Origin of the sequence: Vibrio genomosp. F6 (assembly GCF_005146325.1) — a bacterium.
Classification (GTDB): Bacteria; Pseudomonadota; Gammaproteobacteria; order Enterobacterales; family Vibrionaceae; genus Vibrio; species Vibrio cortegadensis.
Genome location: NZ_SYUT01000020.1, coordinates 1 through 57,671 on the forward strand (window position 1 = coordinate 1; position 57,671 = coordinate 57,671).

At 41.7% G+C, this 57,671-nt stretch carries 55 protein-coding genes and 2 pseudogenes (1 of these 57 running past the window's edge); 36 read left to right on the forward strand and 21 right to left on the reverse strand.

Going from position 1 to position 57,671, the window contains the following annotated elements:
• The first annotated feature begins 323 nt into the window (after window positions 1-323).
• Entirely contained in the window at window positions 324-572 is a 249-nt protein-coding gene (locus tag FCV43_RS06900) for a DUF3297 family protein (protein ID WP_029203587.1), read from the forward strand.
• Between the two features lie 372 nt (window positions 573-944).
• Here the strand turns inward: FCV43_RS06900 and FCV43_RS06905 are convergent, their stop codons facing one another.
• The 3 genes from FCV43_RS06905 to FCV43_RS06915 form a co-directional block, all read right to left on the reverse strand.
• Complete coding sequence (locus FCV43_RS06905; RefSeq protein ID WP_136994489.1) at window positions 945-2,900, reverse strand: BCCT family transporter; 1,956 nt, start codon at window positions 2,898-2,900, stop codon at window positions 945-947.
• A gap of 473 nt (window positions 2,901-3,373) precedes the next feature.
• Window positions 3,374-3,787, reverse strand: a complete 414-nt coding sequence (locus FCV43_RS06910) for a VF530 family DNA-binding protein (RefSeq protein WP_017054803.1) — start codon at window positions 3,785-3,787, stop codon at window positions 3,374-3,376.
• 67 nt (window positions 3,788-3,854) lie between these two features.
• The gene (locus FCV43_RS06915; RefSeq protein WP_084654970.1) at window positions 3,855-5,462 is read right to left on the reverse strand and encodes an ABC-F family ATPase; all 1,608 of its coding nucleotides are present in this window, start codon (window positions 5,460-5,462) and stop codon (window positions 3,855-3,857) included.
• 342 nt (window positions 5,463-5,804) lie between these two features.
• Here FCV43_RS06915 and FCV43_RS06920 point away from each other — a divergent pair, with 342 nt between their 5' ends.
• The 8 genes from FCV43_RS06920 to FCV43_RS06955 all read left to right on the forward strand — a co-directional run bounded on the left by FCV43_RS06920 (window position 5,805) and on the right by FCV43_RS06955 (window position 15,887).
• Window positions 5,805-6,659, forward strand: a complete 855-nt coding sequence (locus FCV43_RS06920; protein WP_136994491.1) for a sulfurtransferase — start codon at window positions 5,805-5,807, stop codon at window positions 6,657-6,659.
• A 158-nt stretch (window positions 6,660-6,817) separates the two neighbouring features.
• Complete coding sequence (locus FCV43_RS06925) at window positions 6,818-7,936, forward strand: GGDEF domain-containing protein (RefSeq protein WP_136994493.1); 1,119 nt, start codon at window positions 6,818-6,820, stop codon at window positions 7,934-7,936.
• Between the two features lie 453 nt (window positions 7,937-8,389).
• Window positions 8,390-9,373, forward strand: a complete 984-nt coding sequence (gene pheS / locus FCV43_RS06930; RefSeq protein ID WP_113795726.1) for a phenylalanine--tRNA ligase subunit alpha — start codon at window positions 8,390-8,392, stop codon at window positions 9,371-9,373.
• Window positions 9,374-9,391: 18 nt separating this feature from the next.
• Window positions 9,392-11,815, forward strand: a complete 2,424-nt coding sequence (gene pheT, locus FCV43_RS06935) for a phenylalanine--tRNA ligase subunit beta (protein WP_136994495.1) — start codon at window positions 9,392-9,394, stop codon at window positions 11,813-11,815.
• A 233-nt stretch (window positions 11,816-12,048) separates the two neighbouring features.
• Window positions 12,049-14,013 carry an AAA family ATPase gene (locus tag FCV43_RS06940; RefSeq protein ID WP_136994497.1) on the forward strand — a complete coding sequence of 655 codons (1,965 nt, stop codon included), beginning with the start codon at window positions 12,049-12,051 and terminating at the stop codon, window positions 14,011-14,013.
• Window positions 14,000-15,100, forward strand: coding sequence for a hypothetical protein (locus FCV43_RS06945; protein ID WP_136994499.1), 1,101 nt, complete (start codon window positions 14,000-14,002; stop codon window positions 15,098-15,100). Before FCV43_RS06940 ends, FCV43_RS06945 begins: the two co-directional genes overlap by 14 nt.
• A gap of 192 nt (window positions 15,101-15,292) precedes the next feature.
• On the forward strand, window positions 15,293-15,535 hold the full coding sequence (locus FCV43_RS06950; protein WP_240697133.1) for a hypothetical protein: 243 nt from the start codon (window positions 15,293-15,295) through the stop codon (window positions 15,533-15,535).
• A gap of 13 nt (window positions 15,536-15,548) precedes the next feature.
• On the forward strand, window positions 15,549-15,887 hold the full coding sequence (locus FCV43_RS06955) for a cytosolic protein (RefSeq protein ID WP_136994501.1): 339 nt from the start codon (window positions 15,549-15,551) through the stop codon (window positions 15,885-15,887).
• A gap of 190 nt (window positions 15,888-16,077) precedes the next feature.
• Here the strand turns inward: FCV43_RS06955 and FCV43_RS06960 are convergent, their stop codons facing one another.
• On the reverse strand, window positions 16,078-16,269 hold the full coding sequence (locus tag FCV43_RS06960) for a hypothetical protein (protein WP_136994503.1): 192 nt from the start codon (window positions 16,267-16,269) through the stop codon (window positions 16,078-16,080).
• A gap of 481 nt (window positions 16,270-16,750) precedes the next feature.
• Between FCV43_RS06960 and FCV43_RS20605 the strand changes: the two genes are divergently transcribed.
• From FCV43_RS20605 to ihfA, 3 genes are all read left to right on the forward strand, one after another.
• Window positions 16,751-16,912, forward strand: coding sequence for a hypothetical protein (locus tag FCV43_RS20605; RefSeq protein ID WP_240697134.1), 162 nt, complete (start codon window positions 16,751-16,753; stop codon window positions 16,910-16,912).
• A 98-nt stretch (window positions 16,913-17,010) separates the two neighbouring features.
• A complete protein-coding gene (locus FCV43_RS06965) occupies window positions 17,011-17,880 on the forward strand; it encodes an HD-GYP domain-containing protein (protein ID WP_240697135.1) in 870 nt (289 codons plus the stop codon).
• 515 nt (window positions 17,881-18,395) lie between these two features.
• The gene (gene ihfA / locus FCV43_RS06970) at window positions 18,396-18,692 is read left to right on the forward strand and encodes an integration host factor subunit alpha (RefSeq protein ID WP_017052310.1); all 297 of its coding nucleotides are present in this window, start codon (window positions 18,396-18,398) and stop codon (window positions 18,690-18,692) included.
• A gap of 136 nt (window positions 18,693-18,828) precedes the next feature.
• Here ihfA and FCV43_RS06975 read toward each other — a convergent pair whose 3' ends face one another.
• The gene (locus tag FCV43_RS06975; protein WP_136994505.1) at window positions 18,829-19,599 is read right to left on the reverse strand and encodes a RelA/SpoT domain-containing protein; all 771 of its coding nucleotides are present in this window, start codon (window positions 19,597-19,599) and stop codon (window positions 18,829-18,831) included.
• A gap of 300 nt (window positions 19,600-19,899) precedes the next feature.
• On the opposite strand from FCV43_RS06975, the gene FCV43_RS06980 reads away from it, so the two are divergent.
• Window positions 19,900-20,547: a thiopurine S-methyltransferase gene (locus FCV43_RS06980; RefSeq protein WP_029203337.1), complete on the forward strand. Its 648-nt coding sequence runs from the start codon at window positions 19,900-19,902 to the stop codon at window positions 20,545-20,547.
• Window positions 20,548-20,676: 129 nt separating this feature from the next.
• Window positions 20,677-20,748: pseudogene (locus FCV43_RS20835) on the forward strand (hypothetical protein); the annotation flags it as partial.
• Between the two features lie 52 nt (window positions 20,749-20,800).
• Here FCV43_RS20835 and purT read toward each other — a convergent pair.
• The 5 genes from purT to sbcB form a co-directional block, all read right to left on the reverse strand.
• Window positions 20,801-21,976, reverse strand: coding sequence for a formate-dependent phosphoribosylglycinamide formyltransferase (gene purT, locus FCV43_RS06985; RefSeq protein WP_136994507.1), 1,176 nt, complete (start codon window positions 21,974-21,976; stop codon window positions 20,801-20,803).
• Between the two features lie 207 nt (window positions 21,977-22,183).
• Window positions 22,184-23,071, reverse strand: coding sequence for a cytidine deaminase (cdd, locus tag FCV43_RS06990; RefSeq protein ID WP_136994509.1), 888 nt, complete (start codon window positions 23,069-23,071; stop codon window positions 22,184-22,186).
• 356 nt (window positions 23,072-23,427) lie between these two features.
• Complete coding sequence (locus FCV43_RS06995) at window positions 23,428-24,105, reverse strand: LrgB family protein (RefSeq protein ID WP_017052305.1); 678 nt, start codon at window positions 24,103-24,105, stop codon at window positions 23,428-23,430.
• Window positions 24,105-24,470, reverse strand: a complete 366-nt coding sequence (locus FCV43_RS07000) for a CidA/LrgA family protein (protein ID WP_017052304.1) — start codon at window positions 24,468-24,470, stop codon at window positions 24,105-24,107. Before FCV43_RS07000 ends, FCV43_RS06995 begins: the two co-directional genes overlap by 1 nt.
• Window positions 24,471-24,509: 39 nt before the next feature.
• Window positions 24,510-25,934, reverse strand: a complete 1,425-nt coding sequence (gene sbcB, locus FCV43_RS07005; protein ID WP_136994511.1) for an exodeoxyribonuclease I — start codon at window positions 25,932-25,934, stop codon at window positions 24,510-24,512.
• Between the two features lie 197 nt (window positions 25,935-26,131).
• On the opposite strand from sbcB, the gene FCV43_RS07010 reads away from it, so the two are divergent.
• Window positions 26,132-26,650, forward strand: a complete 519-nt coding sequence (locus FCV43_RS07010) for a DUF2058 domain-containing protein (RefSeq protein ID WP_113795708.1) — start codon at window positions 26,132-26,134, stop codon at window positions 26,648-26,650.
• A 159-nt stretch (window positions 26,651-26,809) separates the two neighbouring features.
• On the opposite strand, the gene FCV43_RS07015 is transcribed toward FCV43_RS07010, so the two are convergent.
• Window positions 26,810-27,517, reverse strand: coding sequence for an NAD(P)H-binding protein (locus tag FCV43_RS07015; RefSeq protein ID WP_136994513.1), 708 nt, complete (start codon window positions 27,515-27,517; stop codon window positions 26,810-26,812).
• 570 nt (window positions 27,518-28,087) lie between these two features.
• Here FCV43_RS07015 and cobT point away from each other — a divergent pair.
• From cobT to btuD, 8 genes and pseudogenes are all read left to right on the forward strand, one after another.
• A complete protein-coding gene (gene cobT / locus FCV43_RS07020) occupies window positions 28,088-29,209 on the forward strand; it encodes a nicotinate-nucleotide--dimethylbenzimidazole phosphoribosyltransferase (RefSeq protein ID WP_136994515.1) in 1,122 nt (373 codons plus the stop codon).
• A complete protein-coding gene (locus FCV43_RS07025; protein ID WP_136994517.1) occupies window positions 29,209-30,111 on the forward strand; it encodes an adenosylcobinamide-GDP ribazoletransferase in 903 nt (300 codons plus the stop codon). Before cobT ends, FCV43_RS07025 begins: the two co-directional genes overlap by 1 nt.
• 139 nt (window positions 30,112-30,250) lie before the next feature.
• On the forward strand, window positions 30,251-30,790 hold the full coding sequence (cobU, locus tag FCV43_RS07030; RefSeq protein WP_136994519.1) for a bifunctional adenosylcobinamide kinase/adenosylcobinamide-phosphate guanylyltransferase: 540 nt from the start codon (window positions 30,251-30,253) through the stop codon (window positions 30,788-30,790).
• Window positions 30,791-30,814: 24 nt separating this feature from the next.
• A pseudogene (locus FCV43_RS07035) lies at window positions 30,815-31,378 on the forward strand (histidine phosphatase family protein); the annotation flags it as partial.
• Window positions 31,379-31,558: 180 nt separating this feature from the next.
• A complete protein-coding gene (locus tag FCV43_RS07040) occupies window positions 31,559-33,367 on the forward strand; it encodes a M3 family oligoendopeptidase (RefSeq protein ID WP_136994521.1) in 1,809 nt (602 codons plus the stop codon).
• 222 nt (window positions 33,368-33,589) lie between these two features.
• The gene (locus FCV43_RS07045; protein ID WP_136994523.1) at window positions 33,590-34,618 is read left to right on the forward strand and encodes a succinylglutamate desuccinylase; all 1,029 of its coding nucleotides are present in this window, start codon (window positions 33,590-33,592) and stop codon (window positions 34,616-34,618) included.
• A gap of 79 nt (window positions 34,619-34,697) precedes the next feature.
• Entirely contained in the window at window positions 34,698-35,687 is a 990-nt protein-coding gene (btuC, locus tag FCV43_RS07050) for a vitamin B12 ABC transporter permease BtuC (RefSeq protein WP_136994525.1), read from the forward strand.
• A complete protein-coding gene (gene btuD, locus FCV43_RS07055) occupies window positions 35,680-36,447 on the forward strand; it encodes a vitamin B12 ABC transporter ATP-binding protein BtuD (protein WP_136994527.1) in 768 nt (255 codons plus the stop codon). The genes btuC and btuD overlap by 8 nt, the downstream gene beginning before the upstream one ends.
• Window positions 36,448-36,530: 83 nt before the next feature.
• Here btuD and FCV43_RS07060 read toward each other — a convergent pair whose 3' ends face one another.
• The 3 genes from FCV43_RS07060 to FCV43_RS07070 form a co-directional block, all read right to left on the reverse strand.
• Complete coding sequence (locus FCV43_RS07060; protein ID WP_136994529.1) at window positions 36,531-37,106, reverse strand: nucleoside triphosphate pyrophosphohydrolase family protein; 576 nt, start codon at window positions 37,104-37,106, stop codon at window positions 36,531-36,533.
• A gap of 141 nt (window positions 37,107-37,247) precedes the next feature.
• On the reverse strand, window positions 37,248-37,817 hold the full coding sequence (locus FCV43_RS07065; RefSeq protein ID WP_017052290.1) for a DUF1415 domain-containing protein: 570 nt from the start codon (window positions 37,815-37,817) through the stop codon (window positions 37,248-37,250).
• A gap of 67 nt (window positions 37,818-37,884) precedes the next feature.
• Entirely contained in the window at window positions 37,885-39,090 is a 1,206-nt protein-coding gene (locus FCV43_RS07070; protein WP_136994531.1) for an MFS transporter, read from the reverse strand.
• Between the two features lie 194 nt (window positions 39,091-39,284).
• Here FCV43_RS07070 and FCV43_RS07075 point away from each other — a divergent pair, with 194 nt between their 5' ends.
• Window positions 39,285-40,154, forward strand: coding sequence for a LysR family transcriptional regulator (locus FCV43_RS07075; RefSeq protein WP_136994533.1), 870 nt, complete (start codon window positions 39,285-39,287; stop codon window positions 40,152-40,154).
• A gap of 30 nt (window positions 40,155-40,184) precedes the next feature.
• Here the strand turns inward: FCV43_RS07075 and FCV43_RS07080 are convergent, their stop codons facing one another.
• Window positions 40,185-40,412, reverse strand: coding sequence for a glutaredoxin family protein (locus tag FCV43_RS07080; protein WP_017052287.1), 228 nt, complete (start codon window positions 40,410-40,412; stop codon window positions 40,185-40,187).
• Window positions 40,413-40,546: 134 nt separating this feature from the next.
• On the opposite strand from FCV43_RS07080, the gene FCV43_RS07085 reads away from it, so the two are divergent.
• The 3 genes from FCV43_RS07085 to FCV43_RS07095 all read left to right on the forward strand — a co-directional run bounded on the left by FCV43_RS07085 (window position 40,547) and on the right by FCV43_RS07095 (window position 42,744).
• Window positions 40,547-41,059 carry a YgjP-like metallopeptidase domain-containing protein gene (locus FCV43_RS07085; RefSeq protein ID WP_017052286.1) on the forward strand — a complete coding sequence of 171 codons (513 nt, stop codon included), beginning with the start codon at window positions 40,547-40,549 and terminating at the stop codon, window positions 41,057-41,059.
• Between the two features lie 6 nt (window positions 41,060-41,065).
• The gene (gene rlmF / locus FCV43_RS07090) at window positions 41,066-42,436 is read left to right on the forward strand and encodes a 23S rRNA (adenine(1618)-N(6))-methyltransferase RlmF (RefSeq protein ID WP_136994535.1); all 1,371 of its coding nucleotides are present in this window, start codon (window positions 41,066-41,068) and stop codon (window positions 42,434-42,436) included.
• A 104-nt stretch (window positions 42,437-42,540) separates the two neighbouring features.
• Complete coding sequence (locus FCV43_RS07095) at window positions 42,541-42,744, forward strand: hypothetical protein (RefSeq protein WP_084654949.1); 204 nt, start codon at window positions 42,541-42,543, stop codon at window positions 42,742-42,744.
• Between the two features lie 120 nt (window positions 42,745-42,864).
• Here FCV43_RS07095 and pilW read toward each other — a convergent pair whose 3' ends face one another.
• Entirely contained in the window at window positions 42,865-43,593 is a 729-nt protein-coding gene (gene pilW / locus FCV43_RS07100; protein ID WP_136994537.1) for a type IV pilus biogenesis/stability protein PilW, read from the reverse strand.
• 215 nt (window positions 43,594-43,808) lie between these two features.
• Window positions 43,809-44,750 carry a homoserine O-acetyltransferase MetA gene (metA, locus tag FCV43_RS07105; RefSeq protein WP_017052282.1) on the reverse strand — a complete coding sequence of 314 codons (942 nt, stop codon included), beginning with the start codon at window positions 44,748-44,750 and terminating at the stop codon, window positions 43,809-43,811.
• 188 nt (window positions 44,751-44,938) lie between these two features.
• Between metA and FCV43_RS07110 the strand changes: the two genes are divergently transcribed.
• Window positions 44,939-45,364, forward strand: coding sequence for an ATP-binding protein (locus tag FCV43_RS07110; protein ID WP_240697136.1), 426 nt, complete (start codon window positions 44,939-44,941; stop codon window positions 45,362-45,364).
• A 48-nt stretch (window positions 45,365-45,412) separates the two neighbouring features.
• On the forward strand, window positions 45,413-45,835 hold the full coding sequence (locus FCV43_RS07115) for a DUF3859 domain-containing protein (RefSeq protein WP_017052280.1): 423 nt from the start codon (window positions 45,413-45,415) through the stop codon (window positions 45,833-45,835).
• A gap of 75 nt (window positions 45,836-45,910) precedes the next feature.
• Here FCV43_RS07115 and FCV43_RS07120 read toward each other — a convergent pair whose 3' ends face one another.
• Both FCV43_RS07120 and FCV43_RS07125 read right to left on the reverse strand, forming a co-directional pair.
• The gene (locus FCV43_RS07120; protein ID WP_170961615.1) at window positions 45,911-47,698 is read right to left on the reverse strand and encodes an EAL domain-containing protein; all 1,788 of its coding nucleotides are present in this window, start codon (window positions 47,696-47,698) and stop codon (window positions 45,911-45,913) included.
• Window positions 47,699-48,256: 558 nt separating this feature from the next.
• Entirely contained in the window at window positions 48,257-49,366 is a 1,110-nt protein-coding gene (locus FCV43_RS07125; protein ID WP_136994542.1) for a M20/M25/M40 family metallo-hydrolase, read from the reverse strand.
• 586 nt (window positions 49,367-49,952) lie between these two features.
• Between FCV43_RS07125 and hppD the strand changes: the two genes are divergently transcribed.
• The 5 genes from hppD (at window position 49,953) to FCV43_RS07150 (ending at window position 54,864) form a co-directional block, all read left to right on the forward strand.
• Window positions 49,953-51,026: a 4-hydroxyphenylpyruvate dioxygenase gene (gene hppD, locus FCV43_RS07130; protein WP_136994544.1), complete on the forward strand. Its 1,074-nt coding sequence runs from the start codon at window positions 49,953-49,955 to the stop codon at window positions 51,024-51,026.
• Window positions 51,019-52,143: a homogentisate 1,2-dioxygenase gene (locus FCV43_RS07135; protein WP_136994546.1), complete on the forward strand. Its 1,125-nt coding sequence runs from the start codon at window positions 51,019-51,021 to the stop codon at window positions 52,141-52,143. Before hppD ends, FCV43_RS07135 begins: the two co-directional genes overlap by 8 nt.
• 12 nt (window positions 52,144-52,155) lie before the next feature.
• Window positions 52,156-53,178: a fumarylacetoacetate hydrolase family protein gene (locus tag FCV43_RS07140; protein WP_136994548.1), complete on the forward strand. Its 1,023-nt coding sequence runs from the start codon at window positions 52,156-52,158 to the stop codon at window positions 53,176-53,178.
• A gap of 45 nt (window positions 53,179-53,223) precedes the next feature.
• Window positions 53,224-53,886 carry a maleylacetoacetate isomerase gene (gene maiA / locus FCV43_RS07145; RefSeq protein WP_136994550.1) on the forward strand — a complete coding sequence of 221 codons (663 nt, stop codon included), beginning with the start codon at window positions 53,224-53,226 and terminating at the stop codon, window positions 53,884-53,886.
• A gap of 153 nt (window positions 53,887-54,039) precedes the next feature.
• Window positions 54,040-54,864, forward strand: a complete 825-nt coding sequence (locus tag FCV43_RS07150) for a substrate-binding periplasmic protein (protein ID WP_136994552.1) — start codon at window positions 54,040-54,042, stop codon at window positions 54,862-54,864.
• Here the strand turns inward: FCV43_RS07150 and FCV43_RS07155 are convergent, their stop codons facing one another.
• Both FCV43_RS07155 and FCV43_RS07160 read right to left on the reverse strand, forming a co-directional pair.
• The gene (locus FCV43_RS07155; protein WP_017052271.1) at window positions 54,865-55,155 is read right to left on the reverse strand and encodes a hypothetical protein; all 291 of its coding nucleotides are present in this window, start codon (window positions 55,153-55,155) and stop codon (window positions 54,865-54,867) included.
• A 171-nt stretch (window positions 55,156-55,326) separates the two neighbouring features.
• The gene (locus tag FCV43_RS07160) at window positions 55,327-55,518 is read right to left on the reverse strand and encodes a hypothetical protein (protein ID WP_017052270.1); all 192 of its coding nucleotides are present in this window, start codon (window positions 55,516-55,518) and stop codon (window positions 55,327-55,329) included.
• Between the two features lie 368 nt (window positions 55,519-55,886).
• On the opposite strand from FCV43_RS07160, the gene FCV43_RS07165 reads away from it, so the two are divergent.
• Both FCV43_RS07165 and FCV43_RS07170 read left to right on the forward strand, forming a co-directional pair.
• The gene (locus FCV43_RS07165; RefSeq protein ID WP_136994554.1) at window positions 55,887-56,552 is read left to right on the forward strand and encodes a DUF2726 domain-containing protein; all 666 of its coding nucleotides are present in this window, start codon (window positions 55,887-55,889) and stop codon (window positions 56,550-56,552) included.
• 394 nt (window positions 56,553-56,946) lie between these two features.
• A protein-coding gene (locus tag FCV43_RS07170) for a hypothetical protein (protein ID WP_136994556.1) crosses the window boundary here: on the forward strand, window positions 56,947-57,671 show its 5' portion. The gene runs 82 nt beyond the window's last position; the window shows 725 of its 807 coding nt (coding positions 1-725); its start codon is at window positions 56,947-56,949; its stop codon lies off the right edge, out of view.

A 57,671-nucleotide genomic window follows, 5' to 3' on the forward strand; every position in this document is an offset into this window, starting at 1 on the left:
CAATTTAAGAGTGACTCCTAACGCCTGCCGATTTTACTCCGGTTTGAATTTAGTGTTTACGGTGCAATGGTTTACTCAGCACGGTCATAGCTAGCAAAGCTTTGTCGGATGGAGAAAATGGAACATATACCCTAGACTAAGCCTTGGTAGAGCAGAGCTGTAATTTTCGTGTAAGTCATGGTCTTTCCACTTTAAGTTGATGTAATTGTAATCAGTGCATTATTTTATGTGCCATAGCCTTATTATGAGCTGACTTTTAGGCTTGAGCGAAAGGCTTGTATTGTCTACAATGGCGCACTTTTTATTTACTTCAGGTCATGAAAATGAGCGATACTAACTCAAAACCAACTTTACCAGATCACCTTGCTGGCAACCCACGCAGCCCGCACCATGTGGCTGAATGTTTCGAATACCCAATCGGTATCCGTCTTAATGGTAAAGAACGTACTGATGTTGAAGAATACTGTATTAGCGAAGGTTGGGTAAAAATCCCATCACCTAAAGCATTAGATCGTCGTGGTCAGCCAATTCTGATCACACTAAAAGGTACTGTTGAAGCTTACTATATCTAAAATTAGCTTCTATATATTACTTATTATCAACACATAAGGTTTAGGGTTCTTCTTGCTTTATGTGTTGTATTTCAACCAATAACACTACTTGTTTTTCCTTTCACAAACTAACTCTTCAATTTCCCAATTCTCGATGTGAGCAGTTGTAACCAAGTGAACTGACTTAGTTTACCGTCTTTTCCACGCGTGACTTTGAATCGATTTTAGCAGTAATATGTTGAGGTTGAATCACGGTGTAATACTGTGAAACGGTTCGCTAACACTAGTACATACTGCCGGAGGCCGACAGCATGTTTGTGCAATCGTGACTTATCTTAAGGAAATAAAACTGTCATTTACTCAGAGCGATGCCACCAAAACCAGACTAAATGCTTACTCAATGTTGGAGTGTAACCTTGCTTGAATTGCGGCTTTTGTCTCCTCTTGGGCTAAGCTCGCCTCAGTTAACTCTTTGTCTTTCATAAGGTTGTTAAAAGCACTTCGAGCGATTTGAGCTTGCTCAGATGCATCAAGTTTCTGTGTTTTAGCTTTTGCTGCCACTTCGGTTAACAGACGTAACTCTTCAATGATCTCATCTGGAGCATTTCCCAGTTCCAAGCTCGATTCACCTCTCGACAGAGCTTCACGACGCAGTTGTTTTTTGAGTTTGCAAATGGCCTCAATGGATTCACGTTCGATGTTTGCAGCGTCAATTGCACTATCGCGAAGTAGCTCAAAACGAGCGAGAGCTTGGCCTTCTTTGCTCCAAGGATCGACTTCAGGGAGATCTGATATGTTGATGACAGGATCAACGTAATCATCTTGATGGCTCAAATCCAGCATTGCTGCTTTTACGCCAGAGACCATCAGCATGACCGCAATAACAAGCAGGGGTAAGCCTCCGACAATGGCCGCAGTTTGTAATGTAGCAAGTCCACCCATAAACATTAGAACCGAGGGCATGAAGGATAGGGTGAATGCCCAAAATAGACGGTTCCAACGCATTGGGTCTTCAGTCACATTTGTCTGTACGACAGAGGCTAAGATATAAGAGATTGAATCGAACGTTGTAGCCGTGAAAATGATGCATAGCACGGTGAACAACGCGATGATTACAGTACTAAATGGCAGTTGCTCTAAAATCGAGAAAATCGCTCGAGTTGCTCCTTCGGCATTTAAGATACCGACCACATCAAGTTGACCTGATAATTGTAGCGATAACCCATAATTACCTAAGATCATAAAGTACATCGCGCAACCTAACGAACCAAAGAAAACGGCACCAGAAACCATCTGTTTTATGGTTCGCCCGCGAGAGATCCGCGCAACAAATAACCCCATACTTGGCGCAAACACGAGCCACCAAGCCCAATAAAAAATCGTCCAATCTTGAGGGAAGTGAGTATTGGCGAAAGTGCCCATGCCACCAAAAGGTTCTGCCCAAGTTGCCATCACAAAGAAGTTTGAAAGCATACGACCAATAGAGTCTAAACCAGTTTCCAGCATGAATATTGTTGGGCCACAGAATAGAACAAAAAGCAGAAGGCCAATCGCTCCCCAGAAATTGATATTACTGAGAACCTTAATGCCTTCGTCCATCCCTTTATAAGAGGAGCAGGCGAAAATAGCCGTACAAAGCAGTAAGACACCAATCTGACTTCCAGTGGTAGCAGGAATACCAAATAGATAGCTAATCCCTTCATTAATTAAAGGGGCGGCGAGTCCGAGAGTAGTTGCCGCGCCACCCAATAAACCGAAAATAAACAAGATGTCGATGAATTTTCCAAGCTTACCAAAACTGTGTGCTTCGCCAATCACAGGCATAAGAGCTGCTGATACTTTTAAAACAGGTTGCTTGCGGACATAAAAGAAGTAAGCGATAGGAATGGCTGGGATCATATAAATACACCAAGCGATCGGACCCCAGTGGAAGATACCGTAAGTCGCTGCCCAGCGTATAGCTTCCTCACTTCCTGCCTCTAATTGGAAAGGTGGGTTTTGGTAGTAATAAGCCCACTCAATCGTTCCCCAATATAGGATACTTGCCCCTATGCCACCACAAAATAGCATGGCCGCCCAAGAGGCAAGTGAGAATTCCGCATCTTCATCGGGATCCCCTAGCTTGATCTGGCCTATGTCAGAAAAAACGATATAAATCATGAAAAAGAACGCCGCTAGGCCGAGAGCCAGATAAGCAAAGCCTAACTTGTCTGTCATGAACGATTTAGCGATTGAAATCCATTCTGCTCCTTCTGTAGGGAAAATAAGCAATGGAGTGATCACTGAAAAAAGTAGTACTAAAGCACCGAAGAAAGTGGGTTTGTCGATAAGTTCAAAGTGTTTGTTCATGTTATGTTCCGTAACAAATAAACAGTATTAATCGAGCGCACACAGAATCGCCCCCACTACTTGAATATCAGGTAGGGGGTAATTGAAGCGACAAGTTTAAATAGTGTGCGAATAGTTAGCTTTGAAGCGTTAAAACGTTGGTGAGGAGGCCCTGAATTGGCGTGGTTAAATTTGCGCTAAAATAATCCCAAATTCTATTTTTGTCGACATAAATTTATGCTGATTCTTCATTATATGTGGCGTGAATATAATGGTGGATATTTAAAAAGTTGAGTGATGGATTTGGAAGTGAAAAGGGTGATCGGATAGATAAATATTAATTGTGTAGAGAGTAAAAAAGCAAAGAAAACAATCGTGCTTTTTGACGGAACACAAACAAAAAAAGCCAAATCAATGTGGATGATTTGGCTTATCATTTTTGCATTTAATTCATGTGAGTCAAATTAACGCGAAACTAATGGAGTCTGAGACAATTAGCGACGGTATTGACCTCGGCCACGAGATGCTCTCTCTTTATGAGCAGAAGCCGATTTCGCTTGAGAAAGCAGGATAGACTCAACCGTCAGCTCCATTGGTTCTCTTGGTTTAAGGCCGTGCTTAAATGTACGAGCGCGAGGAGGCATGTCGTATTCAAGATCGGATGCTTTTGGCATACGCTTGAAACGGTAAAGATAGAAATTTTCCACTTTCTCTCTTGCCCATTCCGTTTTTTTTAAATATTTGATACTGCTGGCAATGCTTGGTTTGGTATTAAAGCAGTTCAGACGCATTGCCGTATCAAGAATTTCCCAACCGTAGTGATCAACAAGCTCTTGTAGCAGAGTTTCTAGTTTAAGACCATGCAGTGGGTTGTTCTGTTGAAGTTCGATTCTTTCTTCATCAGTCATAAAGAATTCCTTACGCAATAGCCGCTGACTTTAGCGGCTATGTATTTAAATTATTAAAATCGCTTAATTATAAAGCGACTTGCAGCATTTTTGTTTGGTGATCCAGATACTCTTCGTAGGTACCTTGGAAGTTGACAAGCTTCTTGTCTTTCACATCAATTATGCGCGTAGCCAATGATGACACAAATTCGCGGTCATGGCTGACAAAAATGAGTGTGCCAGTATACACTTTAAGCGCACTGTTTAAGGCTTCAATTGCTTCCATATCCATGTGGTTCGTTGGTTCGTCCATCACCAGTACGTTGATGTCTTGCATCATTAACTTACCGAAAAGCAGACGGTTTTTCTCACCACCAGAACAGTTTTTAGCTTTTTTGTTCGCATCATCAGCGGTAAAGAGTAAACGACCTAGAATGCCGCGAACCATAAGATCATCATGCTTCGCTGTACGCCACTGAGAGATCCAATCGAAAATGGATAAATCGTTGTCAAAGTCAGCAGTGCTATCTTGAGGGCAGTAACCCACAGACGCATTTTCAGACCATTTAATGATGCCTTCATTTTGCTTAAGATCATTCACTAAGCAGCGAAGTAGGGTACTTTTACCGACACCATTTTCGCCGATGACCGCTAATCGAGTTCCAGCCTCAAGGATTAAGTTGCCGCCTTCGAACAGCACTTCATCTTCAAAAGCATGACCAACATTTTCAAGCTCAAGAGCAAGACGGTGAAGCTTTTTACCTTCGCCAAAATCTATAGATGGGCTAATACGGCTCGTTGATTTCACTTCATCAAGCTTGATCTTATCCATCTTTTTAGCACGAGAGCTCGCTTGTTTCGCTTTAGAAGCGTTTGCACCGAAACGGTTTACGAAATCTTGAAGTTCGCTGATTTCAGCACTCTTCTTCGCATTACTTGCAAGAAGCTGATCGCGGATCAAACCTGAAGCTTCAAGGAAGTATTCGTAGTTACCCGGGTAAATACGTAGCTCACCGTAATCAATATCAGCCATGTGAGTACAAACAGAGTTTAGGAAGTGTCTGTCGTGGGAAATAATGATCATCGTACATTTACGTTGATTCAGTTCTTCAGCCAACCAGTTGATGGTGTGAATATCCAAGTTGTTGGTTGGTTCATCAAGTAGCAAAATATCAGGGTTCGCAAAAAGAGCTTGTGCCAAAAGAACACGAAGCTTCCAGCCCGGCGCGACATGCTGCATCAAACCAAAATGAAGCTCTTCTTCAATACCCGCTTGAAGAAGAATGTCACCTGCACGGCTCTCTGCGCTGTAGCCATCCATTTCCGCAAATTCACTTTCGAGTTCGGCTACTTTCATGCCGTCCTCTTCGCTCATCTCAGGTAAGCCGTAAATACGGTCTCGCTCTTGCTTGATTTCCCAAAGTTTCTTATCACCCATAATCACAACATCAATAACATTATGCTGTTCGAATGCGAATTGGTCTTGGCTAAGAACACCAAGTTTTAGTCCAGGAGTGATAGAGACATTGCCTGAGCTTGGTGTCAGTGCGCCGCTTAGGATCTTCATAAAGGTGGATTTTCCGCATCCGTTCGCACCAATTAAACCATAGCGATTACCATTACCGAATTTGGCAGAAATGTTTTCAAATAAAGGCTCAGCGCCAAATTGCATTGTGATGTTTGCGGTAGATATCAAAGAAGTATTCCTAGGTGTGTACTGACAAGCCGATCAATTGACACGATAGCCAATTTTAGCGATGCGAAAGTAAGGGCAAATAGGCGGCGCATTATACAGAGTTGTAAAGATAAATGTAGTCTAGTTGCGGTTTATTTAAGTTCGATAGCAAAGAAATGAAGGCTAACATTTGACAAAAATAGTAAAAAGTAGTGGCTTGGAGGGTGTTGATGCTCATTAGAGTCAGAAATCGGTATTGAGTGTAGGCCTGCATTTCGCATAATATGAGTATTTCATGTAGTGTCTCTCTTTCTGCGTGATGTAAGCGTGAATGTTATAATCTTTTGATTCTGGAGGTATAGGATGGGAAGTCCATTAGTGACGACCGAATGGTTGGCTCAAAACTTAAATAACAAGAATGTCATTGTATTAGATGCCAGTATGGAGACTGTCATTGGTAAAGAGCCTCTCGTCTATCAAACCCCTACTTTTATTCCTCAAAGTCGCAAATTCGATTTAGAAAACGTGTTCATCGATAAAGAGTCGGCACAGGTTCATGCCTTCCCAACCGTAGATCAATTTACGAAAGCAGCGCAAAAGCTCGGCATTCAACCAGACAGTATTGTTGTGATTTATGACAACCAAGGTATCTATTCTGCGCCTAGGGCATGGTGGATCATGCAATCGATGGGATTTGAAAATAGTTATGTTCTAGATGGTGGTTTACCTAAGTGGATAGAAGAAGGGAAAGCGACCACTGACTCTTTGGAAGTGTCTTCAAATGGTGCTGACAATCTAATAACCAATTATCAACCCCATCGCGTTTGCACATCAGATTTTGTTTTTGACAATCTCATATCAGCCAAATATATGGTTATTGATGCTCGTGGTTCAGAACGCTTTAGTGGTAATGCTGCCGAGCCAAGAGAAGGGGTGCGAAGTGGACACATTCCCAATTCAATCAACCTACCATTTGCACAAGTGCTTGACGGTCTCTGCTATAAATCAGTTAAAGAGTTGGATGAACTGTTTACTGTACATCTAAAGCATGAGAATAAGCCTCTTATTTTCAGTTGTGGTTCAGGTATTACGGCTTGCATCATATTATTGGCGGCCTGTGTTGTGGGAAAAATGGATTGTCGTTTATACGATGGTTCGTGGGCAGAGTGGGGATCTTGCCCATCATTGCCTGTTAATTCGTTCAGTAATCGTACTTAAAAAATAAAATCGTTAATTAAACAGGTTTGTTTGCGGATCTATGTCATTTTTTAAGTAAGTCAACCGAATGTAGGTTCCGCCTTTGTGTAAACTACCATTATATAAAATAATCATTTGTTCACTTGAACGATGGCGAGTGAATAGCAGGTACGATAGTAATGAAATCATTCCAGTGGGATAAAAACTTTGAAACGGGCCTCGATGATGTCGATGAACAGCATCAGTATTTAGTCGAAATAATCAACAAGTATGGCTCATTATTATCAGAAAATACCTTGTCATTTAGCGATATTAACGTCGCTCTGTTTGAGCTTTCTCGCTATGCGGAGTTTCACTTTCGCGAAGAAGAAGCAATGATGAGGGATACCAATATCTATCCTGCACACCTTGAATACCACATTGAAATGCATCGGTCATTTATGTCTGAAGTGATGGGTATGCAAGCCTTTATCACCGAAGATGATCCAAAAAGTGCGGAGCTGCTTTTAGACTTCCTTATCCATTGGCTGGCTTATCACATACTCGGTATTGATCAAAATATGGCTCGCCAAGTGAAAGCGATTGAGTCTGGGGTTTCGCCAGTAGAAGCGTATAAGCAAGGTGAAAAAGAGGTTGATAGTTCAACAGAGCCATTACTTAACGCATTGAATGGACTTTTTGAGCAAGTCTCAGTCAGAAATAAGCAGTTGTTGAAATTGAATCAATCTCTAGAAGATATGGTAGAGAAAAGAACACAACAGCTTTTGCTTGCCAATAGAGAACTTGAACAGCTATCACTTACTGATGTCCTCACGAAGTTGCCTAACCGCCGTCATGCAATGAAGCAGTTAAACAGCTACTGGAACGAGTCTACCGAGTTAGATTTGCCTTTGGTTTGCATCATGATCGATGCGGATCACTTCAAGTATGTCAATGACACTTACGGGCATGATGCTGGTGATATCGTCTTGATTGAATTATCTCAAGCGTTAAAAGATGCGTTCAGAAGTGATGATTTTGTGTGTCGTCTTGGTGGTGATGAATTTTTTGTTATATGTCCGCAAACCAATTTAGCTGGTGGATTGCATATTGCAGAGTTAACAAGGCTTGAAGTGGAAAAGCTGAACATACCGGTGGGTGATGGTCGCTGGAAGGGAAGTATTAGCATTGGAGTAGCGCAGCGTACCGAGAAAATGGTGACGTACAACGACTTGATTAAAGCGGCAGATGAATCCGTCTACTTAGCGAAACAAGCGGGTAAAAATTGCGTTAAGAGCAACGAACCAACAGAATCTTAAACTACATCGCAGAGTCAATAATCGTTAATGTGGTTTGGCCTATTTAACGTTGATTTACCACTCTTTCTGTTTACCACTTTTTCTGAGGTGAGTGTAAGGGATTAGAAGTCGCGTGAATGTAAAATATCGCGTCTATAAACCAAGCCCTCACCGTCATTTCAACAGTATTACCCTCGCTTTGACACGAAAATACGGCAAAGCGCAGCGCAATTTTTACAATATTCGCAATCATTTCAAATATCCCGTTCTCTTTAAATTTGGCTAATTTTGGCCTTTTTCCACAAATTTCTATCCATTTGAATTTATTGTTTAAGGTTATTGATGAAATATCGTCCGATAACCGCTTCATTTCAATATTCAATTTGGCATTGCTTGTCTGTTTGATTACTATGTATAGCTATTCAAAATACCAATACTCCCTTATGGAACTACCACTGGGTAGATGAGGATACGATGCAACATCTAGAAGAGATCATTGCTAATGCAACGACAGCGATTGAAAGCGCTGATTCGTTAGTCGCACTTGATGACGTGCGAGTTCAGTATTTAGGTAAGAAGGGTGAACTAACTCTTCAACTACAAAGCCTAGGTAAACTTCCACCTGAAGAGCGTCGCACTGCTGGTCAAGAGATCAACAAAGCGAAAGGTGCTGTTCAACAAGCGATCGCAGCTCGCAAAGACGCATTACAACGTGCAGAGCTTGAAGCGAAGCTAGCTGCAGAAACTATCGATGTGAGCCTACCAGGTCGTCGCATTGAGAACGGTGGTCTTCACCCAGTTACTCGCACTGTTGAGCGTATCGAGCAGTTCTTTGGTGAGCTTGGCTTTAGCACTGAGTCTGGCCCTGAAATCGAAGATGCATTCCACAACTTCGATGCACTAAACATCGCAGACGATCACCCAGCTCGTACTGACCACGATACGTTCTTCTTTAACCCAGACTTAATGCTACGTACGCACACGTCTGGTGTTCAGATCCGTACAATGGAAAACGGCAAGCCACCTTTCCGCTTTATTGCTCCGGGCCGTGTTTACCGTAACGATTACGACCAAACTCACACGCCAATGTTCCACCAAGTGGAAGGTATGTTAGTGGATGAGAACGTAAACTTCGCACAACTTAAAGGTATTCTTAACGATTTCCTTTGTAATTTCTTTGAAGAAGAAGTTGAAGTGCGTTTCCGTCCTTCATTCTTCCCGTTCACAGAGCCTTCAGCGGAAGTTGACGTGAAACGTAAAGATGGCAAATGGCTAGAAGTTCTAGGTTGTGGCATGGTTCACCCTAACGTACTTCGCTCTGTTGGCATCGACCCTGAGAAATACTCTGGTTTTGCATTCGGTATGGGTGTAGAGCGTCTAACGATGCTTCGTTACGGCGTAAATGACCTTCGTGCGTTCTTCGAGAACGACTTACGTTTCCTTAAACAATTCAAGTAATCCGGGGCAGTCAAAACTATGAAATTCAGTGAATCTTGGCTACGCGAGTGGGTTAAACCTGCAATTAACAGCGAAGAGCTAGCTCACCAAATCACTATGGCTGGTTTGGAAGTTGACGATGTAGAACCTGTTGCTGGTGAATTTACCGGCGTTAAAGTAGGTAAAGTGGTTGAGTGCGGTCAGCACCCAGACGCAGACAAACTACAAGTAACTAAAATTGATATCGGTGAAGCCGATCTTGATGGAAATAAACAGCTGTTAGACATCGTATGTGGTGCATCTAACTGTCGTCTTGGCCTAACGGTAGCAGTAGCAACTGTTGGCGCAGTACTTCCTGGCAACTTCAAAATCAAGAAAGCAAAACTACGTGGCGTTCCATCACACGGCATGCTTTGTTCTTTCTCTGAGCTAGGTATCGACGTAGAGTCAGACGGCATCCTTGAGCTGCCTGAAGGCACAACGCTAGGTATGGACGTACGTGAGCTTCTTGAGCTTAACGACGTCACTATCGACGTAGACCTAACAGCAAACCGCGCAGACTGCTTCAGCATCCGTGGCCTTGCTCGTGAAGTTGGCGTACTAAACCGCGCAGACGTTACAGAGCCAACCGTTGAAGCTGTTGCAACAAGCATTGAAGACACAGTTTCTGTTGAAATCAAAGCAACTGATGCTTGTCCACGTTACCTTGGCCGTGTGGTTAAGAACGTAAACGTGAAAGCGGAATCTCCAATCTGGATGCAAGAAAAACTGCGCCGTTGTGGTATCCGTTCAATCGACCCAGTTGTAGACATCACAAACTACGTGATGCTAGAGCAAGGCCAACCAATGCACGCATTTGATCTAGCTAAGATCGAAGGCGGTATCGTGGTTCGTCTAGCAGAGCAGGGCGAAAAGCTAACACTTCTAGATGGCAACGAAGCTGAACTAAACAGCAACACACTTGTTATCGCAGACCAAAACAAAGCACTAGCAATCGCTGGTATCTTTGGTGGTCAAGATTCAGGTGTTACTACTGAAACGACAGACGTACTTCTTGAAGCTGCATTCTTCGCACCGGATCACATCCGTGGTCGCGCGCGTGCTTACGGCCTTCACACAGATTCTTCTCTACGTTTCGAACGTGGTGTTGATTCAACACTTCAAGCAGCAGCAATGGAGCGTGCAACACAGCTTCTAGTTGAAATTTGTGGTGGTGAAGTTGCGCCAGTAAACGGCAGCGAATCTGAAGCTGATCTTCCTAAAGCAAACGTAGTTGCTCTACGTCGCGCTAAGCTAGACAGCCTACTAGGTCACGAAATCCCATCTACAGACGTAGTGGAAATTCTTACTCGCCTAGGTTGTGACGTTACTGTTGTTGAAGATACAGAAAGTACTGATGCAGGTTGGACGGCAACGTCTCCATCTTGGCGTTTCGATATCGCAATCGAGCAAGACCTAATTGAAGAAGTAGGTCGTATTTACGGTTACGATAACATTCCAAACCAAGCGCCTAAAGCGGCACTTAAAATGAATGACCACAAAGAAGCTGACCAACCGCTTAAGCGCGTTCGTGACCTTCTTGTAGACCGTGGCTACCACGAAGCAATCACATACAGCTTCGTAGAACCAGAACAGCAAAAATTGGTTGTACCTGGTGTTGAGCCGCTAATCCTGCCATTCCCAATCTCTGCGGACATGTCAGCAATGCGTCTTGGCCTAATCCAAGGTCTACTAAACACAGTTGTTCATAACCAGAAGCGTCAACAGTCTCGCGTTCGTCTATTCGAATCAGGCCTACGTTTCATCCCTGAAGCAACAGCTGAAAACGGCATGCGCCAAGAAATGATGCTTGCGGGCGTTATCTCTGGTACTCGTGGCGAAGAGCACTGGGACATTGCAACTAACACTGTAGATTTCTTCGATCTTAAAGGTGACCTAGAAGCCGTTCTTGAGCTTTCTGCAAACGAAATCGCATACAGCTTCAAAGCAGCTAAGCACCCAGCACTTCACCCAGGTCAAACTGCGGCTATCGTAGTAGACGGCAAAGAAGTGGGTATCATTGGTACTGTTCACCCAGAACTAGAGCGTAAGTTTGGTCTTAACGGCCGTACTATCGTATTCGAAATCGAATGGGCAGCTATCAATACTCGCGTGCTTCCAGAAGCAGTAGCCGTATCTAAGTTCCCTGCAAACCGTCGTGATATCGCTGTTGTTGTTGATGAAGCAGTAGCTTCTGGCGACATCGTTGAAGCGTGTATCGCTGCTGGTGGCGAATTCCTAACAGGCGCTAAACTGTTCGACGTATACGTTGGTCAAGGCGTTGAAGAAGGTAAGAAGAGCCTAGCTATTGCACTTACTCTACAGTCTGTAGAGCGCACACTAGAAGATGCAGACATCGCTGGTTCAGTAGATGCTATCGTAGCTTCAATTTCAGAGAAATTCGGCGCAGCACTTCGCGACTAATATCTTCTGATAGATAGAAAAACAAAGGCCTCGCATTGCGAGGCCTTTTTTGTCTTAGTAAATTTTAGTTGTGGCTTATTGATTTAAATCACTGTTTATAAGGTAAATAGTGATCGTAGCTGCTATTTGATGCATAATCGATATTAGTGTATTTAGTGATACCATTCTTTAAGCGATTAGTGTGAAATGATCGCATTTCTTAACTACTTTAATTATTAACATGTAAAAATAAAATGATCCCAATATCCTTATTTGATTTAGGCTCTGAAGACGTAAATAAACACGAGTACCTCAAGCAATTATTATCTTTTCCAACTGGCTATGATCCGTATCAATATAATGTAATGCGTGACCCATATTATAGTGAAGCGTTAAAAAGAATTACTGATAGCTCTCGTGTGAAATTATCCGGTAACATTGAACACTGTTTTTATTGTGGAACCCAAACGGATAATATTGTGCCAGCTTTCTTTCATGATGGGTCTGGCATTAACTTGTGGATCTATACTGATTGGAAATGTTCCGCTTTAATATGCCATACATGCCACGAGAACTATGGTTCTAGTAATGTAAGATATAAAAATAGAGTGCGAAAAATAAACAGAGGCAATAGCCGTAGTTTATTACATTTCGAACCGGAAATCGTTTTACCTACAATCGAACCAGTACACTTGCATTTTAACTACCTTGATGATGGGCGTTTAGTGCCTTTATCACAAAGAGCGAAAGCAACAATTGAAAGGTTATCGTTAAATCGAAAAGAACTGGTAAGTCGTAGATTGTGTGCCATTGAAAACTACAGAACAAACTATGATTCTTTTGAATATAGTTCCCTTGAATCTCCCATTGATAGCTTGTTTATTGCGAGTGTTGAAGTTGAAGTTGAAGTTGATGATGATGGTTCTTTTTCTGACTATCTATTAAAAAGAGTTCAGCGTGATTCTATTTTTTATGATGACTTATTCAATGACATTACACCAATTCCACTAAGGTCGGAATCATTTAAACCTATAGAGATATATAAAAGGGATTTTTTTAGCTATACATTTTCAGGTATTTCTTCAATAAAATTTGATGGTATTCGAGGTTTTGATATTAATCAGAAATTAGAATTTAATGGGAAAAATAGCTTAATAATTCTTGGTGAAAATGGTGTGGGTAAATCAACTCTATTAGAATTATTAAAAAGAGCACTTAAGCCAAGATACAAAAAACACCTTGATGACCTATGTAATTCGATTGATACTTTGCCTACGTACGAAATCGAGTATACAGATGAAAACTATCATTATATTTATGGCTCAGATAAGAAATCAAAAGGATTACGCGATAAATGCAATTTGATACATGTTTCTGAAAATAGGAGTCATTCCAAAACCCCAAATCTGTTAGCACAATGGGTCTGGAGTCAGCATAAAAATGATCAACTTATACATTGGGTTGCACGTAAGCTTAAAACGTTGCTAGATTTACCTCAAGACTATTATTTTTGTACCATAGATGGAAAAGTATATTGGGAAACAGAGAGTAATGATACAGGAAGAGTTTATATAACTGACTTGAGTAGTGGTTACAACTCCTTGCTAACTATATTCTATATGGTTATGTCTGGAATAACCGAAAAAGAAGTAATTAATGATTTGAACCTAATTGAGAAGCGCTTAAGTAGTACTTTGGTTCTCGTGGATGAAGTGGAATTACATTTACACCCACGTTTCAAGAAAAAAGTAGTATCTAATTTAAAAGAAACCTTTCCTGAGGTAATATTTGTATTTACAACACATGACCCTTTGGTGATAAAATCAGCAAATAATAATGAACATGTCATTGTTCTAGAGAAAAATAATAACGTCAACAAAAGTAATGTAAAAACTAGAATAATAGATACCTTACCAGACCATACACATCTTACTACAGAACAAATACTATCAAGTCCTATCTTTGGACTTGGTACTATGTGTGGAGATGATTCGATTCAAAAACAAGTCGACAACTATTATGTCGCTCTACGAAATAATGACATTCATATTATCAATGAACACAGGAAAATATTAGGAAAAACAGGTTTCTTTGGTAGTACATTTAGAGAGTTGTTAGCTTTATCTGCCGTCGATGCATACATATCAAAAGGAGTCATTCCCAAAACCGATGATATAGAAAAGATACTAGAAAAGGCTGAAAATCATGAGAAAGATTAGGTATATTTCACCTGTTCCAGCAAACATGGACCCAAACACCACCGTGTATCAGTCAATTCTTACCAATAACAGGCAAAAGTTCAATCTTTCTCGGGGGAATACTATAAATTTCGATTTTAGTGGTTATGATAACGAGAATAACAAAACGAGAATCAGAGCACTAGCAAGTCAATGTTGTGCATATTGTGGTGTGCGAGTTAATAGCTCAAACACAGTTGAAGTTGAGCATTTTAGGCCTAAAAATGAACTTAAGTGTCGAGATAATGAGTTTATCTTGCATCATAAATCTGGACATCGCAGTCATAAAACGACTAGAAAGGCATCAGATTTTGGATATTACCAGTTAGGAAATCACTATGAAAACATGCTCCCAGCTTGTGGAGGATGCAATCGAGGGGCTGGTAATGGCGGTATTTATGTTGGAAATAAACATGTTACTGACATTCCCTATGGAAAGAAAAATAATTTCCCAGTTAGATTTAAGAAGTTAGATGGGATTTATAAAGAATACCGAAAAGGCACGCGAGCAATAGAGTCTATACAAGGAGAGGTACCACTATTATTCAATCCTTATAAAGACAACCCGAATAAACTCTTTGATTATAAAAATCCGAATAGCGTCGGAGAGTGCTTTATTGTAAAAATTCGACCTGGAAAAAACCTATGTAAAAATGAAAAGTTAAAAGCTACGATTAGCATCAACTTGTTAGGCCTAAACAGGGTTTACTTGTGTGGAGAAAGGTATAGAATTTCTTCTTCCATTAAAGATATAGCTAGAAATTTGGTTGCAGATAGAACGTCAAATAATTACCGATTAAACTCATGGGCTGGATATGCAGCAAATTATAGCAGTTATTATAGTAGAGAAACATCAACAATGCTTGGTTTCTCATTTAAATTTGGCTATAAATTAGGCTTTGAATTACATAAGAGAATCAAAGAAAACTTCATGGTTGAATCTAATGGTATTTTAACTGATACGTGTAACTTTATGAGAGTTGTAGAACAACTCAGTTTATTCTCTGAACGATATTATGACCCAAATATTGATAATGATGAAATTAATGATTTAATTGGATTTGGATAATTGGATTTTTACATTAATTAGAATGGAATCATACAATGTATTTTTTATCCAATTTGAAAGTGCAATGTCTTTCGTTTGATTTATAGTTAGGAGCAGCACTCTTGACCTGTCTACAACTTCACACTTTATAGTGGTTATATTGATTGAGAGGGGCGCTTTCTGTGTTTCCTCTAAAGTAAGTAGAGAGACACTATGAAACGTTTAATTCTAAACATCACATTCTTGGTATTCATGGCGCTTGGTAGCTTTAATGCCATGGCTAATGATTCAACGGTTAAGTACGGTATTGCAATATCTCACGATGGTGAGCAAATTGCGTATGGCAAAAGCGGGAGCGGGGAGACGGCGCTGATCTTGCCTTTAGCAACAAAATCTCTGCCACGTTCTTCCGCTGATAGTGATAGAATCCACGCATCAGAACTATCGAGAAACTAGGTATTTATCAACAATGTTTATCCATCATGTAAACGACATCGACTGGCTGGTGATTACAGCTTTTGAAGAACTAAAACCGATGTTTATCGAAGATGCAGGCCCAATCCCATCTTACTTCTCTATTAGCAGTGAATTGAGCCTGATTGATCAAGCTAAACGCAGCTATGGATTTTTGCCTACACTCCGTGGTGTGATCACCGATACTGGTACGTATCAAAGCAAAGATCTTGATGAAGATTTAAACCCACAACTTGCCTGCCTAGTTGAAGGGCGTGGTCGGGTGTTTATCTATCACGGTGACTATGTGGCTTTTGTGGATGATGAGCAAACCTTTATAACCCGAATGGACTGAAAATTATCCAGTAAACTGAAATCGGCATCCCAACCAGTTTACAATTTCATACTTTATAGTGGCTATATTGATTGAGAGGGCGCTTTCTCTGCTCCCTCCAAAACATCACACTCTTGGTATACCTGAGGCTTGGTAGCATGAGCGCCATAAGTCATGGTTCAAATGCTCAGCTCGGTACTACAACACAGACCTAACGAGATGCTTTGCTCTTTTTAAGGTACTTGAACCCAGCCCAGATGAGATAACTCACAACGCCGACGATGAGTGCTGAACGAATCAGAATAGGAGCGTCATGCTCAAGTTGAGTGGCATGAGGAACAATACTGGCAAACAACCGACTCGTAAAAAATAGCCCCATTACTAACATAACAATTTTATTCATGTGACCTTTCCCCCTAATCGACTTGTTGTACAGAACACACTGCTAATGAATTCACTCATAACGAAGTCTTTATTGTTCTGCATGGAAAGCAAAGAATGCGCCTCTCAAGCGTGGTCGTCAACGCGATATCAGCTCAAAGTAGGTAAGCTTAATTTTCATTTTTGGAAATAATAAGCACCAAAACTGGAAATTAAAAGGGAGAGTGTGAAAACTGAGTCGATGTGATTGGTGATAAATGGAGCGCATGGTGACAGTGATTCGACCGATGTTTATGAAATCAGTGAGATATTGATCTTAAAAGCAACGTTTAGGTAAGTATTTTTATATCTATTCATTAACATTTTTTGATCACAGTTTGTAATTGTATTAACCCTATTTTTTAAGTGGCCTCTATATGCAATAGTAATGGTAGTCCAACACATAGTGTGACCGTAACTTTTGAATTTGAGAGTAAACATAAATATGAAAATAGGTTGGTTATATGTTTGATTACCAGCGACTAAATTATGTTGCGAACACAGAACAAGAACTATCATCGACATTCACGCAGATATTTAAACTTTCAAAAGAGACTTACCAAAACCTTTCTCGCTTCTCTGTGACGCTGGTTGATGACGATCAGTTAGCGAATTTTTTGTTTTAGACTCGCTAGAGGGCTCTGCAACCAACGATCTGTATAAAAAAGTGCTATCACTTAGGTCGAGTTTAACTTGTGTCGTTACAGAGCAAAATGTCCGTGTTGTGAGCGATTTAAAACGGTTGAATCAGAATGATCGAACCGTAAAACTTCTTCAGATAGGGCACCGAAGCAGTTACACATCACCGTTAATTTATGACGGGAAAACGATTGGTGTTCTATTTATCAATGCAGACACAGAGAGCTATTTCGATTGTCAAAAACTTCAACGAGATTGTGCATTTATATCGCAGGTTGTTAACGGCCTTATACTTAAGCACTGTGAGCGTCAGCATCATCTTCGGTCTGCACTCGCGATTGCATTAAACATTGGGCATGCGCGGGATCCGGAGACAAAAGAGCACTTGATTCGAATGGGAAAGTACAGTGAACTGCTGGCAAGGCTGTTGGCGGACACTCATCCAATCGACAATAGATTTATTCATTTAATCGCTCATTACGCTCCTTTTCACGATATTGGCAAATACAAAATTCCAGATGATGTACTTTTTAGTGATAAACGATTTTCATCCGATGACAGAAAAATAATGTCAAAGCACACAATATATGGTGTTGAAATTATAGATGAAGTTCTTTGTTACATAGATAAAGATTGGGTGACAGGAAGCGATATAGGTCTACTCAAAAACATTATTCGACATCATCACGAACGCTATGATGGCAGTGGAAGCCCTGACAATTTGTCGGGCACAAACATTCCATTGGAGTCCAGAATTGTCACTTTAGCGGATGTGTTTGATGCACTATTGAGTAAGAGAGCTTATAAGGAGGCGTGGTCAATGGAAGGTGTAATTGCTTACATAAAAGAGAACAGTGGCTTACTTTTTGATCCCGAATGCGTTGATTTGCTTTTAGATAACCTAGACCAGTTTGTCGCTATTAGAGATAAAAACAGAGATGCAATTGGCGGATAGCACGATGGGTTTGGTGTTACGAAGTATCGCGATAACTAAATGGGTTAAAGGTAGACGGTATGCTTGGAATATTTGTTCTCTTCGGGGGATAATATTGAGCATCAAAATGACTTATTCATGTTATGCAACTATTTCAGTGTGACCAATTGAGTATGCACTTTGAGTGTTCAACATACTGATTTTAGTAACTATTTATGAGTAAATACACAAATTGACAAAATTTTTAAGCGATCTATCAAATAGAGTTTTATACTGATTATTTTGTTATTTATGAATATAAATTCCGTAGTTGTCTATTTTTTGACTTTTGATGTGCTTTTTGTGCTCATTGTACCGAATTCTTATCTGTTTGATTTATATGATGTATATCTAGATGGACTGAAAAAAGTTGGCGAAAATCAGAAGCTTGGCATACACTTTCCAAGTAAAGCCGATATGTTGTTGATTGGCTAAGTGAAATGCTTTGGCGCTACTAATTAAGTAGCAATGTTTAACACACCTTTGAGGATAGTTTTATGGCGCTCACAAAGGCCGATTTGGCTGAAAACTTGTTTGAAAAACTTGGATACAGTAAGCGGGATGCCAAGGAAACGGTTGAAGTGTTTTTTGAAGAAGTTCGTAAAGCACTCGAAAGTGGCGAACAGGTTAAACTTTCTGGTTTTGGTAACTTTGATCTTCGTGAAAAAAGCGAACGTCCGGGCCGAAATCCAAAAACCGGAGAAGACATTCCAATTACTGCTCGCCGTGTAGTTACTTTTAGACCTGGGCAGAAATTAAAAGCTCGCGTTGAAGACATTAAGTTAGATAAGTAAGCTACGCCCAAGCAATTGACCACGCCTCGCGTGGTCTTTTTGTATCTAAAGAATCAAATTAAAAAGGCACGCTGATTAGCGTGCCTTTGTCGTTGTAACGTTTAAGAAAATTTTGCTAGCCACTCACATAGATTGACTATGCTGCTTTAAGTTGAGTGGTAATGTAAGGCTGCCACGCCTGTTGGTAGAGTTCTAAAGATTGACGACGCAAACTCGTTATCTGCGCGGTTTCAATATCATTCAGAGCTCGATTTTGCGCACTCGCCACACGCTCAATACCTTGGATGATTTCGTAAAGCTCATGTTCGGCTCCACTTTTCACTTCCGCTATTGCTTTTAAGTGCAATTGAACCTCAGCGACGATGTTTGTTTTTGGAAGACGAACCAACAGGTTTAAATCACGGTAGCCTGAAGGGGCAGGGGATTTAAATCGGTTTTTGACTTTTACGATTTCAGCTTCACGGCTAATGGTTTCGTATACCGTGACCAAGCTTTCTACATCGTCTGCAATTATCGTGGCACGAGCGAGATCGGTGATTCTGTTTGTTTGGCCATCAAGTTCTAGATTAATTTTCTCAATGGCACGATCTTGCGACTTTACACCTGCAAAGTGTGCGGAAGAATCGGTTAATAACGCTGTGCTTTTACAGATCGTTTCTAGTTCCAGTTGAGCTTGATGTGCTTTGCTGTAAAGAATATCGAAATCATCATAAGGTTGAGTTGGTGATGATTTAATGGGTTTTATTCCGTAAAGTCCACTTAGGCTATGTTTGAAAAGCGTAGGAGAAACTTCATTTTGTGAGGATCGGTTTTGTTCAGTGGAAGGTGATGACACGGTTGCTGCAAATGCAGGCGCGCGACTGAGTACCAATAGCATTAATGCTGCTGTACGGAGAAAAGGGGCCATTTACACTCCTAGATTACTGTTACAAAAAAGGGCACTTAAAAGCAGTAACGTGTTTTCAAGAAATCTAACTGTATAACCAAATTTAACTATTTATGACCTTGGGGTAGAAAAACTAAAACCAACCCTGAAGTCTTAATACATCAATAAAATGTGAGCTACATTGCACTTTATTTCTGTTAAAACAGAGAGTAACAAACCTCTTCTTTCGTATGTCAATTTAATGCGAAGGTTTTGTCTGAGCTTGTAATCAGTTACTCTCTATTTGATGTATCCATTATCTACAGTGAATATGAATTAAACATGAACGATCCTGAATTTTGGCATAATAAATGGGCCGCGAATCAAATTGGCTTCCATTTAGAAGATGTAAACCCTCTTTTAACTCAGTTTTGGCAAGCGTTAGAGCCATCACGCACACAAAACGTTTTTGTTCCTATGTGTGGTAAAAGCGAAGATTTGATCTGGTTGGCGTCTAAGCACGATAGTGTGCAAGGCGTAGAGTTGAGCAAAATTGCTGTGCGTGCTCTGTTTGCTGAGCATTTGTACACGCCATTAGTGACAACGATGAACGGCCAATATGAACGCTATCAGTTTGATGAACTTGATATCTATGCTGGGGACTATTTCAATGCACCAATTGATGATGTTGAGCTGATTTATGACCGAGCGGCTTTGATCGCTATGCCTGAATCTATGCGTCAAGCTTATGTTGAAAAACTGAAAAGCGTGTTGAAACCAGGAGGAAAGATATTACTGGTAGGCTTGGATTACGCGCAAGAAGAGATGGCAGGACCTCCATTCAGTGTCCCACATGCAGAGATCAAAACACTGTTTGACGATTTTACTATTACACACCTTTATAGAGATGATGCTGACGAGAATCACCCACGAATTAAAAAAGGGCTGAGTCGATTTGCAGAAGAGGTTTGGCTGTTAGAAGCAAAATAGTGCTGAAACCGTGTGAATCTTTAGTGACGGCGTAACAATGTAATATTTGCTGCAAAGGCTTAGTGGAAAGGAATCCTAGTGGAAACCTAACGCTTTGCAGCAAAAGTTCATTCAGTAAGGGCTTATTTAGCCAAAATCTATCTATCCAGAACCTATCTAACCAGAACCGATCTAACCAGAACAGATCTAAACAAGACCTAGTTAGCAAATATTCATCAAGCACAGACTCGATAGCATTCCTAACATTGTTGGCCTAGAAATGAATAGCAACCTTACTTGCACTCAGTATGGCAGCGTCAACGGCTTCTTCGATAGTCTCACGACGAGTCAATGCCACACCTAGACGACGCGTTCCATCAATGTCCGGTTTCCCAAATAATCTGATTTGAGTTTGAGGCATTGCCAGTGCATCCTGCAAACCGTCAAAGCAGATGTTGTCCGAAGTACCAGCCGCAAGAACAACAGCAGATGCCGACGGACCATATTGAGTAATGGTGTTGATTGGCATACCAGTAAATGCGCGAACATGCAGAGCAAATTCAGACAACTCTTGAGAAATCAGCGTGACCATTCCGGTATCATGTGGGCGTGGAGAGACTTCATTGAAAACAACGCTATCGCCCTTTACAAATAGCTCTACCCCAAAGATGCCATACCCGCCTAGCGCATTAACTACCGATTCTGCGACACGCTGAGCTTCTTTAAGCGCACTTTCAGACATACGCTGAGGCTGCCACGATTCACGGTAGTCGCCATCTTCCTGACGATGTCCAACAGGCGCACAGAAATGTACACCATCAACAGCACGCACCGTCAGCAGCGTTATCTCATAATCAAAGTCGATAAAGCCTTCAACGATGACTCGACCAGCGCCAGTGCGTCCGCCTTCTTGCGCATAATTCCAGGCACAATCAATATCGTTCTCGGTTTTTATAACACTTTGCCCCTTACCTGACGAACTCATGACAGGCTTGACGACACAAGGTAGCCCTACAAACTCAACGGCGGAAACAAAATCTTCATAAGAATCAGCAAAACGATAAGGAGAAGTTGGTAGCGATAACTCTTCGGCAGCTAAGCGGCGGATCCCTTCACGGTTCATCGTGAGCAGAGTCGCTTTCGCACTAGGCACCACATTCAATCCATTCGCTTCTAATTCGACCAGCTTATCAGTAGCAATCGCTTCAATCTCAGGAACAACATAATCTGGTTTTTCAAGCTCGATGACTTTCTCCAGAGCTTTACCATCTAACATATCTAGAACATGGCTACGGTGCGCGACATGCATTGCAGGAGCGTTAGGGTAGCGATCACACGCAATGACCTCTAAACCCAACCGCTGACATTCAATGGCGACTTCTTTACCAAGCTCGCCAGAACCTAGTAATAGAACACGAGTTGCGCTTTTGCGCGTAGCTGTACCAAACATGTTAACCCTTAAATTTATGCTTTTCAGAAAATGACTGCGGCGATAATACTGCATTCAAATCAAGAAGCAAACGTTTGCGCAACTATTCGGTGAAATTTTAAACGTAAAAAAAGACGCTAATGAATAGCGTCTTTCTCAAAATGTAATCATTACGATGCTGAGTTATGTATCGTTACTTCAACATCGCTTGATTATGCGCGTCTCGAATTACAGCGCAGCATAACTAACAGGGATATCAGGGTTAATCGTTTCAAGTGTAGACTGAGTGTCTGCAAGGTGGCTGATTGCCCCTTCTGACATTTCAACTAGAGCAGCAGATTCAATATCCTGAATATCATTACCAGCCATCAGTAGTTGTACAATCGCAACTTGAAGTGGTGGTAGGCTAGGGTTGAATGCTGCATTTTCAGCGTAAGCGCCTAGGTAAGTATTTCCGTTGCTCACTTTAATCGCGACACCGCTAAGGTTTTTAGTGTAAGGCGCATGGCTACGGTTTAAAGCACCCAGAGCACTGACAATAAGTGGATCACTTTCAGAGGTGGTTGCTTGGTGATCAGTTTTTGTCATCAAGCCAGAAGTAATACCAAGATCAGCAGGGCCGAATGAATCTGGAAGGTACTGTTGAAGTGACATCTCTTCGCGTTCTGGAAGTTGGATCATCAACTCTTTTGCTGTTGTCAATTCATTCATAAACTGGCGACAGTGGCCACATGGGCTAAAGTTGATGGTAATGTCGCTCAGTCCCTCTTCACCTTTCATCCAAGCGTGGCTGATAGCCGACTGTTCTGCGTGAACAGTTTGACCAAGTTGTGCGCCAGCCACTTCCATGTTTGCACCGAAATACAAACGGCCAGAAAGACCTCGAACTACCGCTCCAACATAAAATTTGGAGATTGGTGCGTAAGAGTAAGCCGCAGCAAATGGCAGTAGTGCAATGCGCAGTTCGTTATCTTTCATTTGAGTAATAGAAAGAAGCTCATCAAACTGCTCTTTTGATATTGTCGCATCAAAATTGTCAGCAAGAAGAATAGGAGATAAGAACTCTGTAATGTTAGTTGGTGCGGCTTCTAATGCCTGAATAATGCGACTCTTCATGGTGAATCCTTGTATAAGCGTTGAAGTTAATTCTATGACATCAGCAAAATGATGCTGAGGTGCAGGTCACATTATTAAATGTAACGAGGTGTTCTGTTGCAATATTAGAGTGAGGTCACACATGATAACGATTACAAGGGAAAAATTGTTATTCACGTCATGTATTGGTGCCCCTGACTGCGACATAAAGTGAACGAAATTAAAGAGGATAAGAGGTAAATGGTCAATCGCTGATGATTAATTGACCACATTTAAGGCGAGATTAGAGAATCAACGCCTTTATGATTGAAAGCCTAGTCTTCATTTGAAAGCTTGGTCTTAATTTGAAAACTTAGCCTTAATTTGAAAGCTTAGTCTTAATTTGAAAGCCAAACGGCCAAATCAAAGAAAGAGGGCGCAAGAATAGAAGTAATCACACCGCACAAAACTAAGGCCAAAGAGCTAAACGCAGCATCTTTGGGATCGGTTTCTGCACATGTCGCAGTGCCTAATGCATGAGAAACGGTTCCCATGGTTAAACCTTTTGCAATCGGATGTGTGATATTCAGTAAGCTATAAATAGGGTAGGCAGCAATCGCTCCAAACAAGCCAACAATGAGCACCAAAATCGCGGCTATTGCAGGTTCTCCTCCTAAGTGACTTGAGACTTCCATCGCAATTGGGGTGGTGACCGATTTGCCTAACAAACTTGCTATTAGCGTCATGTCTGCGGAAAAATAAACAGCAATCAGCGTGGCACTCAGCATAGACAGCACGCTGCCAACGCCACAAGCAAGCATGATGATGCGCCAATTCGCACGTATCTGTGGAAGTTGTTCATACAAAGGATAAGCGAGGGCAACAACAGCAGGCTGAAGCAAAAAGCTGATCCATTCATTATCGGCATAGTACGTTTCAAATGGGACTTTCAAGAAAGTCAGCAGCGGTATAATGATCGCAATGCTGATCAGCAATGGATTCATAATAGGGTTGCTTGATTTTATACTAAGCCATCGAGCGAATAGGAAAACGGCAATCGTAACGAGTAACCACATTACTTGTTCCCCTTCTTCAAAAATCGGTCTAAACCCCAACCTAAGCTCACTAAAACAATAAGAGTACCGCCAACTGCACTGGCCATAATCGGCAGAGCGTTATTCAGCAGCATATCGAAATGTTCCATGAGCCCGACACTGATGGGCACAAACAGCAGTATCATAAAACGGATGAGTAGGCTTGCAGAAGGTTGAACCCAATGTACTGGAACTAAGCCAGAGGCCATTAACCCGAAAAGAATAAGCATGCCAATGACACTGCCAGGAATTGAGAGCGACAGTAAATGCTGGATCCCAAGCCCAGCGGAAAGGGATCCTAATATCAATGCAAAAGAGACAATGTAGCCAAGAAGCGTTTTCGCCATAGTGAGATATGTTCCATAGAAGATAAGCGTATTTTGTACTTAAGAGACGAGTTTCTCCACGTACTGGTATACCGATTTTAAAAGAGCGATCTTCTTTTCGTCACTTTCATGTTCGTGAACTAAGTTTTCCAGATTAAGCATATAACTTTCAATACGACTTTCGAAGTACTCGCGACTATGGTTTGCCCAGCGTTGTTGTTCTGACTCACTGAGTGTCCAAGGGTAGTTACGCGCACGGTAGCGGAATAACAGCGGCTCAATTCGCGGATCTCGGAATGTAATATCAAGAGATCCAAGATTTTGTGGATCGGCTTGACGAATAATGTCCATCGAAGCTTTGTCCGCTGGAGAGAAAAAGCCTTCGTATAATTTAGTATCTACATCATCAGACGATTCAAATTGACGCTCAATGCTGTGCAGACCAATCAGTTTTTCACGGATCTCAGGATTCTGTCTCAATAAAGCCAAATGTTTTAAGCACTGCTCACGGTCAATGCCAATATTAGCTGCATTTTCTGCGGTTAACGTTTTAGCCGGTGCCAGAATTGGGCATTTATTCAAATGGACTAATTTAACTGGAACAGGAAGTTCATCCGCTGCGAGATCGTCACGCTTGGTAAACATACGTTTATGCAGTTGATCAATATCTAGATCAAAAAGTGGGGTTGGATCTTTTGCTAAATCAACAACAATGACGGCATTGTTATTAGTTGGGTGCCAAGCAACAGGCACAATCCAACTTGTGTAGGAACAATCTCGACCAAGCATACCTGAAACATGCATCAGAGGGGTCATGTTCACGATGTCCACCAGCTCGTTCAGTTTGCGTTTGTGACGCATGTTGTAGAGATAATCGAACATCTTAGGTTGTGCTGCTTTGAGCTTTTTCGCCAGCTCAATCGTTGCGATCACATCTGCCATCGCATCATGGGCGTTTTCATGTTCGATGCCATTCGCTTTTGAAAGGTGCTCAAGTTTAAAGCTTGGGTAACCTTCATCGTTCTCAGGCCAAATAATACCTTCTGGACGCAAAGCATGACAGGCGCGCATTACATCGAGCAGATCCCAGCGAGAGTTGCCGTTCTGCCAGCTCCATGCATACGGATCGATAAAGTTACGGTAACAAGTATAGCGTGTCACTTCATCATCGAATCGAATGCTGTTGTAACCCAAGCTGGTGGTATTTGGCTTTGACAGTTCAGCATGAATTTTAGCGATAAATTCAGGTTCAGGGAGGCCTTCTTTCATCGCTTTCTGTGGCGTGATTCGAGTAATTAAAGCCGCTTCTGGCCCCGGCAGATAATCTGATGGTAGTTGGCAGTAAATAACAAGAGGTTCACCAATAATATTGAAATCTTGGTCGGTACGTACACCAGCAAACTGGCTTGGACGATCCTTGGCAGGACTCACGCCCCAAGTCTCATAATCGAAGAAGAAGTATGTTGGTTGATTCTCTTGCTGCATTGTTAGTTACCAAGTCACTAAATTCATTGCTGATATTAGAGCACTCAAGGGCGCACATAGCAAATAAGGCCGTACAACATTATGTAGATTGCTTAGCTTTTGACCGAGTGGCGAGCAAATGAACTTGTGAGGTTTTTGATTGGCGGGAAAACAGGTATTATAAGATAATTTTTTAAAATACGTTGATCGGAAATCCCATGTCAAAGTTAAGTTTACAAGAACAGATGCTAAAAGCTGGCTTGGTTAATGAAAAGAAACTAAAGAAAGCGAAGAAAGGTTCTAAAAAATCACGAGTTCAAGCGAAAGAAGCGCGTGAAGCCGTAGAGGCAAATAAAGCGGCTCAACTTGAACGTGATAAAGAGCTAAGCCTGAAGATGAAAGAGCAACAGCTTGCAAAAGAGTTTAAAGCTCAGGTTAAGCAACTAATCAGCATGAACAAGATTGTCATTAATAATGGTGAAGTGAAATATAACTTTACCGATGGCACTATTGTGAAATCGCTTTATGTCGATGAAATGACTCGTAAGCAACTTGCGAATGGTCTTCTAAGCCTTGCTCGTGATGAAGAAAGTTACGCGATTATTCCTAGCGTTGTGGCTGAAAAGATTGCAATGCGTGATCAAGAGACGATCATCGAGATTCAAGTGACTGAAGAAGCGCCAGATGAAGATGACCCATACAAAGATTTCGTCGTACCTGACGATTTGATGTGGTAATAGTCGTTAATAGTGACAACGCTTTGTTTGTTTTAGCTTTAACCAAAGCATTGTTCGTTTTAATAAAAACATCCACCATTGTGTGGATGTTTTTGTTTCTAACCAAACTCAAAGCGAGTTTTTCTTAAGTCTAATTAATGGGTGATTAACATACCGAGACTATTGATACTTAGAAAGTAAGGCTCTCATTTCGATTGAATTCAGAATATCAATGGAATGGTGCTGAGGTTGAAACATTTTAAACAGCATGGCTTGTGCGACATCTTCTGCTGGGATCGGGATAAAATTAGCGAGTTTCCCTAACATCAAAGGCTTAATGAACTTCATAACGAATTGAAGCATTTTCTCGTCGCTGCGTGGGGTTTCTCGAACGCCAACCAATGGCCCCGGTCGCAAAAATACCACTTGTTCGAAACCCATTTTTGAGACGGTCTGTTCCATCTTTCCTTTACATTTTAGGTAATGAGAAAGCGAATCTTTTGTCGCACCGTAGCTTGAAACAACGGCGATACGCTTTACTCCAAGTAGGTGCATGGTTTGAGCAACGTGACACACAAGATCATAATCCACTTTTTCTAAGGCTTGTTTGCTGCCTGCTTGTTTAAGCGTTGTACCCAAACAGATAAACCCAATGCTAGGTTTTTCGAATGAGTCATCCCATTGAGTAACTCGTAACTCGTTGTCAATAATGGTGTGGACTTTGTCGGGAGCGCTGGCTTGTGATTGATGAATGTTCAACGGGCGGCGACTCAGCGCGTATATAGAGCTAATTGCACTCTCACTGTTAAGACGATGCAGGAGCTCTTGCCCAATTAAGCCAGACGCGCCTGCAATAATCACGTGTGTATTGTCACCATGAATACTCATCTATTCATTACCTGTAATAAAGACATTCCTATTAATGTAGAGTGAATGGGGAGGGATGTCTGTGATGAACACGCCCGTTCAAAGCATTGATCACCATTCAGAGTAGTGAAAAAGGGATTTTCTTTTTCGGTTTTGACTGAGGTGATCGGCTTTTCTTTGTTTTCTTACTATTTTGATTGGCAAACATAATGGCCTCCACTTGAACCTGTTGTTCAATCAAAAATTAAGCATTCTTCATGCCATTATAATTTTATATCTGGTAATCATGAGCTTACGAAGATGAATGGCGCATTCAAACTGAATATAGGAGGTTAATTGTTGTTGAGCGATCGGTTTACGTCATAATGCTTCGCTTTTTGAGAACAGGACATTCGAGGTGCTATCGTTTTTGAGATGCTATTGTTTTCGAGATGCATTGTTTTCGAGATGCTATCGTTTTCGAGATGCATTGTTTTCAAAATACATTGTTTTCAAGGTGCTATTGCTTTCGAGATTCTATGGTGGATTAAGTGCTTGAATAGCAGGTAAACTATGACTAAATCAACGCCCCTACATAGACAAGGATGCTCTATGAGCTTAAATCGCTCTTATTCACCACAAATTCAACATCGAATTGACCAGAAAACCAAACCAATTGGTGCTTTAGGGATGTTAGAAGACGTCGCTCATCAACTTGCTCTGATCCAGAGTCAGGGACAAGATTCCGCCGTTACTGAAATCCAAATACATAAGCCGTCTATTTTGGTATTTGCTGGCGATCATGGCGTTGCTGATGAAGGTGTCAGTATTGCGCCAAGTGCGGTAACACAGCAGATGGTAATGAATTTCTTGCAAGGTGGAGCCGCGATTAACGGTTTCTGCCGTGTTAATGATATTGATTTTCATGTGGTGGATTGTGGCATTTTAATTCCTGTCGATATCGAGTCCCCTCAACTTACCTTGCAACGTTTAGGAACCAGAACCGAAAACTTTACCCACAGCTCAGCGATGACGGCAGAACAAGTCGATCTCGGCATTCAATTGGGTAAACGCATCGCACAGCAAACCATTGATGCCGGATGCAATTTGATTATGTTTGGTGAGATGGGTATTGGAAATACCAGTAGTGCCTCTGCGATTTTAGCCGCTTTGAGCAATCACCCTGTTGAAGATTGCGTGGGTTTGGGAACGGGTATTAATTCAGAGCAATTGCGAATAAAGATAAACTCAGTATCACAAGGCGTTCAGCGTTGTCTTCATTCAGATCCTCAACATGTGTTATCCGAAGTCGGGGGATTTGAAATTGTTCAGATGGTAGGGGCATTTCTTGGTGCATTTGAAAAGAGAACGCCAATAGTGATCGACGGTTTTATCGTTTCAGTTGCGGCTTACGTCGCCACGCTTATCGAACCCAATTGTCGTGATTATATGATTTTTGCGCACCGCTCTGAAGAATCTGGGCATAAAATGGTCTTAGAGTTACTCGATGCAAAACCCTTGTTGGATCTAGGCTTGCGCTTGGGAGAGGGAACGGGCGCAGCTCTTGCTCTGCCATTGATAAAAGCCGCAGCGGATTTTTATACGCATATGGCAAGCTTTGAGAGTGCTGGAGTTACCGTTTCTGTAAATGAAGCTTCTGAAGGCAATGATTTTGAAGATCAAGCCCCTGAAGATCAAGCCTCTGGAGAGCAAGCCCCTGGAGACCAAGCTTAATGCAATTAGGAACAAACACGTTGAACTGGCTTAAATATCAGCGAGATCTCTTTCTTCTGTCATTGAGTTTCTTTTCTCGAATTCCTATTCCAGCAGATACACCATATTCAGATGAGAGAATGAATCGCTCTGGACGATATTTTGCACTCGTGGGTGCAGTTATCGGCTGTCTTTGTTCCTTTGTGTTGTATCTATGCAGTTTCCTTGTGCCAATCCAAATCGCAATATTGATGATGATGGTGTTCAGCCTATTATTAACGGGAGCTTTCCATGAAGATGGCTTAACCGATATGGCGGATGGAATTGGAGGTGGGATGACGGTCGAACGTCGCCTGCTGATTATGAAAGATAGCAGAATTGGAACCTATGGTGCGGCTACGCTCGTGATGGCATTAGTCGGGAAGTTACTGTTGTTAATTACGATAGCCGATTTGCAGAGTGGAGGCTCTGTTCCTACGTTTCTGATGGTGACTTTAATTGCGGCTCATACGTTAAGTCGAACTGTAGCCGCCAGCCTTATCTTCGACATGAAATACGTGAGCGATGCTGATACAAGTAAAAGCAAACCATTAGCGAATAAACAGCGCGCAGGTGAACTGGTTTTTCTTATTTTTTGCGGTTTAGTGAGTTTGATGCTTTTTGGCCTCCCCATTGATGATCTCAGTTTGGCCGTTGCTCACGGCTTGAAGCCAGAGTTATTCATGAAGCCAGAGCTATTCATGAAACCAGAGCTATTCATCGTCGCTTTAATCATCTCTGCAATGGTATTTCGCTGGTGGTTTAAACGTTGGCTCATCTCTCGAATCGGTGGATTTACCGGAGATTGTTTAGGGGCCGCGCAGCAGTTGATGGAGTTACTTATCTATTTCGTTATTGTGATTATTCTTTATCAATTTACGTAATAAAAACGATAGCATTCAGTTCCAGTGCTGATGGAATGTATAAGCTGAGGCATGTTGGATAGAGCCGTTAAAAGAATCGTTAGACATGAACCAGTAGATATGAATTATTGGATAACAGTCATTGAATAAGAGAAATCGAGTGGAAAAGCATTTAATTCTAGGTGGTGCACGTTCTGGGAAGTCGAGCTTTTCAGAATCGAAAGCAAAGCAAGAAGCGGCTGTAGAATCAAAAACGCTTCATTACGTTGCAACCGCCATCGCTTTTGATGATGAGATGAAAGATCGTATCGTACACCATCAGAAAACTCGTGGAGAAGAGTGGCGCGAGCATGAGTGTCCTGTCGCGTTACCTGAATTGCTTGCCACTTTTACATCTGAAGACACGGTGTTAGTCGACTGCTTAACATTGTGGCTCAACAACGTCATTTTTGACTTAGGCTCGGAATTGGATTCGGATCGAATTCAGCGACGAGTGCAACAGTTGGTACAAGTGGTGGAAAGTAGCCCTGCGTCTTTGTATTTCGTATCCAATGAAGTTGGGCTAGGGGTGGTCCCACTAGGAGAAGTGTCTCGCGTTTTTGTCGATCATGCAGGTTGGATGAATCAAGCCTTAGCCAAGGTATGCAGCAATGTTACTTTGGTCGCCGCTGGATTGCCGCTAACATTGAAATCGGCCTAGAGAGTGTCAGTGATGAAACCTGAAATGAAATGCAAAAACATCTATTTACTACGTCATGGCAAAACCTTAGGTGAAGCGGCACTGAATGGTCGCACAGATGTTGCAGTGTCTGAATTGACGCAACAGAACATCGCTAAAGCTATTATCGAAAGTCAGATTAAATTCGACCATATCATCAGTTCGCCTCTGCAACGCTGTGCCAAATTAGCGGAACGCATTGCTCCTAGTTTAGGCTGCCAACTGCGGTTAATGCCACAGATTCAAGAGATGTCATTTGGTGATGTCGATGGGGTTGCGTTTAGTCAACTCTCCTCGCAGTGGGCCGTTCTTGAGAGCTTTTGGCAAGATCCAGCAAATCATCAACTGCCGAACGCTGAAACGCTTAATGATTTTCATCACCGAACCATTCAAGGATGGGAACAGATACTACAACGCAATGATGACCATTTACTTGTGGTGACTCATGGCGGGGTGATCAGAATGCTTTTGGCGCATTTGCTGGAACTAGACTGGCTAAACGCTAAGCTATATTCAACTTTAGCCATCGCCAACGCTTCAATTACCCATATACAAGTCTCATATCTAGCGATGGATGGATCAAATAAAGCAGATATGAATCCAGCAGCTAGTGAGACAACCGATTTTGAAGAATACAGCCTGGAAAATGATAATCAGGCAAAAGATAATCAGATAAAAGAAGGTCAATACTGGGTCCGTGTGAACTGCATAGGATCAAATGCTTGGCCAACAACAGATAAAGGATAGAACATGACAGCACCTAGCTGGGATCTCAGTATTGCCTACAAAGGCTTAGACGATACAAAAATTGAGCAAGATATCGAATTGGTTCAACAATGTATTGAGCTACTTCATCTACATACTGAAAAGCGTGAAACCGTCATTGCGATGCAAAATGCCATTCAAACCACGGAAGCCGCTGGAACATTACTTGCGACGATCAATACCTTCGCCACTTGTTTTGCCTCTGTCGATGCTAAGCACGTAAAGGCCAAAAACCTGATGGGACGAGTGGCTAAATTAAACTCGGATATGGACCAAGCATTCAGCCCATATGAAAACGTTTTGACTCACGCTAGCCAAGACTTTATTGATTCGGTACTTAACCACCCAAGTGCTGATGTATCTGGACAGGCGTTTCAGATCGAATGTTTGAGGAAGCAAGCGGATACAAAATTAAGTATTGCTGAAGAGCAGTTATTATCAGCAATGAAAGTGGATGGGCGAGATGCTTGGGGTCGGTTATACAACAACTTAACGGGTTCTTTGCAAGTGACGCTTAAATCAGCAGAAGGCGATGAGGAAGCGATGGGCTTTTCGCAAGCCGCGAGTATTCTGTATGGCAGCGATTTCGATAAACAAGAACCAGCATGGCGAGCGATTCAAGCGGGTATGAAAACCCACCAAGAAACATTTGCATCCATTTTGAATGCTTTATCAGGGTGGCGACATACTGAATATCAAAAGCGGTCGAAAGATCGCGATATACATTTCCTTGAACCGAGTCTTCATGGCAGCCGCATTACGCCTGAAACCATAGATGCTCTAATGAGTACGGCCAAAAACAATCGCCATATTGGGCAGAAAGCCGGAAAACTAATGGCAAAAGTCCATGGTTTAGATGAAATGAAACCTTGGAACCATTTAGCCGCAATGCCGCCACTGGATGAGAAGCAAGCAAAGGTATACCCATTTGATGAAGCGATTGAGGTGATCAAAGAGGCATTTGAAAGTGTCGATCCAGAGATGGCGAGCTTTGTTGAGATGATGGTTGAAAACGGTTGGATTGAGGCGGCCCCAGCGGCAAACAAACGCTTAGGTGCTTACTGCACAAAATTATCGGCGACTCGTAGCCCACTTGTCTTTATGACTTGGAGTGGGAGTCGTTCAGATTTGATGACTTTAGCGCACGAACTCGGACACGCGTTCCACAACTGGGTCATGCGGGATATGCCATTGTGCCAAACCCGTTACCCAATGACGCTGGCGGAAACCGCCTCTATATTCGCTGAAAATATTGTTCGTGACTCACTGCTGCAACAAGCACAAACCGATGATGAAAAGTTAGAGATGTTGTGGGAAGAGCTTTCAACGTCACTTGCACTGATGGTTAATATCCCTGTTCGTTTCGAATTTGAAAAAGCCTTCTACGAACAACGCCAGCATGGTGAGCTTACCGCAGAACAACTGTGTGAGTTGATGGAGACCTGTTGGAAAGAGTGGTATGGCGATGCGATGTCAGAAGCGGATACCTATTTCTGGGCGAGCAAATTACACTTCAGCATCTCAACCACCAGTTTTTATAACTACCCGTATTTATTCGGTTACTTATTTAGTAAAGGTGTTTATGCACAGCGTGAAGATAAAGGCGACGACTTCTACCATGATTATTTAGCGTTATTGCGTGACACAGGCAGCATGATGGCGGAAGAGGCTGTCGAGAAACATTTAGGAATGGATCTCACACAAACAACATTCTGGCAACAAAGCATTGATATGGTTGCAGAAAAAATCAATGAATTTGAGTTCTTGCTTGATAAGAAGTCGAAAAATAAGTGACAGTGTTTTAATATAGCGTATTAAAACGGGTAAACAGACAGAGTCATAAAGTTATTATGACTCTGTATTGATATAATTAATTGATTAATATTTGTACGCCCAAAGCGAAGAGCAATATTATTTACGGTGAATGAACGAATGGTTATCAATAAGTGCGATCTCACCTACATAAATCGCACGTACAATTCATTAACATACCGCTGTGCAATAAAGGAGTAACGCATGACGAAGTCCCTCTTTCGCCAATCATTTCTTTTTGACAGCTTAGACTTAGACCAAGATATGCCTGCAAAGCAGTGTATGCTCGATTCTGGTGCTCAGCTGATTTTACACCAACGTGGTGTTCTTGAAGTGATCCCTGCCGATTTAAGTACAAGCAGCAAAAATATAATCATTTCTTGTGGTATCCATGGCGATGAAACGTCACCAATGGAATTAGTTGATAAGTTAATAGAAGATGTTGAGACAGGATTTCAGACCCTGAATGCTAGGTGTCTATTTATTATTGCTCATCCTCAAGCAACCAATGCACATACGCGGTTTATTGATGAAAACTTAAACCGATTGTTTGATGATAAACCTCGTGAACCTACGCTAGAGTTGGCAATTGCCGATCAACTAAAACAGATCGTCACGCAGTTCTATGCTGGAACGGAAGTGTCATCCCGTTGGCACCTTGATCTACATTGTGCGATCCGTTTGTCAAAACACTATTCATTTGCCGTAAGTCCAAAAGTTCGCCATAAAGTGCGTGGCAGAGAGCTGTTTGAGTTCATTGATAGCTCACATATAGAAGCTGTCTTATTGTCGAACTCACCTTCGAGCACTTTCAGTTGGTACAGTGCAGAAAACTTTTCTGCTCAAGCACTGACGTTGGAACTTGGCCGAGTTGCTCGAATTGGCGAGAATGATTTAGACAAACTTACTGCATTTGATTTGGCTCTGCGTAACTTAATTGCGACTGCCGAGCCTGAGCACCTACCAAAACGTTCGACAACGTATCGTGTCAGTCGAACCATCGTCCGTTTGCATGATGATTTTGATTTCATGTTCAGTGATGATGTGGAGAACTTTACTTGCTTCAAGCATGGTGAAGTATTTGGTCATGATGGTGATAAGCCTCTAATGGCAAAGAATGACAATGAAGCGGTTGTTTTTCCAAACCGTAACGTTTCGGTTGGCCAACGAGCAGCATTGATGGTTTGTGAAGTGGAAACGCGCTACGAAAACGATCAATTGGTCTACGATTAAACTATTTTTCCAGTCACAATACTTTCTATTCTAAGGGCTTAACGGTACAGTTAAGCCTGTTTACGCAAAGTATTGTGATATGGATTTTCAACAACTTATTCTTCAAAAACAGATCCGATGGAAACGCTATATTGGTTTGATGAGTCTTCTACTCGTTGCCTTTAGTTGCGCGTACCTCATGGTTGGTGATCTGTTTATTTCTCCTTTTGGTGATATCTCAACGTTAGAACATAAATTATTGGTCGATCTTCGATTACCACGATTACTTGCCGCTATTGCTATCGGTTCTGCACTTGCGGTTTCTGGAGCTAGTTTACAAGTACTACTAGGCAACGTACTCGCTGAACCCGGAGTATTAGGCATCTCTGGTGGTGCGAGTTTGGCAATGGTGATTGTGCTGTTCTTCTTACCCTTCGCCCCAACGCCTGAAATATTCATGGTCGCTGCGATCTTGGGATCTCTCTGTTTCACATTAATACTGGTCAGTATGGCGAGAGCGATGAAGCTCACCACAGCACGCTTGCTACTCGTGGGCGTTGCTTTAGGCATTCTTTCTGGCGCGATGGTGACATGGGCATTCTATTTTAGTGATGACCTAAGCCTTCGATTATTGATGTATTGGCTTATGGGCAGTTTAGGTGGCGTCAGTTGGTATCATCACTCCTTGTCGATGGTCATATTGCCAGTGATGGTTTGGCTATGCTTGCAGGGCAGCAAACTCGATAAATTGATGATCGGCGAAACCCATGCAGCGCAACTTGGGGTGAATGTCGCTTCGTTAAGGTGGCGACTGATTTTGGCGGTTTCCATTTTGGTTGGGTGTTCAGTGGCTCTGGGTGGGGTAATCAGCTTTGTTGGCTTAGTTGTACCGCACCTTTTGCGCTTAGCGTTTGGAACAGAAAATCGCTATCTGTTACCGCTATCTGCCATTACTGGCGCAGCGCTACTTGTCTTTTCCGATATTTTGGCGAGAACACTTTTGAATTCTGCCGAATTACCACTTGGCGTAATGACGACAACCATTGGAGCGCCGATTTTTATCTGGATGCTGGTGAAAAACCATGATTAGAGTACAAAACGTCAGTGTTGGTTCTCGGTTATTACCCTTATCATTTCAATTTGGTAAAGGTGAAATTGTTCATGTTATCGGGCCTAATGGAAGCGGCAAAAGCACACTTTTGGAAGCGATGTCGGGCATAGTTGGCACATCTTCTAGCGTCAAAGGGCAAGTTTTCATTGATGAACATGAAGTCAGTAAGATGAGTCTTGCCGATCTTGCGTTACATCGTGCTTATCTGAGCCAATCTGCACGTCCTTCATTCAATCTTGAAGTCTTTCAATTCTTGTCTTTGTCAGTTCCAAATTGTGTTAAGGGGGATTGGCAACGGGTAAATATGGTTCTCGATGAATTGTGCGAATTGCTTCAAATCCAAGATAAGCTGCATCGCTCAATACAGCAGCTTTCAGGTGGGGAATGGCAGCGTGTTAGGCTTGCGGCGATGTGCCTACAGGTTTGGCCGACACTCAACCCATATGCAAAACTGATGATTCTTGATGAACCTGCAGCGCCTTTAGATATTGGTCAAGAGGCGTTGCTCTATCAACTCATCGATAAAATCACAGCACTAGGCATCAGCGTGGTGATGGCCAATCACGATCTCAATCGTACGTTGCGTCATGCGCATAAAGTCTTGCTGCTTGATAAAGGGGTAATGGAAAGTTTCGGGAGTACAGACGAAGTACTGCAAGCTGAAAAACTCAGTGCGGTGTTTAAGACAGAAGTTAAGCGTATAGAAGTAGAAAAGCAGCCGCACTTAATTTTTGGATAAAGTGCAACTGCTTAGAGACATTTCATTATGAGACAAAGATAGGGGCCTTATTTCCGCTCTACGCTCATGACTCAAATGGAAGATTATTTTGTTAGAGGCGCTAAATCAGCCGGGCGGTAATATACCGATTTTAAAACTTTACCCTGACGAATCGTTTTGCCTTCAGAAACAAAATCTTCAGCACACTTAGCAATGATGTAGTCGCCTTTTTGTACGGCCATTAGCTTGATACCTTGTTGTGCGTAAAAAGCTTCCGTCTCTTGATATTCGGTTTCGTTACGACAAACTTTACTCATATTGCTTGAATGCACTTCGTCCCAGCACGCTACAAATTCAATCGCGCGATTTTTTGCAACGTTGAGTAATAAATCAATTAGGTAACTGATCGCAATATTATCTTCAATTTTGTCATTGCCTAGATGAACCAAACGACCCATTAGTACATATACACTATCAACAATGGCATCCGCTTGTTCTGTTTTACAATCTGCTTCCGCTAGTTCTGTTAACTCTTCAATAGCAAGTGATGTATGCAATGTGTCAGCTTTGCTGTCTAAACTTGCTGGGTCAGCAACTGGAAGGTCAAACGTGCTACGAAATTCTTCGATATCGCGGTAAAGGTGTTGAAAGATATCTGAGGTAAGTTGAGAAAGATGCATGACAGTGTCCATTTATTAGTTCAGCCGCCGATTCTACCAAAGAGGGAAGCAAGCTGCACCCTAGAACTGCACTCTGAAACTGCTTTCTAAAATCGGGTGATGAACACTGTCATTGTATGAATGGCTTAGACAGTATCGATATTACGAGAACAAATATGGGAAGAGTTTACGACGCTCTTCCGCTGTGAGTGACTCAACACGAGCGATGTTTGTATCTGGGATCGCTTCTGGGTTTGGGTAGTGTTTCAGCACTTTTTCCATGCTCTCTTCACGAATCAAATGAAACACAGGATAAGGAGAACGGTTGGTCAGGTTCTCATCATCTTCAGGATCCGCGCCACCAAAACAGTAGTCTGGGTGGAAAGTCGCAAGTTGGAAAGTGCCATCCCACTCTTGCTGTTTTATCAACGCTTCAATCCAGTCGATGAACATATTGTAATCGAAGAAATCTTGCAGCATGTTGGGAACGACAACCAGCGTCGTTTCTAACTCTTTTGCCGTTTTAGATTCAAGGATCATGAACTGTTGAAGAATATCTTCTAGCAGCGTCTCTTCGGTTTCTGCTTCGCTAACAAAAATCTTGATCTGTTTATTACGCTGTGGTTTAGCGGCAAAAGGGCAGAGATTAAGGCCGATTACGACGTCATCTAACCACTGCTTAACTTGGTCGTGGACTTGTTGTGTCGAAGGTGTTGAGCTTTGGGAAGGCATTGCGTGATTCCATTGATATTATTTTTGATTATTACCGACAAGAATACCACGCAGATGCTTAACCAGTTTATGTTTTTGCATTCGAGAAAGAGGAAAGGTCAGTCTGACGAGACTGCAATTTAAAGCAAAGAAAGAAAACGAGCGCATACAGGATCATTCCTCCGGTGATAACACCGCTCCAACTTGCTACTTGCCAGCAATAGAGCAACATGAATCCACCTAAGCTTCCTCCAATATAGTAGTGCCCGAGATACATCGCAGTTGCCGTCGCTTTCGCGGTGGTGGCTTGCTGACTCACCCAACCATAAGCGAGAGTATGGGTGAAAAATGCGCCAAAACTAATGAGCATTAGCCCTAAAAGCATAAAGGGAAGCTCATCGATTACGGCTATCCACATTCCTAGCATGCTAATGACTGCACCGATAGACATGCCAGTGATTGGGTTGTATTGACGGCTCCAACGTCCACTTAGCTTTGAGCTGAAAGTTCCGGCTAAATAACAGAGGAAAATCAGAGACGTGAGGCTAATAGGCAAGTTATGCGGTTCGGATACCAGACGAAAACCCATGACCGAATATAGATTGACGAATAGGGCGAAATTCACGCCACCGATGAGCATGGCTAACCAGATGGTTTTGTTGCGAATGTGAGTAATGAGCGCGCGATTATGATGGAAAAACATCCCTCGCTGAGGTGTGAAATTTTTCTGTTTCGGTAGTAAGAAATAGACCGCGATAGCCCCAAACAAGCTAAAAACAGCGATAACACCTACCGCCCATTGCCAGCTAAAGGAGTCGGTTAGCACACCACCTAAAATTCGGCCTGTAATTCCACCAAGGGAATTTGCCGCAATGTATCCCCCGATGGCTTGAGTAAAAGCCGTGGGAGAGAGTTCTTCTACCATGTAGGCGACGGCGACAGAAGCGAAAGCCGCAAGCACAAGTCCCATCAGTGCTCGTGCTGCAATTAAGAACAGCAAGCTGTCACCTATCAACATCAGCGCGCCAATCATCGGAATTGAAAACAGACCAATAAGCAAAATACGTCGTCTACCAAATGCTTCAGAGCTTATTGCCCACGGGACTAAACTGACGGCGAGTACAAGTGTTGTAGCTGCGAATAACCAGTTGACTTGAGTTTCTGTAACGCCAAAGTGATCGGCCATGTAAGGCAGCATTGGTTGAAAAAGATAAAGGTTACAAAACACAATAAATGAACCAAGCGCAAGTCCGGCGGTGACTTTGAAATACTGCTTACTGCCTAACTCGATCATGATGATTCCTTAAATATCGTATCTGTAGTGAATTAGCGGGCTATTACGGACTTGCTTAGGTGTGCAGTGACTAAGGTGACACTACACGGAAAATTTAAATGATAGCCAATGTGATCAAGTTATCAGTGGTTTGTGAATTAATGAAATATATTAAATTTATTTAGTTGATATATTTTTTATATGGAAAGGACATAATGGATTCTCGACAGCTTAAACACTTTCTTGCCGTTGTAGAGCATCAGAACTTTACACGTGCAGCGGAGTCTCTGCATATTGCTCAACCTGCACTTTCCATTTCAATCAAAAAGTTTGAACAGCAGCTCGCACTTGAGCTATTTAGGCGCAATGATCGAAAAGTGACGCTAACCCATGAAGGGAACGTTCTTCTTGAACACGCAAAGCGTATTGTTCAACAAATTGATGATGCGGTATTAGCAATGGCGGAGTTGAAAGGGCTTGAAAAAGGAGAGGTCAGGCTTGGCGCTCCTAGCATGGTCGGCTCATATTTTTTGCCTGAAGTTGTGATGGCGTTTAAAAACCTCTATCCAAACCTTAAAATGACCGTCATCAATGCAGGCACTCAAGCAATACGGCAAATGCTGGTGGATGGCGATCTCGACATCGGCGTTATCCTTAACGAAGATGTGCCTGATGAGCTGGATGTTGATCCGCTTTTGAGTTCACAAATGGTCGCAGTGGTCGGGGTGCAACATCCGTTCGCAAAACAGGCTTCTATCTCTTATGAGCAGTTCTTTGATCAAGAGTTAGTGATGTTTAAAACAACCTATTTTCACCGTGAATTCATAGACAAGCTGTGCGACGAGTTTGGCTTTACGCCGAAGTTTTCATTTGAAACGAATCTGCTGCCGATGATTTTGAATATCGTAAGGCGAGAATTTGCGATAACTGCTTTGCTAGAAATTGTGACAGAGAATGAACCAGACGTGGTAGCGATTCCATTTGAAGAACCGGTGCACTTGGATTTAGCGATAGCTTGGCGAAAAGAGGGATATTTGTCGAATGCGGACCGAACTTTTATTAATTTCGTAAAGCAGTATGTGTAGCTCCACATACTGCTTTCTCTGGATCAAAGCTTAGGCGTTATACATCTTGTCAAAGTTCTTCTGATTCCAACCAACCATGACTTGATCGCCAATTTTTAGCACAGGAATTGAACGAGCACCCATCGCTTGTAGTTCTTTGCGTCCGCGCTGCATTTTTGCATTTGTCAGGCGGTATTTAATGCCTTTGGAGTCCAAATAGCGTTGAGCATCTTTGCAATGTGGGCACTTATCGGCAACATAAAGAACAATACGTTTCATGGAAATAACCTTCTTAAATCCGGCGATATAAATTATGGGCTGCGAGTGTAACGAATCTGAGGTGAATAGAAAAGGCGGATAGGGTACACTGCGCGTCAATATCGACACAGCCATGCGAAGTTACAAGATTAGTTATGCATCCCTCATTACGCTATATAAACGGTTATCCAAAAAATATCGTCACTCAAGTGGAACAGCTAATACAGACCGAGAAGCTTATTCCTTGGTTTGAACAGCGATATCCAGAAAATCACACCATTAAAAGTGAGAAAGCGCTATTTGAATACGCGATGGATATCAAGAATCGTTACATGAAGAAAACCTCACCCATCAGTAAGGTGATTTATGATAGCAAGATCCACTTGATCAATAATGCGTTAGGGCTTCATACCTATGTAGCAAAAGTGCATGGCGGCAAAATAAAATCAAAGAATGAAATTAGAATTGCGAGCGTGTTTAAAACCGCTCCTGAGCCACTGTTAAGAATGTTGGTGATTCATGAACTTGCTCATATTAAAGAGAAAGAGCATGACAAAGCTTTCTACAAACTGTGTTGCCACATGACCCCTGACTATCATCAGCTAGAACTTGATGCTCGTCTTTTTATGATCTACGTTGATCTGAAAAATGAACAAAATAAGCAGTAGTAAAATATGACTCAATCAAAACAAACGTCTACAACCGAGCCGAAAAAAACGTTATCTCTTAATAAGAGTAGTGATGGGGTGACGGTGTCACAAAAGTCGAACTCAAAGAACCGTCGCTCACAAAAAGCGTCAGCTCAACCTTCAATGACAGATAAAAGTGAGTCTAGCAAAACGGGTTCTAATCAATCAAAAGCGTCGAACTCACAAGCAAAGAGACCGAACACGAAGAACCCGAATTTTAAAAAATCAGATTCTCGCAACAAGCCTAGCATTAATAAACCGGGCAGTAATAAACCAAGCAGTAATAAAGCCGGCGGTCATAAACCCCACGGCAAACACGGCGGCAAGCGTTCAGCACCTAAATTAAAGGGTAAAGATGGCTTACATGTTCGTAACCAGCATAAAGGTCGTTATGACTTCGCTGCCCTTGCTCAAGCACTACCTGAATTAAGTGAGCACATTATTAAGAACCCGATGGGGGAATCGAGCATTGATTTCTCGAACCCAGTAGCGGTCAAAATGCTGAACAAATCGTTGCTTGCTCTTCACTATGGCGTGAAGCATTGGGATATTCCTGAAGGCTATTTATGTCCACCCATTCCAGGGCGAGCGGATTATATTCATCGCGTTGCAGACTTAATTAATGATGAGTTGGATGGGGCTGAGTTTAATCATAAAACTGTTACCGCTCTTGATATCGGTATGGGTGCAAACTGCATCTATCCAATTATTGGTGTCAGTGAATATGGTTGGCGCTTTGTTGCAAGTGACGTTGATCCGCTATCAATCAAGATGGCAAGTTTCATCGCAAGCACAAACCCGCATTTGAAAGGCCGAATCCAGTGTCGCTTACAAAATGACTCTGATTCTATTTTTAAGGGTGTGATCAAGAAAAAAGAACGCTATGACATAACGGTATGTAATCCACCATTCCATAAGTCTCAAGAAGAAGCGCAGCAAGGCAGTCAGCGAAAAATTGACAACTTAAATGCCAATAAAGTAAAACGTGGCGGACGCGCTATTCAAGGAAAACCGTTCAAAGAGACGGCTAATTTGAAAGCGTCATCATCAAAAGCGCCTATACTTAACTTTGGTGGCCAGAACAATGAGTTATGGTGTCCAGGTGGTGAAGCCGAGTTCATCGCGAAGATGGTCAAAGAGAGTGCGAATTATGCATATCAAGTGCTGTGGTTTACAACCTTGATGTCGAAAGGTGAACATGTTGATCAAACGCGAGTGCTACTTGAAAAAGTAGGGGCACGATCAGTTAAATTTGTAGAGATGAGCCAAGGCCAAAAAGTCAGCCGTTTTGTGGCTTGGACATTTTTAGACAAACAGCAGCGACAAGATTGGTTGCTAGGTGAAGAACAAGAGTAAACCAATACCACAAAGACATCACTGAGAGTCAACAGGTTAAGAGGTGAGTTAATTAATGAGTAAATAGTTCCATTAATTAGCCACTAAATAGGTTAGGAGGATTCATGGAATTTGAAATTTACCTTCCTTGTAAACCAGACTGGTTATGCGAAAGTTTTATGAGCGTATTTTCAGTCTTGTTGCTGATTGGGCTTATTCTATTTATTCGCATTATCTACCGTGAATCTCAGAAGATAAAACGACGTACAAAAGTGCGTCGTTTACGTGGTATGGGTAGAGAGAGAAGACGGACACGCGACAGAAAGTAGTTCTTTCCATCATACGTCTTCCTTAACAATAGCTTCCATCTCAATAGCTTCTATAACTATGTTTTCCATAACAGCTTCCATAACAATACCTTTCCGCAACATGAGCCTATGACGACGTGCTTATCCTTGCATTTTCGTAAGTTGCTCACGGTATTTATTCTCCAATACTGTGTTTCCTGCTAGCGACTCTAATCTAATCAGAATTTGTAATGAGGTTATTTGATAGCCATATCGTTTATGGAAACGTAACAGGCGTAAGCGAGCGTCATTATATTGAGAATTCGTCACTTCTAAATTGGCAAGCTGTAATGTTGACCTTACTCGATTTGGATCATGATCTAATGCACGCTTAAAATAATCAGCTGCCTTTTCAATGTGTTGTGCTTTTAGTGCGCAGAAGCCAGCGTTTTCGTAACTAGCCGAAACGAGATAGTAATACGGCTGCTGAATGGCTTTGTTGAAATAGCGATCGGCTTGCTCAAACTCTCCCTGTTTGCATAAGAAAGTTCCGTAGTTGTTTAAAACATTCCCATTCCGTGAATCATGCCTAAGTGCGACTTCATAAGATGCACGCGCTTTGTCATATTCTGATACCACCTCATAGTAATGTGCCATTGAAAGGTGGGAGCGATAATAATTTGGTGAGTGTCTGACGGCGAGCTCTAAATTCTCTCGTGCTTTAACCATGTTTCTGTTTTCTAAGTATCCCAGACCTAGCGAGATCCGTGACTCAGCCATTGCGATTGGATCTGAGGCAGTTTGTGGTTCTCCATCGGTTACAGTCACGCAGCCAGATAGAAGCAAAGCCGTGGTGGCTAAAAGGCTCACTTTATACGATACGGTTTTCATCAATAGTCACTCTCCAAACAACGATGCAGATATAGTATGCAAATTGGTCCCTATTAAGTGGTAGGAGTGAAGATATTGCGAGACAGTAAGCAATCTTAAGCCAGATGGAAAAGGTCAAATTGGTTGGAAGCTAGATAAAAAGGCTGTAAACCGGATAAGATAAAAGAAAGCCGCGAACAACGCGGCTTTCTTTTATTGGAATTCGTCCTTAATGATTACTCATCATGAGTGAAATTTGCTTCGCTAAACGCATCAAGATCATATGGCGTCTGTTGGTAAACACAGTAATTTAGCCAATTTGAGAACAGCAAATGCCCGTGACTTCGCCAACTTGCGTTCGGCTTATTGTCCGGATTGTCGTTAGGGTAGTAATTAATTGGAATCACAGGCTCCATGCCTTCACTTAAGTCACGGACATACTCATGATGTAAGGTGAAAGCGTCATACTCAGGGTGACCGGTAACAAACACATTTCGTTTATCTTTGGTTGCTGCCAAATAGACACCAGCATCATCAGAACTCGCGAGGATATCAAGATCAGTATGCTCACTTAAATATTCTGGTGAAAAATCAGCATAACGAGAGTGTGGTGCAAGGAAAGTATCATCAAACCCGCGCAGAATTGGGTGGAACTCTTGGTGTAATTTATGGTGATAAACACCAGATAATTTCTCTTTGCGTGTTCGCTTTGGCAAGTTATAGAGCAGTTTGAGACCCGCTTGAGCCGCCCAGCAGACGAACAGAGTTGAAGTGACGTGTTTATTCGCCCAAGACATAATATCTTCAAGGTGTTCCCAATAGATAACATCTTCAAATTGGACTAGCCCGAGTGGCGCACCTGTAATGATCAAACCATCAAAGTTACGCTTCTTAACCATCTCAAATTGGCGGTAGAAGTTGTCTAAATGTTCTGTTGGTGTGTTTTTACTTGGGCGATCATCGATGCGCAGTAATTCAATATCAACCTGCAAAGGACTATTTGAAAGTAAGCGAAGAAATTGGGTTTCAGTCTCAATCTTTTTAGGCATCAGATTAAGGATCAGCACTTTCAGAGGTCGAATTTCCTGAGTAGAAGCTCGAGATTCAGGCATCACGAAGATATTCTCTTGGCGTAACACATCGGATGCGGGTAATTGATCGGGGATTCGTATTGGCACAGCTTGCTCCCTAAGCTATTTTTGGACGTCTATACATCTAAACCTAACTTAATTAGAGTGAGATGTCGACATCGTATGCAAACTTAATCTGATTTTAATACTTTCGAAGAGCGGTCGATGGGATCACAAAAACAAACAGTGTATGACGTGTTATAAAATAGGGTTATATTCTGTGGTACCAAGGTATAATGCGATTAGAATACAACGCAGCTGATAATACTGAAATTGATAGGGAATTATGTGTGCAAACCTTAACTTTGATTAGAGGCTTACCGGGCTCAGGTAAATCGACTTTAGCAAAATCATTACCAGCTAAACATGTCGAAGCCGATATGTATTTCGTTAATGATGCCGGTACCTATGAGTTTAATGCATCAAAACTGAAACAAGCGCATGAATGGTGTCAAAAGCAGACTGATGAATGGCTAAAAGCCGGTGATAGTGTGGTTGTCGCCAATACTTTTGTTTGTCACTGGGAAATGAAAGCTTACCAGCAACTTGCGAAGAAGCATCGAGTCGAACTTTACATATTAGTGTGCAGAGAGAGCTATAACAATATTCATGGTGTCGATGCCGCTACGGTTGCGAGAATGAAGCGTCAGTGGCAAGAGTAAAACGTACAGAATTCCAAGACTTTAACTTTTAAAATAGTGATTATAAACATGGCAAAACGTTCTTCAATCGTCGATATGGTCTCTTATGGGATCTACTCAACATGGGATTCAAAATCTAAAGATCTTCCGAAGATCCAAGAGTTCACGACTCAAGTACCTGCTGAGCTTGATGTCGAATTCGGTTTCATCTTGAACATTAAAAAAGCGAAGGGTGAGAAGATTCGCTACTGCATATATCATCCAGATATCACGACAGATAAAGGTGAAGTATTAGAACCGTTTGATGGTGAGGAATATGTTGGTAACAATGATTGGGATTTTTACTTAGGCGACACTATCTGGGCCCCAATTGAAAACAAAATCGGAAAATGGCGAATGACCGTTGAATTAAAAGGTCAGGTCGTAGCGGATAAAACGTTCGATTTAACCGCTAAAGATGAAGGTCAATTTTGGAAGCGCAGAGGTTTTTAAAAGGCTTGTAGGTTTTAAAAAATATTGGGTTTAATAAATTTATTGAGTTTAATAAATTATAGGGTTTAAAAGGTTTTACGCACAACGTGTATTGGCTGTTTGAGTTTGCTCTAAATGCGTTTTAAGAGGTAAGGGCTTTGAAATCCCAAAGCCTTGAGCAAAATCAATGTCTAACTGTTCGAGAATCTGAGTATGCTGCTCAGATTCAACAAACTCAGCCACAGTTACTAGGTTCATACTCGAAGCTACTTGGCTCATTGCCTGAACCAGTTTCACGTCGGTAGGGTTAGTGGTGATGTTTTTGATGAAAGATCCATCTATTTTTAGTACATCAAGTGGCAGCCTACGCAGGTAATCGAAACTCGCGTAACCAGTACCAAAATCATCTAGAGCGATGCAACAACCCGCCTCTCTAAGCTTCTCTATTGTTTGTATCGCAATATCTTCGTTATGTAGTGCCATAGATTCGGTGATTTCAAAACATATCTTATTCAACGGAACCGAATAAATTCTTGCATAATCAATAATTTGATCGGCCAGTTCCACAAAGTTCAAACTTGTGGCGGTCAGGTTAATTGAGCAGCGACCAATTTGAGACCAGTTGATAACGTATTCATTGAGCGATTTGAAGGTGTGCTCTACCACCCACTTATCCAACTCTTTTTCTAAGCCAAACTTAAATATCAAAGGAAAAAAACTGGCCGGTATCATATGACGCTGGTGGGCTGAGTTTAACCTTAGAAGTACTTCGAAATATTCTTGATTATTGTTAGACCCTAGCTTTTTGTATGGCTGGCAGAAAAGCTCAAAGTCGTCATTTTTAAATGCTTCTTGAATAAAGCTCAGTTTATCAACTTGAGTTGAACTGGATTTACAGCTATCAAGCCAGAGTACCTTTGTTCGGTTGCTCGTATATTGCTCACATAGTAATGAGACAATAGACTCAATATTGTTATTGGTTGATATTTCGGTGCAAATCAAAGAACGTTTTACTAATTCGATTGAGTGACCGCTTTTGATAAATTGAAAGTGTTTCAAAGAGAGCAACAACGCGTCTATTTCATTTTGAACATTAACTCTTTCATTAACTGGCAAATAACATAATAGACCGCTTGAAAAGGGGGGCAGATAGCTTCGAGAAATAAAGGTTATTCTGTCACCTAAATGTTCACTCAAATTCTTTAAAAACTGAGCTCGACCTTTGTGGCCCAAACATAATGTCTTTGACAATGTAGCTTCGAGATCGATATAAATGAGCACCACTTTAGTATGTTGATTTAGATCTTCTTTCAGCTGAGATAAGTTATAGATGCCTGTATAGGGATCTCGGCGCTCGTGTTCAATCGCGGATTTTGTCGTTAAATACGTTCGGATTGAATGCCCAGCCAGAAGGAAAATCAAGGCTGCAATAATCGCGAAAACTACAAGTTGATCATAGAACTGATAAGTATCGATCACTTTTAAATTAAATCGTTGCACAGAGTTGTGAACAGCAAGCACAACCACGGTGGCGGCGATAGCGAATGGACGAATGAGCCCAAATCGTCCTAGGCCAACAGCAACACAGTACAGTGATATTAAACATACGGTGTTTAAGATGATGCTGTTATTAATAAACAGAATTGTCAACATGCCAGCCAAACAGGTTGCTAACCAATACCAGTAATGGCTACTTTTAAACCTCGACTTGAGCATTTCATTATCGATATCTAAAAAGGGGACGGTTTGATTTTTCGTTAACGCACTAACCATGATGATGAGCAGTGGCGTTAAAATAAGGTGAGTGAGATTGCCACCAATAATCGCCAGTAGCATGAGATCAGGAGTCGATAGTAACGAAGTTTGTTTTACACTATAGAGCAAAAACAGAGAACTATTAAATATAGGGTAGAGAAATCCAACGACGAGGACGTAACTAGTTAAAACAAAAGTATAATTTTGAGGTTCTATTTTTGCCTTTATATATTGATATAGAGTGACAAAAAAATACGACACCAAGGGAAAAAAGAGCGATATTTCAACAGAAGAAATGATATCTCTTCCGGATAACAGGTAGTAATAAGTGAATAAGCTAAGACAAATTCCAACTAAGGTTTTAGCGCCCTTAGTAAAAAGAAAGGCAAAAATAAAAGCTGATGTGAAAGAGAGGACCTGGCTTTTTTCTTGAATTAGAGTAAAGAATACTGAAATTTGAAAGCTGGTAAGTATGACAATGAATACAGTTAGCTGCAGAAGAATTTCAGGAATTATTTTGTTCTGATTTTCTCGTAGAATTGGAAAAAATACTTGGGTCATCAATTGTCTCACTTAACCGTTACGAAGACAGTTTAACACGGTTATAGAGAACGATGTACATTTAAATGACAGCACACCTTAGGTTGTAAAGATGTGCTGTATATTGTTTTGATTTGACTAAAAGTTTTATGCAGTTGTTAGGTATGTTTTAACAAACTCTGCTGCTTTTACCATGTCATCGATGGCAATATGCTCTTCAGTAGTATGAACTTTAGCCATACCAGTAGAAATATTGACTGTGGTTAAACCTTTCTCGTTGAAGTTATTTGCATCGCTACCGCCACCTGTACCTTTAGTGATCGGCGTTAATCCATTTTTCTCAAACGCTGCTTTAACCTTTTGGATATGCGGGTGATCATCAGCAATAACAAATGCGTTGTAAGCACGTGTTGATTCAATTTCTACTTCAGCACCATGTTTTTCGGCCGCGGCTTTGAAAGTGTTGATCATGTGATCCACTTGAGCCGTTAGTTTGTCGTCGTTCAATGAACGTGCTTCCGCAACAATACGTAATTCAGGCATCACGATGTTAGTCGCTTGTCCACCTTCCACGATACCGATGTTTGCTGTTGTCTCTTCGTCGACACGTAAAAGCTTCATTTGAGTAATCGCATCAGCAGCAACTGCAATCGCACTGATACCTTCTTCTGGAGCAAGACCCGCGTGAGCAGGACGACCTGTGATTTTCGCTACGATTTTTTGTTGGCCTGGCGCAGAGTTAACGATAGTACCAACTGGACCGCCTGTATCTAGAACGATTGCATTGGTCGATTTAATGTAAGACATGTCGAAGTTTTTAGAGCCAAATAATCCACCTTCTTCAAACACAGTGAAAGCAATTTCAATCGTCTTGTGCTCAAGGTTATCTGCTTGAATACAACGAACGGCTTCCATGATCGCCGCAATGCCAGATTTATCGTCGCCACCTAAAATAGTGTTGCCTTTAGAACGAATAATGCCATCTTCAATAATAGGTTCGATGCCAATACCAGGAGTTACCGTATCCATGTGGCAGCTTAGTACGATGCTGTCATCAATTTTACCTTCAAGGCGAGCGTAAACATTAAAGCCATTAGACACTTCCTCAGGCACTACAAGTTTATGTACTTCAAACCCAAGTGCGCTTAATTGCTCGGCTAACGTTTCAGCGATCTGTTTTTCATTGCGTGATTCACTGTCGATTTTCACAAGTTGGCAAAAGTGCTCAACTAGACGTTGTTGATTGATATCAGTCATTGGTTAACTCTCATTATTAATAACTTACTTATTCATAGAGTGCTGAAAGAGAGACGATGCCAGCGTGAAAACCATGAATGAAGCAAGTTGGGAACAGGGAACAGGCAACGAATATAGCTCTAATTTCTGTTACCTATGCCTGTTTTAAATCAAAGAATGGAGCGGTTAACGGCGATCTGAGCAACAAATTTGATAAACAAAGTCAGCGCTGTGAAAAATAAGCCTATTCATTTACTCACTTGCGACAACCATGAGCTAAAGCCGGAACAACTGAGTAACGATTAGAAATAAAAGAGGCATAAATGGCGAATCTAATTTACATGTTGAAGCGCTATTGTAGCCATCTATGGACAGATAAATATGGGGTAGCAGGCTGAAAATAGACGGTTTTAAACGATTCATCCTATCACTGGTCTTTGTGTAACATTAAATTTACATTGTCGCCCGTCTATTACCAAACATTGATTTAAATCAAATGACTTCTCAAATAGCTAAAACTCCCTCAAGGTTAATAATATGTTAATTAAACATTCTCTTAGGCACTTGTTCACCTAAGTGAAATCGTAATTCTCTAAAGGAGTAGAGCATGACCACTTCATTTAACCCACTAGGTACCGATGGTTTTGAATTTGTAGAATATACTGCAGCGGATCCTGAAGGGATTGCCAAGCTTAAAGCACTGTTTTTATCTCTTGGTTTTGCTGAAATAGCCAAGCATCGTTCTAAAGAGGCGTGGTTATATCGTCAGGGTGACATTAGCTTTATCGTCAATGCTCAACCGCACAGCCAAGCTGAAACATTTTCTACCATTCATGGGCCATCTGTTTGTGGCATGGCTTTTCGAGTTTCTGATGCTGGCGCTGCGTATCAGCATGCTGTCGGAAATGGAGGCAGGCCTTACAAAACTGAAATTGGCCCAATGGAGCTAAGCATCCCTGCTATTTATGGTATTGGCGATAGTTTGATCTACTTTGTTGACCGCTACGGAAGCCAAAACATTTATGACGTTGATTTCAAATTCTATGACGATGCTGAACTGCGTTTACAGACTCAAGGGGTCGGTTTACTTGATATCGATCACTTAACTCATAATGTTAAGCAAGGGCATATGGACGTGTGGTCTGGATTTTATGAGCGTATTGGTAATTTCAGAGAGATCCGTTATTTCGATATTGAAGGCAAGCTCACTGGGCTAGTAAGCCGAGCGATGACCGCTCCGTGTGGAAAAATTCGAATTCCAATTAATGAATCTTCAGACGATAAATCACAAATCGAAGAGTTTATACGTGAATATAAAGGTGAAGGCATTCAACACATCGCATTGTCAACGGATGATATTTACCAGACCGTCAGAACGTTACGTGAGCGTGGGATGGATTTCATGCCGACGCCAGACACTTACTATGCCAAAGTGAATGAACGGGTCGAGGGGCATAATGAAAATCTTCAAGATCTTAAAGATTTGCGCGTGCTGATTGATGGTGCTCCGATGAAAGATGGCATCTTATTGCAGATATTTACTCAGACCGTCATTGGGCCTGTATTTTTTGAGATCATTCAGCGCAAGGGCAATGAAGGGTTTGGTGAAGGTAACTTCAAGGCGCTGTTTGAATCAATCGAAGAAGATCAAATTCGTCGAGGAGTACTAGATAATGCATAAATGGATCACATTTCCTCATCGGGAGGGAGTGTGCTCTAAGCAAGCACATGCCGATTTCCCAAGCGAGGCTATCTACGAAAGGGAAGCGGGGCGCGGAGGTTTCTTCGGTCCTGCGGCACACTTCCATCATCAACATGCTCCTACGGGATGGAGTGAATGGGAAGGTGAGTTAAGGCCACGTGCATTTGACTGCAACCTTATTGACGAGTCAGAACAAGCGAGTCCGTGGTCTGCTCCTCATATTCTGCATAATAGCAGCTGTAAAATTCGAACTTGGAAAATCAGTAACACGATGGATTTCCTAGTACGAAATGCTGATGGTGATGACTTACTGTTTATTCATGCGGGTAAGGCAGATATGTTCTGTGATTATGGACATATTCAGATTTCTGAAGGGGACTATGTTTTGATCCCTCGCTCGACCTCCTGGCGCTTGGAAGTGACGGAGCCTCTATTCATCTTGATGATTGAAAGCACAGATGGCTCCTATTCGTTACCTGAGAAAGGGATGGTTGGTCATCATGCCGTATTTGACCCTGCTATTCTCGAAGTGCCATCCATTAATGATCAATTCAAAGCTCAATACTCAGAGAATACGACCAAAGTTCAAATAAAACGCCATGAAAAAAAGAGTGTGATTACCTATCCGTTTAACCCACTTGATGCTGTGGGTTGGCACGGTGATTTGGCGGTAGTCAAACTGAATTGGCGTGATATTCGTCCTTTAATGTCCCACAGGTATCATTTGCCACCTTCCGCTCATACCACTTTTGTCGGGAAAGATTTTGTGGTTTGCACTTTTGTACCTCGTCCCATTGAGAGCGATCCCGGCGCACTGAAGGTTCCGTTCTATCACAACAATGACGATTATGATGAGGTGCTGTTTTATCACGCGGGTGATTTCTTTAGCCGAGACAACATCGAAGCGGGGATGGTGACCTTTCACCCTGCAGGATTTACCCACGGGCCTCACCCCAAAGCATTTAAAGCCGGATTAGAACATAAGAAAAAGTTTACCGATGAAGTCGCGGTGATGATCGATACCCGACAAGCATTAGAATTTGGCGATGCAGCAAAAAAAGCAGAGAACAAGCAGTATGTTTATAGCTGGCGTTAATGGAGAAAGAAAATGAAATTAGCCACACTCAAAGATGGAACAAGAGACGGTGTACTAGTCATTGTGAGTAAAGATTTAACCCAATGCATTGCGCCCACTCATATTGCTCAAACCTTACAATATGCACTGGATAACTGGGACAAGGTTTACTCACAATTGAATGAGTACTATCAAGCTCTAAATAAGGGAGAGTTGTCTGATTCTGTGTCGTTTATTCAGTCACAGTGTGAGTCACCGCTGCCAAGAGCTTACCAATGGGCCGATGGCTCAGCATACGTCAATCACGTCGAGTTAGTACGAAAGGCTCGCGGAGCGGAAATGCCACCAAGTTTTTGGACGGACCCACTAATGTACCAAGGTGGATCGGACTCCTTTATTGGTCCTCAAGATGATATTCCAGTGGAAAGCGAACAGTGGGGAATAGATTTTGAAGCGGAAGTCGCTGTGATTACTAGTGACGTCCCAATGGGCGCTTCCATCAAACAAGCAAAAGAGAGTATCCGTTTAGTGATGTTGGTGAATGATGTATCGCTACGTGGATTAATCCCTGCTGAATTAGGCAAAGGTTTTGGCTTCTTTCAATCAAAACCATCATCGGCATTTTCACCTGTAGCTCTGACTCCCGATGAATTAGGGCAGGCATGGGATGGTGGGAAATTATCGTTGCCATTGGAGTCCACATTCAATGGCAATTTATTTGGATGCCCTAATGCGGGCACCGATATGACGTTTGAATTTCCTGACTTGATCGTTCATGCCGCACGCTCTCGTCCCTTAGCAAGTGGAGCGATTATAGGCTCCGGTACGGTTTCAAATAAGCAGGGGACTCAGTATGGAACATCCATTTCTGAAGGTGGTGTTGGGTATTCATGTATCGCTGAAGTGAGGATGATAGAGACTATTCGTGATGGGCAAGCGAGTACTGAATTCATGAAGTTTGGAGACAGTATAAAGATGGAGATGCATGACTCTGAAGGGAATAACTTGTTTGGTACGATCGAGCAGACCATCGTTCGTCATGATAAACCGTCTTAATGTGAACTTACTTTATATAAACTTAAGCTAGGGAATACCGCCGATATGAAAAATAAAGACAATACGACGATAACGCTTTACAGCTATTGGCGATCATCGGCGGCGTACCGAGTCAGAATCGCGCTGAATTTGAAACAATTAGACTATCAAACTACCCCTGTTCATCTGGTTAAGAATGGGGGAGAGCAGCATTCTGAGGCATTTCATGAAATGAATCCTAGCGAGCTTGTTCCGGTATTAAAAGATGGCGATCTCGTTCTGAATCAATCAATGACAATCATGGATTATTTAGATGAAACCTATAGTGGTCATTCATTAATTCCTTCAAATGGTGAACAACGTTATACCGTTAAAGCGCTGGCACAAGATGTCGCCATTGATATTCACCCCATCAACAATCTACGAGTACTTCAATATCTTGAGCAAGAGTGCGAAATGACAGCAGAGCACAAGCAGAGCTGGTACAAACATTGGATTGGCATTGGGTTTGAAGCGTTCGAAACCAAACTTAAACACTTCTCTGGTTTGTATTGTGTTGGTGACGAGATCACGCTCGCTGATATTTGTCTTGTACCTCAAGTGTATAACGCAATACGTTTTGGGGTTGATATGACGCCATTTCCTACCATTGAAAGCATCTATGAACGATGTAATCAGCAAGCGGCATTCATTGATGCCATGCCTGAAAATCAAATTGATGCTGAATAAGTAAGAGGTAGAAATAACGATTACGGCAAAGCGAGTTGCTGAGTAAAGCGAATCGCGGTAAAGCTTAAAGATATCGTACTGACCCCGCTAGACGAATTTTATAATCACTCCTACATTATTAATGATAATAATATAAATATATTTGGAGTGATTATGTTACTCATATCAAGATTAACGCTGATTATTGGCGTATTAAATGCCCTGATTTTAAGGGTGTTGAGCGTAAAAAAATGGCTTTTTAGTACGCTACTTTTCAGTGTTACGTTTGCCAATGCGGCTTCATTATCTTCTTTAAACTATCTAACTGAAGAGTATCCCCCTTACAACTTTAGTGAAGATGGCGTGGTAAAAGGAATATCAGTCGACCTGTTAATTGAAGCGGCGCATCACTCAGGGGTCGTGTTAAACAATAAGGACATTACGATTCAACCTTGGGCGAGAGCGTATCGTGATGCACTTGTGAAGCCGAATGTGGCACTGTTTTCGATGACAAGAACGCCCAGTAGGGAAACATTGTTTAAGTGGGTTGGCCCAATAAGTAAAACGAGAGTTGTGGTATTGGCTAAAAAGTCGAATGAAATTGTAATTAATGAAAGCTTGGATTTAGCACAGTTTAAAATAGGCGTGATACGAGATGACGTAGGAGAACAATTGCTGATCAGTCATGGGATCCCAAGAGATTCGATGCAAGAGAGCTCTTATGCTGTGACGTTGGCAGAACAGTTACATAAAGGGCGGATTGATTTATGGGCATATGAAGAGAATGTAGCAAAATGGTGGATTCAAGTGAGTGGCTACAAAACGAGTGATTTTGAACCCGTCTATATTTTACAAGAAGGTGAGTTATTTTATGCCTTCAATACACATATTGATGATGACACTATCGATTCATTGCAAGCGGGTTTAGACGCTTTAAAGTCAGTACATAATGAAGATGATGTCAGCCACTATCAAACCATTTTGAACCGCTATCAATAACTACGTAATCAATCCGTTTCTCACTAAACTACGACGTACATTTTTGCATAACTTACCGAACTGTCTAATTTCCGTCATATTGGGCAGTTCTTCACGTTGAAGTTGAGCCTCCCAGTACAATACATCACTTTCCACCAGCTCAATTAACTTGCGTGGGCAACCGACACAGGTATCCCCACAGATCTGAGCTTCAGGTGCATCAAATGGAAAATCAGCTCTTACCGCAGTAATAATGTTAAGCATTGCTGTTTTGCGATCGGGTTTCTGAGTAAGTGCGGTGTTCTGAGTCATGTAAAACTTGCCTAAACGAATGGGAGCGCGATTTTATCTCAATTGAGAAGACAATCAATAAAAAGGTTTTTAAAAATAAGGAGAAAGGTTAGGGGAAGATCGAGCCGCTTTATTGCAAATAAAAAGGAGCAGAAGCCCCTCAGTAATTTTGGCTCAGACTCTCTGAAAAAATTAGATCATTTGAGACATACTTTCGAGCATATCAATTAGCTCAGTTTCTGTTGATGGCTCTTTTGCTAGCTCTACTGTTGCTGAAGCACCACCTTTAAGCATGTATGCTCTGGTTCCACAGTGATCATAATGAAACCACTTACCATTTACGCACACATCCGTATAGCATCTCGGGTCTTGTTTTAGTTCCATATCGCCACCTATTAATTACATTTGCTTAACACTTTTAACCATAATGCATCTGCAAAACATCAAAAATGATCTAGATCAACAATAAAGAGCTTGGCTAATTGATGAGATATAATTGTTTGTTATTTAAGGATAATTTTAAATGAAGTTGATGGTATAGCATTGAAGCCATTTTCGATGAGAAGCCGATATTCATTTTTATCTCACGTTAGCAAACTCTAGAAGGTGGTTTCTGAGCTATGTTTGGATCATCTCAAACCCAAGTATTATAGGCTCTCAAGAGTTTCTTCTTGCCAATACGTACGTTTAAACATACGCTTAGATAACATAAAACCTCGATTAAGCTTTTGTTTTACAAGCAGTGTTGGATCATGACTAATATATTTATAATTGTTGCTGTACTTGTTTTGTTTTTTATCATCATTCAGAAATATGTCGTGAAGTCGGATGATACAAAAGATCATAATTATCAAAAGAAAAGTAACCTTCTTAATATGCAGGAAGGGGCCTTTTATAACGCCTTAAAATCAGCCGTTGGTGAGCATGGTGCCGTGTTTGCTAAGGTCAATATGTCTAGTGTTGTGACGCCAGCAAAAGCCCGAAATAAGAAAGATTGGTTTATCGCAAACAACAAAATTTCACGTAGCTACTTTGACTTTGTTGTGTGTGATCCTCGTTCAATGGAAATTCGAGTCGTCATCGCGTTAGATAATGGCAAAGAGCTTAATAAAGGCAAAGCCGAACGCGAAAAGTTATTGATGCATGTCTGTAAGACAGCAAACATTCCTTTGATTGGGGCGTCTGTTCGCCATAGCTATCAAGTGAGTCGGTTGAAGAGATTGCTGGCCGCGCATATTGATCTAATTGAACCCGAAAAAGAGGTTCGTTTTTGTCGAAAATGTGGCAGCCCAATGATCATTAAAGTGGCAAGCCAAGGCGAATTTAAAGGACGCCGCTTCTTCACCTGTAGTCGTCAGCCAATTTGTACCTATACTGAAAACTACAATGTTGTGTTTGAAATGGATAGCGAAGAATAAGTCACTCATTTCTTTATTTACAGCTTAAAACGCTACAATCCAAACCGCTAGTCTCAAACAGCTAGACTCGAACAGCTATGATTCGAATAACTACTACTCAAAACCGGCAATTCAAAAGCTTTCGGCCATTGCGCCATCATCTATGTGGCGCAGTATGTTCATTCATCCTCGTAATATTCATTTATCTTCGTAACTAAGAAACCTGAGTCACTTTCTCTTTTTACATCTATAGTTTAATGGTCATCCTAAAGTTTATGGCTTCCGCTTCGTACTACTACGATCAATGACTGGCTGAAATAAAGTCTGAGGTTAAAGATTAGAAGTAAGAGCGTCGAGGTCATAGAATGAAACTATTTTAGTTGTGATATCTTCCGATAACAGTAAAGGAGAGGCTATGCGATGGATTGGGAGTGCTGCTTTATTGTTTAGTTGTTCTGTGTTCGCAGAACAGTCATCACTCACGTTAGCGTTACCGTCACAAAAAGATGGTGGTCATGCTTACTTTCATGATCTTCTCACTCAAGCTCTGAATGATGTTGGCGTCCATTTAAAGATCATCACTCCCGATAAACATATCCCCCAAAAACGTGCGATAAAAATGGTCAGGAAAAATCAGCTCTCATTAATGTGGTTGATTCAAACAGATAGACGAGATGCTCAACTGACTCCTGTAAAAGTCCCACTGACGTCAGGTCTTATCGGTAAGCGCGTATTACTCATTCCTAAAGGGGCACAAGAGGCCTACGAACATATTTATGACCTTAAAGATTTACAGCGTTCTGGTTTAATTGCAGGCCTAGGTATTAATTGGTTTGATGTAGAAGTGTGGCATCAAAATCAACTCAATGTTTTCTTGCAAGATGGAGAGTGGCGAAACCTATATGGTTCTCTATCTGTTGATGGAGAAGTGAACTATTTCCCAAGAGGCGTAAATGAAATAGTAGGAGAAGCCAAATTTAATCCCGCACTCGATATCGAACAGTATTTGTTACTTGAGTATCACCGAGATTTTCAATTCTATCTGAGTGAAGGGGCCTCAGTGCATAGAGAGCTTATTGAAAAAGCCTTAGTGCGAGCTAAAGAAACAGGTTTGATGAATGCTTTGATAGAAAAACATTG

Excerpts from the sequence above, each read along its gene's own strand:
- FCV43_RS06900 (WP_029203587.1), top strand. The coding sequence starts at position 324 with ATGAGCGATACTAACTCAAAACCAACTTTACCAGATCACCTTGCTGGC.
- FCV43_RS06905 (WP_136994489.1), bottom strand. The coding sequence starts at position 2,900 with ATGAACAAACACTTTGAACTTATCGACAAACCCACTTTCTTCGGTGCT.
- FCV43_RS06910 (WP_017054803.1), bottom strand. The coding sequence starts at position 3,787 with ATGACTGATGAAGAAAGAATCGAACTTCAACAGAACAACCCACTGCAT.
- FCV43_RS06920 (WP_136994491.1), top strand. The coding sequence starts at position 5,805 with ATGGGAAGTCCATTAGTGACGACCGAATGGTTGGCTCAAAACTTAAAT.
- FCV43_RS06925 (WP_136994493.1), top strand. The coding sequence starts at position 6,818 with ATGAAATCATTCCAGTGGGATAAAAACTTTGAAACGGGCCTCGATGAT.
- pheS (WP_113795726.1), top strand. The coding sequence starts at position 8,390 with ATGCAACATCTAGAAGAGATCATTGCTAATGCAACGACAGCGATTGAA.
- pheT (WP_136994495.1), top strand. The coding sequence starts at position 9,392 with ATGAAATTCAGTGAATCTTGGCTACGCGAGTGGGTTAAACCTGCAATT.
- FCV43_RS06940 (WP_136994497.1), top strand. The coding sequence starts at position 12,049 with ATGATCCCAATATCCTTATTTGATTTAGGCTCTGAAGACGTAAATAAA.
- FCV43_RS06945 (WP_136994499.1), top strand. The coding sequence starts at position 14,000 with ATGAGAAAGATTAGGTATATTTCACCTGTTCCAGCAAACATGGACCCA.
- FCV43_RS06950 (WP_240697133.1), top strand. The coding sequence starts at position 15,293 with ATGAAACGTTTAATTCTAAACATCACATTCTTGGTATTCATGGCGCTT.
- FCV43_RS06955 (WP_136994501.1), top strand. The coding sequence starts at position 15,549 with ATGTTTATCCATCATGTAAACGACATCGACTGGCTGGTGATTACAGCT.
- FCV43_RS06960 (WP_136994503.1), bottom strand. The coding sequence starts at position 16,269 with ATGAATAAAATTGTTATGTTAGTAATGGGGCTATTTTTTACGAGTCGG.
- FCV43_RS20605 (WP_240697134.1), top strand. The coding sequence starts at position 16,751 with ATGTTTGATTACCAGCGACTAAATTATGTTGCGAACACAGAACAAGAA.
- ihfA (WP_017052310.1), top strand. The coding sequence starts at position 18,396 with ATGGCGCTCACAAAGGCCGATTTGGCTGAAAACTTGTTTGAAAAACTT.
- FCV43_RS06975 (WP_136994505.1), bottom strand. The coding sequence starts at position 19,599 with ATGGCCCCTTTTCTCCGTACAGCAGCATTAATGCTATTGGTACTCAGT.
- FCV43_RS06980 (WP_029203337.1), top strand. The coding sequence starts at position 19,900 with ATGAACGATCCTGAATTTTGGCATAATAAATGGGCCGCGAATCAAATT.
- purT (WP_136994507.1), bottom strand. The coding sequence starts at position 21,976 with ATGTTTGGTACAGCTACGCGCAAAAGCGCAACTCGTGTTCTATTACTA.
- cdd (WP_136994509.1), bottom strand. The coding sequence starts at position 23,071 with ATGAAGAGTCGCATTATTCAGGCATTAGAAGCCGCACCAACTAACATT.
- FCV43_RS06995 (WP_017052305.1), bottom strand. The coding sequence starts at position 24,105 with ATGTGGTTACTCGTTACGATTGCCGTTTTCCTATTCGCTCGATGGCTT.
- FCV43_RS07000 (WP_017052304.1), bottom strand. The coding sequence starts at position 24,470 with ATGGCGAAAACGCTTCTTGGCTACATTGTCTCTTTTGCATTGATATTA.
- sbcB (WP_136994511.1), bottom strand. The coding sequence starts at position 25,934 with ATGCAGCAAGAGAATCAACCAACATACTTCTTCTTCGATTATGAGACT.
- FCV43_RS07010 (WP_113795708.1), top strand. The coding sequence starts at position 26,132 with ATGTCAAAGTTAAGTTTACAAGAACAGATGCTAAAAGCTGGCTTGGTT.
- FCV43_RS07015 (WP_136994513.1), bottom strand. The coding sequence starts at position 27,517 with ATGAGTATTCATGGTGACAATACACACGTGATTATTGCAGGCGCGTCT.
- cobT (WP_136994515.1), top strand. The coding sequence starts at position 28,088 with ATGAGCTTAAATCGCTCTTATTCACCACAAATTCAACATCGAATTGAC.
- FCV43_RS07025 (WP_136994517.1), top strand. The coding sequence starts at position 29,209 with ATGCAATTAGGAACAAACACGTTGAACTGGCTTAAATATCAGCGAGAT.
- FCV43_RS07040 (WP_136994521.1), top strand. The coding sequence starts at position 31,559 with ATGACAGCACCTAGCTGGGATCTCAGTATTGCCTACAAAGGCTTAGAC.
- FCV43_RS07045 (WP_136994523.1), top strand. The coding sequence starts at position 33,590 with ATGACGAAGTCCCTCTTTCGCCAATCATTTCTTTTTGACAGCTTAGAC.
- btuC (WP_136994525.1), top strand. The coding sequence starts at position 34,698 with ATGGATTTTCAACAACTTATTCTTCAAAAACAGATCCGATGGAAACGC.
- btuD (WP_136994527.1), top strand. The coding sequence starts at position 35,680 with ATGATTAGAGTACAAAACGTCAGTGTTGGTTCTCGGTTATTACCCTTA.
- FCV43_RS07060 (WP_136994529.1), bottom strand. The coding sequence starts at position 37,106 with ATGCATCTTTCTCAACTTACCTCAGATATCTTTCAACACCTTTACCGC.
- FCV43_RS07065 (WP_017052290.1), bottom strand. The coding sequence starts at position 37,817 with ATGCCTTCCCAAAGCTCAACACCTTCGACACAACAAGTCCACGACCAA.
- FCV43_RS07070 (WP_136994531.1), bottom strand. The coding sequence starts at position 39,090 with ATGATCGAGTTAGGCAGTAAGCAGTATTTCAAAGTCACCGCCGGACTT.
- FCV43_RS07075 (WP_136994533.1), top strand. The coding sequence starts at position 39,285 with ATGGATTCTCGACAGCTTAAACACTTTCTTGCCGTTGTAGAGCATCAG.
- FCV43_RS07080 (WP_017052287.1), bottom strand. The coding sequence starts at position 40,412 with ATGAAACGTATTGTTCTTTATGTTGCCGATAAGTGCCCACATTGCAAA.
- FCV43_RS07085 (WP_017052286.1), top strand. The coding sequence starts at position 40,547 with ATGCATCCCTCATTACGCTATATAAACGGTTATCCAAAAAATATCGTC.
- rlmF (WP_136994535.1), top strand. The coding sequence starts at position 41,066 with ATGACTCAATCAAAACAAACGTCTACAACCGAGCCGAAAAAAACGTTA.
- FCV43_RS07095 (WP_084654949.1), top strand. The coding sequence starts at position 42,541 with ATGGAATTTGAAATTTACCTTCCTTGTAAACCAGACTGGTTATGCGAA.
- pilW (WP_136994537.1), bottom strand. The coding sequence starts at position 43,593 with ATGAAAACCGTATCGTATAAAGTGAGCCTTTTAGCCACCACGGCTTTG.
- FCV43_RS07110 (WP_240697136.1), top strand. The coding sequence starts at position 44,939 with ATGCGATTAGAATACAACGCAGCTGATAATACTGAAATTGATAGGGAA.
- FCV43_RS07115 (WP_017052280.1), top strand. The coding sequence starts at position 45,413 with ATGGCAAAACGTTCTTCAATCGTCGATATGGTCTCTTATGGGATCTAC.
- FCV43_RS07125 (WP_136994542.1), bottom strand. The coding sequence starts at position 49,366 with ATGACTGATATCAATCAACAACGTCTAGTTGAGCACTTTTGCCAACTT.
- hppD (WP_136994544.1), top strand. The coding sequence starts at position 49,953 with ATGACCACTTCATTTAACCCACTAGGTACCGATGGTTTTGAATTTGTA.
- FCV43_RS07135 (WP_136994546.1), top strand. The coding sequence starts at position 51,019 with ATGCATAAATGGATCACATTTCCTCATCGGGAGGGAGTGTGCTCTAAG.
- FCV43_RS07140 (WP_136994548.1), top strand. The coding sequence starts at position 52,156 with ATGAAATTAGCCACACTCAAAGATGGAACAAGAGACGGTGTACTAGTC.
- maiA (WP_136994550.1), top strand. The coding sequence starts at position 53,224 with ATGAAAAATAAAGACAATACGACGATAACGCTTTACAGCTATTGGCGA.
- FCV43_RS07150 (WP_136994552.1), top strand. The coding sequence starts at position 54,040 with ATGTTACTCATATCAAGATTAACGCTGATTATTGGCGTATTAAATGCC.
- FCV43_RS07155 (WP_017052271.1), bottom strand. The coding sequence starts at position 55,155 with ATGACTCAGAACACCGCACTTACTCAGAAACCCGATCGCAAAACAGCA.
- FCV43_RS07160 (WP_017052270.1), bottom strand. The coding sequence starts at position 55,518 with ATGGAACTAAAACAAGACCCGAGATGCTATACGGATGTGTGCGTAAAT.
- FCV43_RS07165 (WP_136994554.1), top strand. The coding sequence starts at position 55,887 with ATGACTAATATATTTATAATTGTTGCTGTACTTGTTTTGTTTTTTATC.